The 51,264-nt window shown below is 72.7% G+C and carries 32 protein-coding genes, 1 other RNA gene and 1 pseudogene; 24 read left to right on the top strand and 10 right to left on the bottom strand.

The annotated features are described in order from the left end of the window. Positions 1-139: 139 nt before the first annotated feature. On the bottom strand, positions 140-2,764 hold the full coding sequence (locus QIS96_RS34410) for a glycosyltransferase (RefSeq protein ID WP_282546772.1): 2,625 nt from the start codon (positions 2,762-2,764) through the stop codon (positions 140-142). Beyond that, entirely contained in the window at positions 2,761-3,708 is a 948-nt protein-coding gene (locus tag QIS96_RS34405; protein WP_282546771.1) for a hypothetical protein, read from the bottom strand. Before QIS96_RS34405 ends, QIS96_RS34410 begins: the two co-directional genes overlap by 4 nt. A 496-nt stretch (positions 3,709-4,204) precedes the next feature. Here QIS96_RS34405 and QIS96_RS34400 point away from each other — a divergent pair, with 496 nt between their 5' ends. The 5 genes from QIS96_RS34400 (at position 4,205) to QIS96_RS34380 (ending at position 13,502) form a co-directional block, all read left to right on the top strand. Next, entirely contained in the window at positions 4,205-4,948 is a 744-nt protein-coding gene (locus QIS96_RS34400) for a methyltransferase domain-containing protein (RefSeq protein WP_282546770.1), read from the top strand. 55 nt (positions 4,949-5,003) lie between these two features. Beyond that, positions 5,004-5,831: a TylF/MycF/NovP-related O-methyltransferase gene (locus QIS96_RS34395; protein WP_282546769.1), complete on the top strand. Its 828-nt coding sequence runs from the start codon at positions 5,004-5,006 to the stop codon at positions 5,829-5,831. A gap of 206 nt (positions 5,832-6,037) precedes the next feature. Next, positions 6,038-9,523 (top strand): bifunctional glycosyltransferase/CDP-glycerol:glycerophosphate glycerophosphotransferase, encoded by a 3,486-nt coding sequence (locus QIS96_RS34390; RefSeq protein WP_282546768.1) that lies wholly within the window; start codon positions 6,038-6,040, stop codon positions 9,521-9,523. After that, the gene (locus QIS96_RS34385; protein ID WP_282546767.1) at positions 9,520-12,345 is read left to right on the top strand and encodes a bifunctional glycosyltransferase/CDP-glycerol:glycerophosphate glycerophosphotransferase; all 2,826 of its coding nucleotides are present in this window, start codon (positions 9,520-9,522) and stop codon (positions 12,343-12,345) included. Before QIS96_RS34390 ends, QIS96_RS34385 begins: the two co-directional genes overlap by 4 nt. Further along, positions 12,342-13,502 (top strand): glycosyltransferase, encoded by a 1,161-nt coding sequence (locus QIS96_RS34380; protein ID WP_282546766.1) that lies wholly within the window; start codon positions 12,342-12,344, stop codon positions 13,500-13,502. Before QIS96_RS34385 ends, QIS96_RS34380 begins: the two co-directional genes overlap by 4 nt. A 213-nt stretch (positions 13,503-13,715) precedes the next feature. Here the strand turns inward: QIS96_RS34380 and QIS96_RS34375 are convergent, their stop codons facing one another. From QIS96_RS34375 to QIS96_RS34350, 6 genes are all read right to left on the bottom strand, one after another. Beyond that, positions 13,716-14,567, bottom strand: coding sequence for a class I SAM-dependent methyltransferase (locus QIS96_RS34375; RefSeq protein ID WP_282546765.1), 852 nt, complete (start codon positions 14,565-14,567; stop codon positions 13,716-13,718). A gap of 154 nt (positions 14,568-14,721) precedes the next feature. Beyond that, positions 14,722-16,995 carry a bifunctional glycosyltransferase/CDP-glycerol:glycerophosphate glycerophosphotransferase gene (locus tag QIS96_RS34370; protein WP_282546764.1) on the bottom strand — a complete coding sequence of 758 codons (2,274 nt, stop codon included), beginning with the start codon at positions 16,993-16,995 and terminating at the stop codon, positions 14,722-14,724. Positions 16,996-17,269: 274 nt separating this feature from the next. After that, positions 17,270-18,187 (bottom strand): carbohydrate ABC transporter permease, encoded by a 918-nt coding sequence (locus QIS96_RS34365; RefSeq protein ID WP_282546763.1) that lies wholly within the window; start codon positions 18,185-18,187, stop codon positions 17,270-17,272. Then, positions 18,184-19,467 (bottom strand): carbohydrate ABC transporter permease, encoded by a 1,284-nt coding sequence (locus QIS96_RS34360; RefSeq protein WP_282546773.1) that lies wholly within the window; start codon positions 19,465-19,467, stop codon positions 18,184-18,186. The genes QIS96_RS34365 and QIS96_RS34360 overlap by 4 nt, the downstream gene beginning before the upstream one ends. Positions 19,468-19,555: 88 nt before the next feature. After that, positions 19,556-20,941 carry an ABC transporter substrate-binding protein gene (locus QIS96_RS34355; protein ID WP_282546762.1) on the bottom strand — a complete coding sequence of 462 codons (1,386 nt, stop codon included), beginning with the start codon at positions 20,939-20,941 and terminating at the stop codon, positions 19,556-19,558. Between the two features lie 377 nt (positions 20,942-21,318). Then, positions 21,319-24,864 (bottom strand): FHA domain-containing protein, encoded by a 3,546-nt coding sequence (locus tag QIS96_RS34350; protein WP_282546761.1) that lies wholly within the window; start codon positions 24,862-24,864, stop codon positions 21,319-21,321. 540 nt (positions 24,865-25,404) lie between these two features. On the opposite strand from QIS96_RS34350, the gene QIS96_RS34345 reads away from it, so the two are divergent. From QIS96_RS34345 to QIS96_RS34330, 4 genes are all read left to right on the top strand, one after another. Further along, the gene (locus QIS96_RS34345) at positions 25,405-27,051 is read left to right on the top strand and encodes a serine/threonine-protein kinase (RefSeq protein WP_282546760.1); all 1,647 of its coding nucleotides are present in this window, start codon (positions 25,405-25,407) and stop codon (positions 27,049-27,051) included. A 184-nt stretch (positions 27,052-27,235) separates the two neighbouring features. Further along, positions 27,236-28,486, top strand: coding sequence for a serine/threonine-protein kinase (locus QIS96_RS34340; RefSeq protein ID WP_282546759.1), 1,251 nt, complete (start codon positions 27,236-27,238; stop codon positions 28,484-28,486). A 95-nt stretch (positions 28,487-28,581) separates the two neighbouring features. After that, the gene (gene prfB / locus QIS96_RS34335; RefSeq protein WP_282546758.1) at positions 28,582-29,688 is read left to right on the top strand and encodes a peptide chain release factor 2; all 1,107 of its coding nucleotides are present in this window, start codon (positions 28,582-28,584) and stop codon (positions 29,686-29,688) included. A 314-nt stretch (positions 29,689-30,002) separates the two neighbouring features. Continuing rightward, positions 30,003-30,680, top strand: a complete 678-nt coding sequence (locus tag QIS96_RS34330) for an LPXTG cell wall anchor domain-containing protein (RefSeq protein WP_282546757.1) — start codon at positions 30,003-30,005, stop codon at positions 30,678-30,680. A 115-nt stretch (positions 30,681-30,795) separates the two neighbouring features. Here QIS96_RS34330 and QIS96_RS34325 read toward each other — a convergent pair whose 3' ends face one another. Continuing rightward, entirely contained in the window at positions 30,796-30,990 is a 195-nt protein-coding gene (locus tag QIS96_RS34325) for a hypothetical protein (protein ID WP_282515865.1), read from the bottom strand. 251 nt (positions 30,991-31,241) lie between these two features. Here QIS96_RS34325 and ftsE point away from each other — a divergent pair, with 251 nt between their 5' ends. The 7 genes and pseudogenes from ftsE to dacB all read left to right on the top strand — a co-directional run. Next, positions 31,242-31,931 carry a cell division ATP-binding protein FtsE gene (ftsE, locus tag QIS96_RS34320; RefSeq protein ID WP_282515864.1) on the top strand — a complete coding sequence of 230 codons (690 nt, stop codon included), beginning with the start codon at positions 31,242-31,244 and terminating at the stop codon, positions 31,929-31,931. A 48-nt stretch (positions 31,932-31,979) separates the two neighbouring features. After that, entirely contained in the window at positions 31,980-32,897 is a 918-nt protein-coding gene (gene ftsX, locus QIS96_RS34315; protein ID WP_282546756.1) for a permease-like cell division protein FtsX, read from the top strand. Between the two features lie 67 nt (positions 32,898-32,964). Further along, a complete protein-coding gene (locus tag QIS96_RS34310) occupies positions 32,965-34,128 on the top strand; it encodes a S41 family peptidase (protein WP_282546755.1) in 1,164 nt (387 codons plus the stop codon). A gap of 18 nt (positions 34,129-34,146) precedes the next feature. Further along, entirely contained in the window at positions 34,147-34,650 is a 504-nt protein-coding gene (gene smpB, locus QIS96_RS34305) for an SsrA-binding protein SmpB (RefSeq protein ID WP_282546754.1), read from the top strand. A 134-nt stretch (positions 34,651-34,784) separates the two neighbouring features. Beyond that, positions 34,785-35,173: a transfer-messenger RNA gene (gene ssrA / locus QIS96_RS34300) on the top strand. A 151-nt stretch (positions 35,174-35,324) separates the two neighbouring features. Then, positions 35,325-36,302, top strand: coding sequence for an extracellular catalytic domain type 1 short-chain-length polyhydroxyalkanoate depolymerase (locus QIS96_RS34295; RefSeq protein ID WP_282546753.1), 978 nt, complete (start codon positions 35,325-35,327; stop codon positions 36,300-36,302). 72 nt (positions 36,303-36,374) lie between these two features. After that, positions 36,375-37,826, top strand: a pseudogene (gene dacB / locus QIS96_RS34290) (D-alanyl-D-alanine carboxypeptidase/D-alanyl-D-alanine endopeptidase); the annotation flags it as partial. Here dacB and QIS96_RS34285 read toward each other — a convergent pair. Continuing rightward, the gene (locus QIS96_RS34285; protein WP_408907303.1) at positions 37,822-39,216 is read right to left on the bottom strand and encodes an MFS transporter; all 1,395 of its coding nucleotides are present in this window, start codon (positions 39,214-39,216) and stop codon (positions 37,822-37,824) included. The pseudogene dacB and the gene QIS96_RS34285 sit on opposite strands and share 5 nt — an antisense overlap. A gap of 20 nt (positions 39,217-39,236) precedes the next feature. Between QIS96_RS34285 and QIS96_RS34280 the strand changes: the two genes are divergently transcribed. The 8 genes from QIS96_RS34280 to QIS96_RS34245 all read left to right on the top strand — a co-directional run bounded on the left by QIS96_RS34280 (position 39,237) and on the right by QIS96_RS34245 (position 50,642). Continuing rightward, a complete protein-coding gene (locus QIS96_RS34280) occupies positions 39,237-40,202 on the top strand; it encodes a LysR family transcriptional regulator (RefSeq protein ID WP_282546751.1) in 966 nt (321 codons plus the stop codon). 204 nt (positions 40,203-40,406) lie between these two features. Continuing rightward, entirely contained in the window at positions 40,407-41,222 is an 816-nt protein-coding gene (locus QIS96_RS34275; protein ID WP_282546750.1) for a hypothetical protein, read from the top strand. Then, a complete protein-coding gene (locus QIS96_RS34270) occupies positions 41,219-43,411 on the top strand; it encodes a glycosyltransferase (RefSeq protein ID WP_282546749.1) in 2,193 nt (730 codons plus the stop codon). Before QIS96_RS34275 ends, QIS96_RS34270 begins: the two co-directional genes overlap by 4 nt. Beyond that, positions 43,408-44,577: an acyltransferase family protein gene (locus QIS96_RS34265; protein ID WP_282546748.1), complete on the top strand. Its 1,170-nt coding sequence runs from the start codon at positions 43,408-43,410 to the stop codon at positions 44,575-44,577. The genes QIS96_RS34270 and QIS96_RS34265 overlap by 4 nt, the downstream gene beginning before the upstream one ends. 105 nt (positions 44,578-44,682) lie before the next feature. Next, a complete protein-coding gene (locus QIS96_RS34260; RefSeq protein WP_282546747.1) occupies positions 44,683-46,059 on the top strand; it encodes a nitrate/nitrite transporter in 1,377 nt (458 codons plus the stop codon). Between the two features lie 227 nt (positions 46,060-46,286). After that, positions 46,287-47,435 carry a uroporphyrinogen-III synthase gene (locus QIS96_RS34255; RefSeq protein WP_282546746.1) on the top strand — a complete coding sequence of 383 codons (1,149 nt, stop codon included), beginning with the start codon at positions 46,287-46,289 and terminating at the stop codon, positions 47,433-47,435. 258 nt (positions 47,436-47,693) lie between these two features. After that, entirely contained in the window at positions 47,694-48,260 is a 567-nt protein-coding gene (locus QIS96_RS34250) for a CGNR zinc finger domain-containing protein (RefSeq protein ID WP_282546745.1), read from the top strand. 120 nt (positions 48,261-48,380) lie between these two features. Continuing rightward, positions 48,381-50,642: a HelD family protein gene (locus QIS96_RS34245; protein ID WP_282546744.1), complete on the top strand. Its 2,262-nt coding sequence runs from the start codon at positions 48,381-48,383 to the stop codon at positions 50,640-50,642. Positions 50,643-51,264: the final 622 nt, after the last annotated feature.

Raw genomic sequence — 51,264 nt, 5'->3', positions numbered from 1 at the left:
TGACGGCGCTCCGCCGCGCCGCTGCTTTCTCCCCTCCCCGCCCCGGCCCCCAAGCCAGCGGCCGCGTGGGGGGGGGGGGGGGGGGGGGGCGCCCCCGCCCCCCCCCCCCCCCCCCCCCCGACCCCATCGGTCGCGGCGCCTACTTCGACCTGCTCTCGTACGGCGAGGGCACCGGGAAGTACGCCGTGAGGAACGCCCGTAGTGCGAGCGTCCGTTCCTGTTCGGGGAGGGCACCGGTCGGGGACTCGGCGATGCGGAACGCCGTCCTGTCGCGGCACTGCAGCAGCCGCCCGAGCTGCCCGTGGCCCGCCCGGTCGGCGAGGTTGACGCATTCGTACGCGAGTGTGCCGGGCACGGCGCGGCCGGTCAGATACGCGTAGTGCTGCTGCAGGGAGGGCGGGCGGCGCTCGGCGAGCTCCGCCAGGACGCTGCGGCGCAGCGCGTACGGGGCCTGCAGCACGCCGTGTGTGAGCGTGCGGCCGAGCAGCTCGGTGCTGTGCTCGGGGAGCGGCGGCTCGCTCGTCGTCGACCAGAAGACGCGGGGCAGGCCGGAGCTGAGGAAGAACGTGTCGGGGTGGGTGGGGCGGCCGAGGAACATGCCGTCGGAGAAGTGCAGGAAGTGCTCCGACAGGCCCTCGACGGCCGGAGCCGCGTCCGTGTCGGCCACGACGGTCAGGCCCGGGTGGTCGGGGGCCAGCCAGCTCGGTGGCCGGCCGTCCGCCGTCACCAGGTGGACGTGCCGGATCCAGGGCGCGTACTGCGTCAACGACCGCAGGAAGTAACGGAGTTGATCGCGGCCGCGGGCCTTGTTGGCCTGGGTGTAGACGGCGTCCACCGGGAAGTCGACGTCGCCCGCCAGGCGCTCCGTGAAGACCTGAAGGGTGGGGTAGCGGCGCCCGGCTGCCGTCAGCTCCGCCGAGGGCCGCAGGTCCGGCAGTTCCGCGCCCGCGAGCGTCGAGCCGAACGGCGCGCGCCACGGCCCGCCGTCCCGCGCCCTCGACCAGAACGCCACCGTGCAGGCCGCGTCCGCCCCGTACTGCAGGGAGCGCGTCGATGTGGTCACCGGCCGGAAGACCTTCACCCCGCCCACCGCGCCGACGTCGCTCACGCGGTCCAGGCGCTCGGCGAGCATCGGGCCCGGGGCGGCGGTGTGCGGGCCGAGCAGCTCCGCGTAGACCGCCTCGCCCGCCGTCGCCTCGGCGAGCGCCTTCAGGGCGTGGCCGCGCTCGTCGGCGTCCACGGCGAGGGTGTGCGCAGTACCGCCGGTGCGCACCAGGAGGTAACGGACGGCGTACGACTCCAGGGCCGCGGTGGTCAGTCGGAGGTTGCGGTCGACGGCGGCGGGCAGCGTCAGGTCGTCGCGCTCCTCGGCCAGGCGGCCCGCCGAGCGGACGAGGTGCTTGGCCGCGCCGCGCTCCAGGAGCTCGTTCTCGCGCGCGGACTCGTCCGCCGACGGCAGCGGGCCGGCCGGCCGCGGGGCGGCGGAGCGGAAGGCGCAGCCGCCCGTGCCGATGGCAGCCGCGACCCGGTCGGCCCGTTCGGCGAGCCGCTCCGGGCGGTCGCGGCGGGCGGCGAGCCGGGTGCAGAGCTCCTCCCAGAGGCCGGTGACGCGGACCGAGGAGAAGCGCTCGTACGCGCCGCGGCGCGCGGCGAGACCGTGGTCGCGGAGGGTCTCCGGGTCGCCCATCAGGGAGCTCAGCGCGGCGGCGAGCGCGGGCACGTCGCCCGGCGGCACGAGCAGCCCGTCGACCCGGTGCCGGACGATCTCGGCGGGCCCGCCCGGCACGTCGTACGCGACCACGGGGGCCCCGGCCGCGAGCGCCTCGATGAGGGCGGGCGGGTCGGTCTCGTCGTGCCCCGAGGTCAGCAGGCCGATCCCCGCCTTGGCCCACTCGGCGGCCATGTCCCGGCAGGGGCCGAGGAGTTGGACCCGGTCGTGCAGCCCGGAGGCGTCGACGAGGCGGCGCAGCTCGTGCTCGGACTCGTGCTCGTACGCCTGGCTTCCGTACGACTGGCTCCCGTACGCCCGACCGTCGTCGGTGAAGATCCGCAGGGTCCAGTCGGGGTGGGCGTCGGCGATCTCCGCGAAGGCTCGGATCGCGTGGTCGACGCGCTGCCCGGCGGTGCGCCGCGCGGCCAGTACGACGACGCGGCCCTCGCCGTCGGCGCACGGGCGGAACCCGTCCGGCACGGCGTACGGGATCACCGCGAGCTCCGGCGCGCTCCCGCCCAGGGACTCGGCGAGCCAGAGCCGGGTGCGCTCGGTCGGCGCGACGAGGGCGTCGAGCCGGGGGCCGTGCAGGAGCAGCGGGTCGACGGGGGAGGCGGTCCGGCGATGCTGGTGCACGGTCGCCACCCGGGCCGGTGCGTGCGTCACCGCCGCGGCGAGGAGCGTCGGTGAGGTGGTGACCAGGACGTCCGTGTCGAGCGCGGCGAGCGCCGCCGACAGTTCGAGGTCCGCGAGGCGGTCGAAGCCGGACTCCCCGGCGGGATCGGCCAGTTCGGTGGGGAGGCGGGCGAGCGCGTCGAGGGCGGCGTCGTCGAGCGTGCAGGGGCGCAGCGGCCGTCCGGGGCTCGTCGTACGGTCGATCAGATGGCGTACGGGCAGGGCGCGCGCCTCGGGCAGGGACGGCTCGGGCCGGGTCCTGAAGACCGAGAGGACCTCGACCTCGCACCGGTCGGCGAGACGCCCGGCCTGGGTGCAGGCGGCGCGTTCGGCGCAGCCCGACTCGTCGGCGCGGGCGAGCAGGTACGTGATCTTCATCGGCTCTCCGTCAGTTCGAGGCAGGTCACGGCGAACGCGCCGGACCCCGTGAAGTGGGGGCGGATCCGGGCGAGAGCGCCGTACGGCAGCGCACAGACGCGGAACGGTGCGGGGAAGGCGGCGGCCGGGTCGCGTACGTCGGTGAGGCGTCGGGCGAGCGGGAGTTCGCGGTGGGCCCGGCCGTGGCCGGGGCGCAGCAGCCGGAAGCCCCACACCCACTGGCCGGGGCCGGCCGCGAGCATGCCGTCGAGCGGCAGGAGGATCGTGAACTCGCTGCCCTGCCAGGTCAGTTGGGCCGGTGCTTTCGCGCCGTCGCGGCGGCGTACGGCCTCTGCTTGCCAGCCGTGGGGTGGGGCCCCGATGAGCCGGCCGTGGAGGACGGCGCCGTCCGGGCGCGGTTCGAAGCGGAGCAGCTCGGCGTGCGGCGAGGGGCGGTCGACCTGGAGTGCGGCTCGGCCGCCGGGGCAGCGGACGAGACGGATCAGGGCGCCGGTGCTGGGGTCCGGGGCGTGCGGCAGCAGCGGGGTCTCGTTCGGGGGTGCGGGCTCGGGGGAGAGGGGGAACCCGCGGCGGCGTACGCGGCCCTCCGGGGCGGTCGTCACGAGGGTCAACCGCCAGATGCCATCGGTCAGTTGCAGGCCGGGGGTGTCGGGGGTGTCGGGGGCGTCGGGGGCGGGGCGGCTGTCGGGGGCGGGGCCGCGGAGGGTGGCGGTTGCGGTGAGGAGTCGGGCGCCGCCCGGTCCCAGTCGCTCCATCGTCAACGGGACCTCGTGGCGGATGCCCGCGCGGGACACGGCGAGGTGGGCGCGGCCCACGGGCTCCGGTGGGGGCAGGGCGAGGTTGAGGGTTCGGCTGTCCCGGAGGGAGAGGTGGGTGGGGGGTGGCAGCAGGGTGGTGTGGCCGCGGGGGTGGCTTGCGGCTAGCCGCTCCAGGAGTGGGCGCATCTGCTTACTTTGCGCCTCTTTGGGGGTGGGGGTTGTGCGGCGCGCTTTTTCCCCGCCCCGCCCCTTCCCGAAGTCCTCGGCGGACAGCCCCCGGGGGCTGCGCCCCCGACCCCCGCTCAGGCCGGGGCTGCGCCCCGGATCCCGGTCGTTGTTCGTCTGCCGCGCCGTCGTCGTTGATCGCGCAGTTCCCCGCGCCCCTGGTCGGGGGCTTCGCCCCCCCCAGTCCCTGGTCGTTGTTCGTCTGCCGCTTCGTCGTGGCTGGTTGCGCAGTTCCCCGCGCCCCTTGAAAACCAGCCCCGCCCCCGGTCGTTGTTCGTCCGCTGCGCCGTTGTGGCTGGGCGCGCAGTTCCCCGAGCCCTGAAAGCTAGCCCCTCCGGTGTTTGAGGAGCGGGGGTCCGGGGGCTGGCGCCCGTGGCGGGGAAAGCTCGTGGGCGTGACCTCGTGTCGTGCGTTGGCGTTGAGGAGCGCAACGCAGTCGACGTGAGGATGAGGCGCCGTGCACAGGTCCGCGTACGAGCAGATGGCACTCTGCATTGAGGAGTACATGCCAACCGACCGCAGGCAGCGGGTCGTCGACCTCGGGTCACGTGTCTCGGACGGGCAGAAGCTCACGCACCAGGAGCTCCTGAAGGGGCGGGACATCGACTACTGCGGGGTCGACGTGTGGGACGGGCCCAACGTCGACCGCGTGATGGCCAAGCCGTACCGCGTTCCGGTGAAGTCGAACAGCGCGGACTTCCTGCTGTCCGGGCAGGCCTTCGAGCATATTCCGTTCTTCTGGGCGTCCATGCTGGAGATCGCCCGCGTGCTCAGGCCCGGCGGCGGCACCGCCTTCGTCACCGCCCCGTCCCGCGGCCATGTGCACGACCAGCAGGACTGCTGGCGCTACTACCCGGACGGTTTCCGTGCCCTCGCGGCGTACACGAAGCTCGAACTCGTCGAGGTTTATACGGACTTCCCGCCTATGAAGGGGATTTGGCACAGCTACAAGGGGATCGACGCCAAGAGTGCCTACTGGGGGGACACCGTGGGGGTGTTCCGTAAGCCCAAGGCGTATCCCCGGCTCACCATGACCTTTGTTCGGGCCACCACTCGGTGGTGGGCCAACCGCGTCGGCGGTGTCGAGGGCGTCCCGACGCCCGAACCGCTGGCCACGCGCGCGCAGTGCGGCAGGCCCGCCGCCGTGCCCGAGCCCGCGGCGCCCACGAAGCCCAACACCCGTGCCCCGCACGGACAGTAAGGGCTCATTGACGAAACGTGACATCGGCGGCGGCGCGCGCGTATCGTCCCGCCGCATGGCATGGCGAAACGCAGTGAACGGCGTACTGAAGCAGCTCACCGGATACCACCTGACCCGCGCGACCGCCCCCGCGCAGAAGCCGGCCCCGGCGGCGGGCGCCGCCGCGCCGGCCCCCAAGGCGAAGCCGAAGCCGAAGGCGAAGGGCCTGGTCTTCCCGGACGACTACGACGACGAGGCGAAGGCGATCATCCGCGAGGTCAAGCCGCGGACGATGACCTCGCCGGAGAAGCTCAACGCCTTCATCCTCGCCATCCGGCACGTCGTCGCCCACGACATCCCCGGCGACATCGTGGAGTGCGGGGTGTGGCGCGGCGGTTCGATGCAGGCCTGCGCCAAGACCCTGCTCTCGCTCGGCGCGACCGACCGCCACCTGTACCTTTTCGACACGTACGAGGGCATGACCCCGCCCACCGAGGTGGACGTGCGGCGCGACGGGCGGCCCGCGCAGGAACTCCTGGAGATCCAGGGCAAGGACCGGCCGATCTGGGCCGTCGCCGACCTCGACGACGTCAAGTCCGGCTTCGAGACGGTGCCTTACCCCAAGGAGCGGATGCACTACGTCGTCGGCAAGGTCGAGGAGACCGTCCCCGACGAGGCCCCCGAGCAGATCTCCATCCTGCGCCTCGACACCGACTGGTACGCCTCCACCAAGCACGAACTCGACCACCTCTACGACCGGTTGTCGCCCGGCGGCGTCCTCCTGATCGACGACTACGGCTACTGGCAGGGCTCCCGTCAGGCCGTCGACGAGTTCCTGGAGCGCACCGGCGAGCAGCTGCTGCTGCTGCGGATGGACGAGGGGCGGATCACCGTCAAGCCGTGACGGTCGGCCTCAACAGCCAGTTCTCCTCTGCGAGTTGGGCCGGTCCCGGTCGCGCGGCGTGAGTGCCGCGGGGTTGGGATCGGCTTATTTTCACTCGAACGGCCGTCATGGGGTGACCGTGCGAAGTGCCGCCTGTTGTTAACCCGTAGGGCCGTAGAAGGGCCCGTCGTCGTAGCCCTGCCGCCCGGAAGGATCGTGTGCACCGCATGGCACCCCGCCTCAGCGTCGTCGTCCCCGTCCACAACGTCGAGGACTACCTCGGCGCCTGCCTGCAGTCGCTCGCGGGCCAGACCATGACCGACCTCGAAGTGGTCATGATCGACGACGGGTCCACGGACGGGAGCGCCCGCATCGCCCGCGAACACGCCGCGCGCGACCCGCGGTTCAGGCTCTACCAGCAGGAGAACGCCGGCCTCGGCGCGGCCCGCAACGCCGGTGTGGCCCACGCCCGCGGCACCCACCTCGCCTTCGTGGACAGCGACGACCTGGTGCCCGTCGACGCGTACGAGAAGATGCTGGCCGCCCTGGAGGAGTCCGGGTCCGACTTCGTCAGCGGGAACGTGCACCGGCTGCGGGTGAACGGCAGGGCCGAGCAGTCCTGGATGTTCAAGAAGCCCATGCGCGCGACGCGTTCGGGCACGCACGTCAGCCGCGACTGGTCGCTGCTCGCCGACCGCATCGCCTGCAACAAGGTGTTCCGCAGGGAGTTCTGGGACCGGCACGAACTCGCCTTCCCCGAAGGGGTGTTGTTCGAGGACACGCCCGTCATCGTGCCCGCGCACTTCCTCGCCGCCTCCGTGGACGTCCTGCGCGACACCGTCTACCTCTGGCGCGACCGGGACGGCTCCATCACCAACCGCCGCACCACCCCGCGCGCCGTCGAGGAGCGCACCGCCGCCTGCACCAAGGCCTCCGCGTTCCTCGCCGAACGCGCCGCGGCCGCCGCGCCGGGCTCCGAGGAACACGCCAAGTGGGCCCAGGGCAAGCGGCGTTACGACTCCTCCGTGCTCGTCGCCGACCTGCGCTACTTCCTCGATGTCCTGCCCGAGGGGGACGCCGCCTACCACGAGGCGTTCCTGCGGCACGCGGGCGGATTCGCGGCCGCCGTCGACCGCTCCGTGCTCACCGCGCTGCCCCTGCACCTGCGCGTCAAGTGGCAGCTCGTCATCGAGCGCCGCCTCGACGAGGTCCTCGCCCTCCTCGCGTACGAGAAGGGCCACCCCGGCGCGTTCCGGGTGCGGGGGCTGCGCAGACGGCGGGCCGACTACCCGGTCCTGGAGCGCGAACTGCCCCGCGACGTGGCGGCGCTGAAACGATCCGAGCTCCCGCTCGTCACCCGGATCTCCGGGGCCGAATGGCGCGACGGCAAGCTCCACCTGAAGGGCTTCGCCTACTGCCGCAACCTCCCCGCAGGACGCTTCGCCGGGCGCGTCAAGCTCGTCTGGCTGCGGCTCGGCAAGCGGCGTCTGGTGCCGCTGAAGACGCGTACGACGGTGCAGCGCGAGGCCGCCTACGCCTCCCGGCAGGGGCTGCACCGCTACGACTGGGCCGGGTTCGAGGCCGTCGTCGACCCGCGGAAGCTGCTCACCGGGCGGCGCAGCGCCGTCTGGCAGGCCGAGACGGCCGTGCTCGGCGGCGGGGCGCCGCGCCGCGGACCGCTCCGGATGCCGGGCGGCACCACGCCCGCCGCCGTGCACTACATCGACGACCACGCGCGCGTAGTGCCGGTTTTGAACCGCGGCCGGCTCCAGCTGAAGGTGGAGCGCACCCTCGCCCAGCTCACCGGCCACCGCCAGGAGGGCGACGAGATCGTCTTCGAGGGCAGCCTCCTGGAGCCGGTCACCGGGATGCGCCTGCGGGTGGAGAACTGGCACTCCAAGGAGGGCGTAGACGTCGAACTGCCCACTCAGGGGCGGACGTTCACCGCGCGTGTGCCGATCACCGCGTTCACGCCGGGCGCGGACGCCGAACCCCGCGAGGCCGAGCCCTGGGGCGCGTACCTGCTGCACGCGGACGGCGGCAGGGTCCCCGTGGGCGCCCGGGACACGCTGCCGTCCGGCCGCTACGCGCTGCGCCCCGGCCGCGAGCTGTATCTGACCGCCAACTCCAGCGGCAACCTGGAGCTGCGCGACCAGACCGTGCGCCCCATCGCCGAGACCCTCGACTGGGACGCCGACGGCGAACTCACCGTCGGCGGCAGCTTCCCCGCCCTCCGGGCCGGAAACGTCGACCTGGTCCTCAGGCACAGCGGCCACGACGAGGAGATCGTGCTGCCCGTCCAGCTGCACGACGGGCGCTTCCACGCCACGTTCGCCCCGGCCGCCGTCGCCGGGCTCGCCGGGGAGCTGCCGCTCGCCGAGGGCCGCTGGTACCTGTACTTCCGGCCCGCGGGCGGCGTCGGCGAGGCCCTGCCCATGCACGTCGCCCCCGGACAGCACCAGGCCCTGCCGCTCGTACGGGAGCTCGGCGGGCGGGAGTTCCGCCTGGAGCGGCGCGCCCACGACCGGCTCCTCATCGCCTCCGGCAGCGCCCTGCCCGAAGCCGACCGCGGCGCCGTGCGCCAGCGCGAACTGCGTGCCCGCTACCAGGAGCTGCGGGCCTCCCCGCGCCGCGAGGCCGTCCTCTACAGCAGCTTCGACGGCCGCCAGTACTCCGACTCGCCGCGCGCCGTCCACGAGGAACTCGCCGCCCGCGACACCGAGTTGGAGCACCTGTGGGTGGTCCGCGACCAGCAGGCCGTCGTCCCGCCCAGCGCTCGGCCCGTCGTGCTGTGGAGCGCCGAGTGGTACGAGGCCCTCGCCCGCTGCCGGGCGATCGTCACCAACACCCAGCTGCCGCAGTGGTTCGAACGCGCCGAGGGCCAGACCGTCGTCCAGACCTGGCACGGCACCCCGCTCAAGCGCATCGGCCGGGACGTCGCAGGCAGCGTCTCCGCCGACCCCGCCTACATCGCGACGCTCCCCGGCCGCGCCGCCCAGTGGAGCGCCCTCGTCAGCCCCAACCGCGCCTCCACCCCCGTCCTGCGCAGCGCCTTCGGGTACGAGGGCGAGGTCCTGGAGTACGGCTATCCGCGCGCCGACCTGCTGCACGCCCCCGACCGCGCCAAGGTCGCCGCCGCCGTACGCGAACGCCTCGGCATCCCCGAGCAGGCCAAGGTCGTCCTCTACGCCCCGACCTGGCGCGAGAACCAGCCCAAGAACGGCGGGCGCTACGGGCTGGACCTGCAGCTCGACCTCGCCGCCGCCGAACGTGCCCTCGGCGAGGAGCACGTCCTGCTCGTCCGCCGCCACTACCTCGTCGGCGGCACCATCCCCGGCAGCCGCTTCGTCCGCGACGTCACCCGCTACCCGGACGTCGCCGAACTCCTGCTCATCAGTGACGTGTTGGTCACCGACTACTCCTCGCTGATGTTCGACTTCGCCCAGACCGGGCGGCCGATGATCTTCCACACCCACGACCTCGACCACTACCGCGACACCCTGCGCGGCTTCTACTTCGACTTCGAGACCAAGGCGCCGGGACCGCTCGTCGCAGGGCAGGAGGAACTCCTCGCCGCCCTCGCCGACCCGCTCGCCGCCACCGCCGGGCACGCCGCCGCCCACGCCGCGTTCCGGGAGACGTACTGCGACCTCGACGACGGCCGCGCCGCCGCCCGCGTCGCGGACTTCGTGCAGAACGGAGGACGGCCGTGAACACCCCCGAGTTCAGCGTCATCGTCACCCTCGGCAGCGACCCCGACGCCATGACCGCCACCGCGGAATCGGCGCTCGGCCAGAGCCTCCGCTCCGTCGAGCTGGTGCTCGTCGGCGACCGCACCGACGCGGACGTACGCCGCACCGCGACCCTCCTCACCGCCCGCCACCCCGACCGGGTCCGCGTCATCGACGCCCCGCCCGAGGTGCGCGGCCCGGCCGTCCTGCGCAACCTCGGCCTCGACGCCGCGCACGGCCGCCACGTCCTCGTCCTCGACGCCGGCGAACGCCTCCACGCGCACGCCCTGCGCAACCTCCTGCAGGCCGCCCGGCGCACCGACGCCGACCTGGTCGCAGGCCGCTGGACCCGCCTCGCCGGAGGCGGGAAGCAGCAGGGCCCGCACTGGCAGGACGCCCTGCACGCCCGCACCCGCACCCTCACCGACCTCGCCGAAGCGCCCGAACTCGTCACCAGGGACGCCCTGGTGAGCGGGTTCTGCCTGCGCCGCGACGCCATGGACCGGCACGCCCTCAGGCACGCCGAGGACCTTTCCCGCAGCGAGGTGCACTTCGGCGTACGGGCCGCGCTCGCCGCCCGCCGCATCACCCTCGTCCCGAACCTGATCGTCACGCACCGCGCCCCCGCCGACCACGGCGGCGACCTGCCCGCGCTCCTGGAGGCGTCCGGGCGGATCGGCCTGCAGCTGGCCCGGCGCGGCCTCACCGGCCTGCGCGACGCCCGCGACCGGGCCTTCGTCGTCGACCATCTGCTGCCGCTCGCCCGGAGCTTCCTGCGGCTGCCCCGCGGCGAGCGCGCCGAGCTCGCCGCCCAGGCACACGCCCGCCTCACCGCCTGCATCGACCCGGAGCGCTGGCTCGACCTGCCGCCCGACGAGCGGATCTGCGTGGCCCTGCTCGCCGCCGGGGACGCGGACGGCGTGCAGGCCGCCGCGTACGCCCTGGCCCGACCGGGCACCGTCGTCTCGCCGCTCGCCGAGCACGAGGGACGGATCCACTGGAACGCCGAGACCGCCGGCTTCGCCTCCACCGACCTCACCGAACTCGGCCACCAGCACCGCCCGTTCAAGGGTCTCAGGCTCTTCAACCGGCTCACCCGCTGCGCCGCCGAAGCCGGCCGTCTCCGCCTGGAGGGGCAGATCGTCCTGCCCCTCGACAAGCTCCCGGCCGCCGCCGACGTGAAGGTCGAGCTCGAACTGCGGCTTCGCGGCGGCAAGCGGGTGTTCCGGCTGCCCGTCGACGAGGCCGTGCACCACGGCGAGCGGCTCGGCTGGCGGCTCCGCGTCGACCCGGCGCTGCTTCCCGTACGCGGCATGAGCGAGCGGATCTGGGACACCCGGATCGTGCTCACCGCGGGCGGCGACAGCGCGCTCGCCGAGGTGTTCGCCGAGCGCGAGGTCGTCGGCAAGGGCAGCCGCTTCCCGGCCAGACCGCGCCTGGCCGGACGGCTCTCCGCCGACACCTGGCTGCCGTACGCGACCGCCGGGAACCACCTCGCCTTCGAACTGCAGGCCTGCCGCCGCCCGGCCCGCACGCTCCGCCGCCTGACCACGTACGTCACGCACTTCCGGCCCACCCGCAAGGCCCGGCAGCTCCTGAAGACGCTGCGGAAGAAGCGCGACCGGCTGCACTCCGGATCCGTCAAGACCCGCGTCTACAACAGGCTGTTGGTGAAGCTGCCGGTCCGCCGCGGCTCCGCCGTCTTCGAGGCCCACATGGGCAAGGCGTACGGCGACAGCCCGCGCGCCGTCCACGAGGAGCTGCGCGCCCGCGGCCACCGGGTCGACCGCCGCAAGGTCCGCCCCACCTGGTCCTACGCCTCCTCGCCCACCGGCTTCCCGGACGACGCGAAGCTGGTGCGGCGCTGGTCCTGGCGGTACCTGTGGGCCCTGGCCCGCGCCGAGTTCTGGGTCGACAACCAGGGCTTCCCGCACGCCCTCGCCAAGCCCGACCACACCACGTACCTGCAGACCTGGCACGGCAGCGCCTACAAGCGGATGGGCTTCGACGAGACGCGCGTCCGCATGCAGAACACCCCGCAGCGGGACAAGCTGCAGCGCGCCGTCGACCGCTTCGACCACTTCCTGGTCCGCTCCGAGCACGACGTACGCACCCTCGCCGAGGCCTACCGGCTGCCCCGGGAGAAGCTCCTCCCGGTCGGCTACCCGCGCAACGACCGGCTCGTCGCCGCCCGCGCGCACGACGAGCGCGAGGGCCGCTTCCCACGCCCCCCGCTCGCCGCCCGGCTCGGCATCCCGGACCACAAGAAGACCGTCCTGTACGCGCCCACCTTCCGCGGCGCCCCCAAGGACGGCCGACGCCATCAACTCCTGCTCGATGTGCGGAGGTTCACGGAGGAGTTCGGCGACGAGTGCGCGCTGCTCGTGCGCGCCCACTACATGGAGCGGGCGGAGCTTCCCGTGTGCGCCCCCGGCACGCTCTTCGACGTCTCGGACCACCACGACGTCAGCGAACTCCTGTGCCTGGCCGACGTGTTGGTGACGGACTACTCGTCGATCATGTTCGACTACGCGCTCCTGGACCGCCCCATCGTCCTGTTCGCGCCCGACCTCGACGCGTACGCCGCCGAGCGGGGCAGCTACTTCGACCTGCGGGAGCGTGCGCCGGGCCCGGTCGCCGAGACCGAGGACGAGCTGCTGCGCACCCTCGCGGACCTCAAGCCCGCCGACGCCGAACACGCGGAGCGGCGGCGGGAGTTCGCCGCGGAGTTCGGTACGCATGACGACGGCGGGTCCGCGCGCGCCGTGGTCGACGCCCTGTTCGGCAGGAGGGATCGAGCATGACCACCGCAGTGGACGTCCGGGAGCGGGACATCTTCCTGTTCTCCAACTGCACCGACGAACTGGGCGGCGTCACCGCCTGGATGCACCAGATGGCCCGCCTGTTCCAGACCCACGGCCACCGCGTGCACACCCTCGGCGTGCACCCCGCCGAGCTCAAGCTCACCCTGCCCGAGCCGCTCGGCTACCCGATGACCGCCCTGCACCCCGCGCACCCGCCCGCCCCGCGCCGCCGCACCGGGCTGCGCCGCCTCCGGCCCGCCGAACGCCGCCGCGAAGCCGCGCGCGTCGCCGACCGGCAGCGGGCCGTGGACGAGCTGTCCGCGCTGTTCCGCACGGCCCGGCCCGGCGGCGTCGTCATCGTCACGCAGGTCTGGCCGATGGAGTGGGTGCGCGCCGCCGACACCGCGGGCCTCACCGTCATCGGCATGAGCCACGAGTCGTACGCGTACACCAAGGCCTGCCACCGCTACCGCTGGATCAAGCAGAGCTATCCGCACGTCGACCGCTGGCTCACCCTCACCCAGGAGGACGCCGACGACTGGATCGCCGACGGCCTGCACAACGTCGGCTTCATGCCCAACGCCCTTGCGCATCTGCCGGATTCGCCCTCGCCGCGCACCGAGAAGGTCGTCGCGTCCATCGGCCGGCTGCACGACCAGAAGGGCATCGACATGCTGCTCGACGCCTGGGCCCTGGTCGCGCCCTCGCGGCCCGAGTGGACGCTGCGGGTGTACGGGGCGGGCGTCGAGGAGGCCGACCTGCGGGCGCAGTGCACGCGGCTCGGCCTGGACTCCTCGGTGGAGTGGCCGGGCCGCACCGACGACGTGCCCGGCGCGCTCGCCGGGGCCTCGCTCTTCGTGCAGTCCTCACGCGGGGAGGGCTTCCCGCTCGCCCTCATGGAGGCGATGGCGGGCGGGTTGCCCTGCGCGGCGTTCGACTGTGCGCCCGGGGTGCGGGAGATCGTCCGCGACGGCGAGGACGGGCTCCTCGCCCCGCCCGGCGACAGCGCGGCCCTCGCCGACCGGTTGCTCCGCCTCACCGGGAACCCCCGCATGCGGGACGCGATGGGGGACCGGGCCCGGCGGAACGTCCAACGGTTCTCGGAGGAGGAGATCCTGCGGGCCTGGGAGGAACTGTTCGCGTTCCTCGAGCTCTAGCTCTCCCCCCCCACCCCGCCCCTTCCCGAAAGACTGCCGTCGGCTCTCGTTCGGCTGTCCCGCCGTCGTGGCCGGTCGCGCCCCGCGGCGGAGCCGCTGATGTCACAGCCCCGCGCCCCTGAAAACCAGCCCCTCCGGCGTTTGAGGAGCGGGGTCTGGGGCGGAGCCCCAGTTCGGGAAGGGGCGGGGTGGGGAAGGAGCCCCCGGCAGGGCTCAGCCGCGGCCGCGGAGGGTTCGGGCCAGGCGAGAGAGGCCGCCGGTGCGGGCCGTCGGCGCGGCGGGGGGCGCGGGGGCCTCGGCCTCGTATCGGGAGCGGGGCTGGCCCGGGGACTTCGCCTTCTTGCCGTCGATGCGGATCAGGGGATGCCCCGCGACCTCCTCCACCCCGTGCCAAAGATCCCCCCGCCCCTGCAGCATTCCCCGCAACGCGGAGTGCACCTCGTCGTACGCCCCCCATGTCCCGTAGAACTTCGTGGCCGTGATGCACAGCGGCTTCAGACCGGTCGTGGCGACCGCGCCCCACGTGGCGGCGGCGACGCCAGGACAGTGTTCGGCGCGGAAGTCGTCGAGGACCACGATGCCGTCGGGGCCGAGGAGTTCGCGTACGGCGAGGATGTCGCCGTGGACGTGCTCGTACAGGTGCGAGGCGTCGATGTGCGCGAAGCGGCAGCTGTCCGCCGCCACCTCGTCGGCGACGACCGAGGACGGGGCCTGCAGGATCGTCGGCAGCTCGTCGTGGAAGGCGCCGTAGTTGGCCTCGAAGGCGCGGCGGGTCAGCGTCGAGTAGGAGCGGTTCATCTCCTTGGAGTTGGGGTCGTCGGGAGCGGGCGAGTCGAAGAGGTCGCAGACCGTGAAGGTCTCGCCTTCGCGGAGGTAGGAGCCCATGAAGATGGCGCTCTTGCCGAGGTAGGCGCCGAGTTCGAGAAGGTCGCCGCGCTGGTCGCGGTCGCGCTGCCGGCCGAGGAACCAGTCGAAGAGCAGCTGGTCGGCGGGGAAGAACCAGCCCTTCACATCGGAGAGCCGCGTGGGGCGGGGCAGTGCCTCGGTGGCGGACGTGGTGCTCATGGGTGCTCCTGTTGTCAGGTGCGTGCGATGGGCAGTCGTGGTGCGTGTGGGGGGTGACGGTCCTGTGGCCCGGCTGGCGACCGGGCCTCGCTTTTCGTGAGCTTCTTCAGTTGTGCGTGTATGCAGTTGTCCCTCTGTGCAGTTGTCGCTGTCTTCAGTTGTGGCTGTCTTCAGTTGTGGGTGTGAGGGTCGGGGCCGGGCCCTGGGACTGCTCCGGCAGTTGCTCGAAGCAGCTGCCGCCGACCGGCGCCGGTCGGCGGTCGGCGAGCGGCACCACCGAAGGCAGTCCCGCGCGCTGCCCGAGGAACACATGGCGGACCACGCGCTCCGCGGCCCGCCCGTCGTCCGAGCCGCAGAACCGGGCCCGGAACGCGGCCCGCAGCTGCGCGGAGCGCGAGCCCCGCCAGTGGCCGGTGGTGAAGATGTCGATCAGCTCGTCCTCGTCCCGCGCCACCGCGCCCGGCGGCCGGGACCGCAGGTCGAAGTAGGTGCCGCGGGCCGCCTCGTAGACCTCCTGGTCGTCGGCGAACACGACGATCGGGCGGTCCAGGTTGGCGTAGTCGAACATCAGCGAGGAGTAGTCCGTGACGAGCACGTCGCTCGCCAGGCACAGCGATTCGACGCTCGGGTGGTCCGAGACGTCGACGACCCGCGCGTGCTCCCCGCGGCTGAGCGGTTCGCCGTACGCGGGGTGGGCGCGGGTCAGGACGGTGAAGCGGGGGCCGAGCACGCGCAGCACCCGGTCGAGGTCGAGCGGCCGGTGCTGGCTGCGCCGGTGGTCGCGGAAGGTCGGGGCGTACAGGATCGCGACGTTGCCCCGCGGGATGCCGAGGGTCTCCCGGAGGCGGGCGACGTCCTGCGAACTCGCCTGCAGGAAGCGGTCGTTGCGCGGCTGGCCGTACTCCAGGGTGGTGTACGAGCCGGGCAGGACGCGCTCCCGGACGAGCGTCGAGTGGCGGTTGGCGGAGAGCGCGTAGTCCCAGGTGTCGACGTCGTCGAGGAGCGCGGCGAAGTCCGTGTCGCGGGCGGCGGCCGGCCGGTCCTGCAGGTCGAGGCCCATCCGCTTGAGCGGGGTGCCGGCGTGGGTCTGCACCCGGACCTGGGCGCGGCGCTTGACCAGCCGGTGGCCGAGGTCGGCGTCGTGCACCAGGTACTTGGAGCGGGCCAGGGCCGTCCAGTACGCGGCGGTGCCGGGCGTGATCCTCCTGGTGGCGGTGGGGACGGTGTGGTGGTGGGCGGGGTCGGCGATCCACGCGGTGCGGATGTGCGGCGCGAGCTCGCGGACCTTCTCCTCGACCGCGCCCGGGTTGCCGCCGTGCCCGAGCCTCCGGTGCGTGGCGAACACCGCCCGGTCGTGCCGTACCGGCAGGCACAGCTGGGTGCGGTAGTGCAGCCGCAGCAGCGCCGCGCGAGTGCCCCGGCTGACGGTCGCGGCGGTGGCGCGGAGCCGGTGGCCCGCGGCCTTGGCGAGGCGCAGGGCGCGGTACGTGCGGTGGGCGGCGAGGCGGACGAGGCAGTGCTGCAGGCGGGCCCGCGGGTGGAGCCGCAGCCCCGGGACGTGGTGCCTGCGGTACTGGGCGCGGGCCCTGCGCAGGAACTCGGGCCGACTGCGCCGGGGCAGCCGGTCGGGCCTGCTGAACACCGTCGCGTAGTGGTCGACCATGCGCCGGAACACGACGGGCCGCCACTCGGCGAACTCCGGCCGGGCGTCGAACTGCGCGAAGACCCGGTCGTACTGGTCGAAGATGTCGAAGTGCTTCCGGCTGGTCGTGCCGAGGATGTTGCCCTGGCGGCGCTGCCGGTAGTGCACGCACACCCGGTCCAGGGTGGCGATCGTTTCCGCTGCCATCAGAACTGGATAGGTGAACGGGGTGTCCTCGTAGTAACCGGGAGGGAACCGGAAGCCCTCTCGCTCGATGAACTCCCGGCTGTAGGCCTTGTTCCACACCACCATGAGCAGCTTGAGCAGGCCCGGCCGCTCGGTGAGCCGGAACGGCACGGGCCCGTCCTCGCGCAGCTGGGCGGCCTGCTGGTTGCGGAGCTCCTGCCCGGTCCAGAAGGTACGGGCGTAGTCGTAGACGAGGACGTCGGGGGAGCCGGTCTCCTTGAGGCGGTCGGCGGCGGCCTCCAGGGCGCCGGGGGTGAGGGTGTCGTCGCCGTCCAGGAAGATCAGGTAGTCGCCGGTGGCGTGCTCCATGCCGGCGTTGCGGGCCCGCCCCAGGCCCACGTTCTCCGTCAGATGCACGGCCCGTACGCGCGGGTCCTCGGCCGCCAGCTCGTCGATGACCTCGCCCGACGCGTCCGGTGAGCAGTCGTCGACCGCGATCAGCTCCAGATCCGTGAAGGACTGTCGCAGTACGGAGTGGAGCGCTTCGTACAGGTAGGCCTGCACCTTGTACGCGGGGACGATGACACTGAACCGGGGCAAGGCACATCCATGGGTCGGCGCGGGCATCCTGCCCGCCAACCCCCGAATGGCGGCTCCGGTTACGCCGAATGTGGCAAAGGGGTGAGAGCGGCCCGCGGATACGCGCCGCGGACCGCCCTCCTGGTGTACGCGGTCAACTCACGTACGAATCCCCAGAGTTGAGGCGAGAGGTGTACGGTGCGTGGCCGCCCCGGGCGGTCCGGTGCTGCCGGCGTCGTCACTTGACCGCGCCCGCGTCACATGACCGCGCCCGCGTCACTTGACCGCGCCCGCGTCACTTGACCGCGCCCGCCATCACGCCGGAGACGAACTGCCGCTGGAAGGCGAAGAACACGGCGAGCGGGATCACCATCGAGAGGAACGCACCCGGCGCGAGGATCGACACGTTGTCGCCGAAGTGCCGCACCTGCTGCTGGAGCGCGACCGTGATCGGCGGGTTCTTGGAGTCCGCGAAGATCAGCGCGACCAGCATGTCGTTCCACACCCACAGGAACTGGAAGATGCCGAGCGAGGCGATCGCGGGCCCGCCGAGCGGCATCACCACCCGCAGGAACAGCCGGAGTTCGCCCGCGCCGTCGAGCCGGGCCGCCTCCAGAAGCTCCCGGGGGATCTCCGCGAAGAAGTTCCGAAGGAGGAAGATCGCGAACGGCAGGCCGAACGCGACATGGAAGAGGATCACGCCGAGCGTCGTCTCGAAGATCCCTACGCGGCCGAAGAGCTGGGACACCGGAAGCAGCGCCACCTGCACGGGAACGACGAGCAGCCCCACGACCCCGAGGAACCACCAGTCCCGCCCCGGGAACTCCATCCACGCGAAGGCGTATCCGGCGAGCGAGCCGATCACGACCACGAGCAGCGTCGACGGGACCGTGATCGCCACCGTGGAGAGCAGCGAACCGGTGATCGTCTCGTCCTGCAGCAGGTGCGCGTAGTTCTCGAACGTGATCTGCGAGGGGACCGTGAACACCTGCCACCAGCCGCCCGCGCTGATGTCGGCCGGCTCGCGCAGCGAGGACAGCGCGAGCCCGATCGTCGGCACCAGCCACAGCAGGCCCACGACCAGCAGAAACACCCGCATCAGCCCGCTGCTGAGCGCCCCGGCGACCCGGGACGCGGCGGACGGTCGGGCCTTGTCCCCGGCCTCGGCCTTTCCGCCCGCCCTCGGCTCCACGGCTTCCCCGAGCGCGCTCATCGCCGCACCTCCCTGCGCAGTCGCCGTACGTTGAACGCCATCACCGGGACGACGAGGAGGAAAAGCAGCACCGCGATGGCGCTGGCGACGCCGGAGTCGCGGTCCACGAACGAGTTGTAGAGCTGCAGGGCGAGGACGTTCGCGTCGTCGCGCACATCGCCCGGCGCGATGATGAAGACCAGGTCGAAGATCTTCAGGACGTTGATCATCAGCGTCACCAGGACCACCGCGAGCAGCGGTGCGAGCAGCGGTACGGTCACCCGCCGGAAGACCTGCCACTCGTTCGCCCCGTCCACCCGCGCCGCCTCCAGGAGCTCCCGCGGAATGCCCGCGAGCCCGGCCGCGATCAGCACCATCGCGAAGCCCGCCCACATCCAGACGTACGCGAGGATCACCGACAGGGTCACGAAGTTGACGCCGACGAACGGCAGCGCCCGGTCCGGTCCCAGCCAGTCCACCCCGTTGTACGGCTCCCTGAAGTTGCTCGCGGGTAAGCGCAGTTGGGCCCCGTCGGCCTTCTTCGAGAGGGTGAAGGTGCCGTCGGCCGCGGCCTTCGTCGACTCCACGACCTCGCCGCCCTTGACCGCCTCGACCGTGAGGCCCGGATAGCCGGACTCGGAGGCGTCCGGGGCGTTGCGCTCGCCCACGCCCTTGCCGAGCGTGAAGTCCTGCCAGGCGGTGCCGGTGACCTTGCCGGGCTCTTCGGCGGCGGGCTTCGCGGGCGCCGCCTCCTCCGGCATCTGCTCCTTGGGCACGCCGAGCAGCGGCAACGCGACGGGCACCCCGGCCTCGACGGTCGTACGGGTGACGAAGCTGCCGCCGCCGCCCGGCTTCAGCGGCGACTCCTGGCCCGGATGCGCCTTCGGGAACGCCGAGGACTCCGCGAACGAGTCGTGCACACCCACCCATACGGCGTTCAACGCGCCCCGGTCCGGGTCCTGTTCGTAGACGAGCCGGAAGACGATGCCCGCGGCGAGCATCGAGATCGCCATCGGCATGAACACGAGCAGCTTGAACGCGGTGCCCCAGCGGATGCGTTCGGTGAGCACCGCGAAGATCAGGCCGAGCGCGGTGGCGACCGTCGGCGCGAGCACCACCCAGATCGCGTTGTTCCTGATCGCGGTGAGGATCGTGTCGTCGGTGAACAGCGTGACGTAGTTGCCGAATCCGGTGAACTCCCCGGACCTGTCGTAGAAGCTGCGGTACAGCGAGTACCCGATCGGATAGACCACAAGGGCCCCGAGCAGCACGAGCGCGGGCAGCAGGAAGGCCGCCGCCATGCGCTTGCGGGTGCGGACGACGCCGGTGACGGGGGCTGTTCTCGTGGTTCGGGTCCCGGTCCCGGTTTGCGCCTCCGAAGCCACCGCGTCAGTCCTTCTGCGCCTTGTACGCCTTGGCGGCCGCGTCCTCCAGGACCCGCTGCGTGCCCGCGACGTCCTTCGGGTTCTTCAGGAAGTCCTGCAGCGCCTTCCACTCGCCCTTGCCGGGCGTGCCGCCGAAGGCCTGCGGGGCCTGGTCGGACATGTCGAAGCGGATGTCGTCGCCCGCCGCGATCAGGGCCTTGGCGATGTCGCGCTGCACGTCGTTCGGGTACGCCGCGACGTCCAGGTTCTTGTTCGGCGAGACGAAACCGCCCGCCTTCGCCCAGATCGCCGCCGCGTCCGGCGAGGCGAGATACGTGAGCAGGGCCTGCGCGCCTTTGCTGTCCTTCAGGGCGACGGCGGCGTCACCGCCGACCACGGCCGGGGACTCGCCGCCGCCGACGGCCGGGAACGGGAAGACCTTCGCGTCCGTGCCGACCTTCGCGTCCGTCTCCGCGATGGCGAGCGAGACCATGTCGCCCTCGAAGACCATGCCCGCCTTCGGCTGGTCCCCGCCGACGAAGGTCTGCTTCACCGACTCGGGGAACTCCGTGCCGAGCGCGCCCTGCGGCCCGCCCGCGATCAGGTCTTTCTTGCCGAAGAGCTCGCCGAGGGTGGTGAGCGCCTTCTTCACGGACGGATCGGTCCACTTGATCTCGTGCTTGGCGAGCTGGTCGTACTTCTCAGGACCCGCCTGCGACAGATAGACGTTCTCGAACCAGTCGGTGAGCGTCCATGCCTCGGCGCCGCCGACGGACACGGGGGCGATCCCGGAGTCGTAGATCATCCGCGCGGTCTGCAGGAACTCGTCCCAGGTCTTCGGCTCCTGCCCGCCCGCGTTCTTCATGACGGCCGCGTTGTACCAGACCAGGGACTTGTTGGCGGCCTTGAAATACACCCCGTACTGCTCACCGCCGACGGCCCCGAGCTCCCGCCACCCGTCGCTGTAATTCTTCTCAAGCTCCTTCTGCGCCTCTGTCCCGACCGGCTTGGCCCACTTATTGGCCACCGCCTGCTCGATCGCCCCGACCTGCGGCAGCATCGCCACGTCCGGCGGCTCCCCGCCCGCGACCTTCGACTCCAGGAAGCCGATGATCGGGTCCTGCGCCGGTACGAACGACACCTCCGCGCCGGTCCGCCTCTCGAACTCGTCGAGCACCCGCAGGAACACCTTGCGCTCGGCCCCGCCCCACACCGCGGCGACGGACACCTTCTGCCCGTCCAGCTCGGGCAGTTCGACGGTGGGCTTCGCGGCGCCGTCGCTCCCGCTCTGTTCGTCGGGCGCACCACCGCCCCCGCCGCATCCGCTGAGCGCCAACGCCCCGACGGCGACCAGCGACACGGCCCCTCTCCCGACCCCAACAGCCTTACGAGTACGCAGAGTTGTACGCATCACTGCCCCGTCCCGTCGCACCGAGCGAGCCCTGTCCGGACAGGTCTACGCCTGCCCCGAGAGTTCGGACAAGGGAGCCTGCGAGGGGAAGCGGGGGATCGTGATGCGCTCGTGACTCTCGCGGTGTCGGCCCCTCCGGCGGGCCTGTGGCGGCGCTGTGGCCGACCTGCGGAGCTGTGTTTCGGCTGCCGCGCCGTCGTGGCTGGTCGCGCCCCGCGGCGGAGCCGCTGATGTCGCAGCCCCGCGCCCCTGTCGGGGCACGTAGCCCCGCCCAAATTCAGCCCCTCCGGCGTTTGAGGACGAGCCCGGAGGGCGAGCGGCGGGGCCCGAGCCGACGGTGCGGATGACGTGCCAGATGACGCGCCCCGGGAAACCCCCTACCCCGCCCCCACCGCCGCAGCCCGCTCCAACGCACTCGCCAGCAACGCCAAGTCCGTAGGCCCGTTGCCCAGTTCACGCACCGGCCGACGCTCCGGAGGGTCGCCCATACGGTGCCACTCCAGGGGGACAGCCGTGGGCCGGAGCGTGGACGTACGCGGAATGCGCCCCGTGACCCGCCCCGTCTGGAACGGCGTCCGAGGGCCGTCCGCGATGTGCAGCCAGCCACGCCCCGGCGCCGGCTCCTCCGGCGCCGCGGAAGGCGCGTCGAGCACGATCCGCAGCGTCGCCCGACGAGCCAGCTCCGTCTCGGCCGTACGCTCCGGGCGACCGGACGCCGCCACCAGATGCACACCGAGCCGCCCGCCCTCACGCGCGACGGCCTCAAGGGCACGGACCACCGACCCCGCCGAAGGCCGGCCGGGCGCGCCGAGCGCCGGGGCGACCAGCGCGTCCAGGTCGTCCACGACCACCACGAGGCGCGGCAGCGGCGACTCCGGCTCGGGCTGAGCCACAGCGGCAGGCCGCCCGACACCGCCCGCGCCACCCGCGCCCCGCGCACCCCCGCGCCCGCTGCCTGAACGCCCTTGCGGCGGCCGCAACTTGACCGTCGTACTGGGCGGGCTGTCCAGGTCCCCGGACCCGCCGGAGTCCCCGCCGCCGCCCAGATTCGCGGCGCCTCCGGGGCCAGGGCGCCCGGCCCCGGAAGCAGAGCGACTGCGCTGCGGAACCAGCCGCTCCGCCACCATCTTCTGGGTGTGCCACTCCGCGAAGTCGATCCGGCCGAGCAGCTCCGCCCGCCGCTTCAGCTCCGCCGTCAGCGCCTGCGCGAACTCCCGCATCCGTACGGGGTCGTTGGCGGCCAGATGCGCCGTCACATGCGGCAGGTCCGTGCAGACCCGCAGCCCGTCGCCGCGCTCCGAGCCCGCGCCGTCCACCAGGACCAGGCGCAGCCGCTCCGGCCGCTCCGCGGAGGCCAGGGCCGCGGCCACGGAACGCAGCAGTTCCGTACGCCCACTGCCCGCCGGGCCCTCCGCCAGGAGGTGCGGGCCCGATGCGACCAGGTCGGCGCAGAGCGGCCCGCGCGGGCCCGCACCGAGCACCGCCTGGGCCCGGCCGCCCAGCGCGTCGGCGTCGTCCGCGGCCGCCGCCCACCGCGCCATCAGGGACGCGGGGGTGGCGCGGGCGAGCCCCAACTCGTCGAGCAGGCGCGCCGCTTGGGGCAGCGGCGCGGCCACGCGCGCGTGCCGCTCGCCGCCCGTGTCCGCAGGCCGCAGCGGGGCCAGGGCGCGGGAGAACCGCTCGGCCCAGGCGGCGGACACGGCGTCCACCGAGGCGACGGTGCCATGGCCGACGGGGTGCCCCTGCGACGTACGCAGGAGCCGCAGCGCCGTCGCCACGTCACCGCTCAGCAGCGCCACCGCGCCACACGCGCGGAACGCGGGCGACGCCGCACAGGCCGCCTCGTACGTCGCCGTCATCGGGGACGCGGGCGAAGCGGCGGGCGTCTCGGCGAGGCACAGCACATGGATGCCGGCCGCGGACCCCTCGGCGGTCAGGCGCGTCGTCGCCTCCCGCAGCCCCGCCGAACCCGGGTCCCCGTCGACGATGAGCACGGTGAGCGGACCGCTGAACTCGCCCTGCCGCGAGGCGGGTCGGCCGGCGACAGGCGTCCCGGAGGCTGCGGACGCGGCGGGCGCCCCGGGGGCCGAGGACGCCGCCGACACCGGCTCGCCGTCCGCCGTCCGGGCCGCGGCTATGGACTCCTCGGGGGCCGCCTGAAGCCCCGGCCCGCGCGCGTGCCCACGCGTCTGCGCGGCCTCCCCGCCGGCCGCGTCGGAGCCGCCCGCCGCGCCGGCGACCGGGCCGCGCCCCTCCTCCTGAAGGTGCTCGTCCAGCCGGCGCAGCAGCTCGCCGGTCCGCGCCGCGGCCTGCTCCCGGTCGTACGCGAGCAGCAGCCGGCAGTCCTGGCCGTGCCCGGGGCGCACATGCGGGAGCCAGCCGAGCCAGGCCCACTGCGCGGTGCGCTCCTCGACGCCGCGCGCCCGGTCCGTGCTGACGAGCACGATCTCCAGGTCGGTGGGGGAGTGCAGCGCTGCGAGCTGGGCCAGCACCGCGCGGGCGAGCCCCGCCAGGCGCGGCCGTGGCCCGGCGAGGCCGAGCGCGCCCGCCTCGCGCAGGCCGACCGTCACGGGCACGGCAGGCAGCAGGCCGCCGTCCGGACCCGTACGGTCCGCGGTGCCGAGCCGCACGGCGAGCGCCTCGGGGTGCGCCGGGTCGCGCTCCCACAGCCTCGGGCCGGGGCCGAGCGCGGTGAGGAGCAGCGCCGACGGGTCGGGCCAGGCCTCCGGAACGGCCGTCTCCGCGGGCGCGAACGCCGCCGGCGCCGTCCCGTCCGCCTCGCGCTCGGTCCGGCCGCCCGTGATGCGCCGCGCCCAGGCCCCGATCCCGCCGCGCCTGCGCACCTGCCGCGGCACGGTCGTGCCCCGCGCGGGCGTCCCGGTCCGATTCCGCTCGTACGCGTCGTCGTCCTCGCCGCCCGGCCCGCCCACGCCTGCCGCGTACGGATCCGATGCGTGCTGCTGCGATGCCGCCTCGGGCGAACTGTCCGTGCCCGCCCCGGAGTTGAAGCCGTCCGCCCCGCCCGCACCGGCTGCGGCGGTGCCTCCGGTGGAGATCCCGCGCGCGTACGTGGTGTCCTCGCCCGAGCCGTACGCACCCGCACCGGCGGACCCGTTCGAGCCGCCAGTGCCGCCGGTGCCGCCCGAGCCGGCCGATCCGTTCGCACCGGAGAGCGGCGCCGACGCCCCGTACCCCCGGACCGTCGCCCCCAGCGGGGGCTGCGCACCGCCGGCGCCCGGCACGCGCGCGGAGGGCGGGTTCTGCTCCGGCTCCGGGCCGACCCGCAGCTGGCCCTCGCCGTCCGCGAAGGCCGTGAGCGGCGGCTCGTCCCGCGCGGCGCTGAGCCGGAGCGTGGACTCGCCGATCCGCAGCAGCGCGCCCGGCGTGAGCCGCACCGGCCGGTCGGCGACGGGCCTGTCGTCCACCGACGTGCCGTTCGTCGAGTTCAGGTCCGTGACCGAGACGCGGCCGTCCTCACCGACCGTGACCGCGCAGTGCAGCCGGGAGACGTCCGGGTCGTCGAGGGGCACGTCCGCGTCGGCGGAGCGGCCGATGCTGATCCGGCCGCCGTGCAGCAGATGCACACCGCCCGCGTCCGGGCCCGCGACGACGTGCAGCCGGGCGGCCGCGCCCGCGGTGGACGGGGCGGGCTCGGCGGGGCCCTGCAGGGAGAGCACGGCGCCGTCGACCAAGGGGGGCTCGCCCAGGGTGGCCGTCGCGGAGTCCAGGCGGTCCGTGCCCACGTACACCACGACCGGGCCGTCCGGGACTCCGGCGGCCGCGCCCAGGCCCGAGGCCACGGCGGCGAGCGCGGTCCCGGTGGGCGCCGTGACGAGCACGTCACAGGCACGGGGCGGTGCGCCCTGGCCGGACTGCGGGGTCCGGCCGCTGGGCGGCCCGAGGACAGACAGCCGGATCTGCATCGCCGTCAGCGGTCCCTTCTGCGCGGGTGCCCGGCAGGGGGACGGCCCATGTGACTCCCCCCACCGAACACGGCATGGCTCCGTGCTGCTGTGCATCCTCGCACCTGGCACCGACAACACGCCCGCCGCCCACCATCAAGTGATCTTGATTGGCTGGGTCTGCTCGCAAAAGTGCCTGCACAGGCCGGTTGGGATCGTTGTGCACGGCCGACGGCTCGCGGCCCGCCCCGCCCGCACCCGAGGATCGGGCTTCCGCCCGCCCGGCAACCATCGGCCGCGCCCGCACGTCTTCCCTTCACAACCGCTGTCTCGATCCGTTCACCGGGATCCGGCGGTTTTCACAGGGAGGTGTACGAGGGTGGCACCGGGGCAGACAACGCCAGACCGGTGCCCGGCCGGGCCCCACTACAGTGGATCGGAACGCTCGACGCGGAACGGGCACACGGGGGCCCCGCGAGGCGGCCGGCGTCGGACGACAGAACAGCACCACACACCAGACCAGCAGGACCAGCAGGACCAGATCGACAGGGAGCGCATGACGTGCGGCCGGTAGGCAGCAAGTATCTGCTCGAGGAGCCGCTCGGACGCGGCGCCACGGGCACCGTCTGGCGAGCCCGCCAGCGGGAGACCGCGGGCGCCGAGGCCGCAGTGGCCGGGCAGCCCGGCGAGACCGTCGCGATCAAGGTCCTCAAGGAGGAGCTGGCGAACGACGCGGACGTCGTGATGCGCTTCCTGCGCGAGCGCTCCGTGCTGCTCCGCCTGACGCACGAGAACATCGTCCGCACCCGCGACCTGGTCGTCGAGGGCGACCTGCTCGCCCTGGTCATGGACCTCGTCGACGGCCCCGACCTGCACCGGTACATCCGCGAGAACGGCCCGATGACCCCGGTCGCGGCCGCGCTCCTGACCGCGCAGATCGCCGACGCGCTCGCCGCGAGTCACGTCGACGGCGTCGTGCACCGCGACCTCAAGCCCGCCAACGTGCTCCTCAAGGAGGACGACGGCGGCATGCGGCCGATGCTGACCGACTTCGGCATCGCCCGCCTCGCCGACTCCCCGGGCCTGACCCGCACCCACGAATTCGTCGGCACGCCCGCGTACGTGGCGCCCGAGTCCGCCGAGGGCCGCCCGCAGACCTCCGCCGTGGACATCTACGGCGCCGGAATCCTGCTCTACGAACTCGTCACCGGACGTCCGCCGTTCGCCGGCGGCACCTCCCTCGAAGTGCTGCACCGGCACCTCAGCGAGGAGCCGCGCCGCCCCAGCACCGTGCCCGGACCGCTCTGGACCGTCATCGAGCGCTGCCTGCGCAAGAACCCCGACGAGCGCCCCAGCGCCGAGAGCCTCGGCCGCGCCCTGCGCACCGTCTCCGAGGGCATCGGCGTGCACGCGAACTCCGCGCAGATCGCCGCCGCCGAGGGCGTGGCCGCCCTGCTCGCCCCCGACCCGGCGCCCGCCCCGGTCCCGGAGACCCCCGGCGCCGCCGACCCCACCCAGGTCATGCAGAACAACGCCGGCCCGTACGCCGACGCCGACCCCAACGCCGCGACCAGCGTCATGCAGCAGACCGGACCGGGTGGTCCCGGTGACGCGGACCCGACCTCGGTGATGCCGCCGGTGCCCCCGCGCCCCGACGGCCCGCCGGAGCCGGAGGGCCCGCACCCCTGGGAGAACCAGCTCCGCGCGGCGCGCGACCGCAACGAGCAGACGCAGGTCCAGCAGTACCTCGACCCGAGCCAGGACCCGCTGCGCCGCCGCCCCCAGCGCCAGCCGCAGCACCCGCCGCAGGCCCCCGCCGGTTACGGCCAGCAGGCCCCGCAGCACCAGCCGCAGCGGTACGCGCCCGCGCCGCAGCCCCAGCAGCAGCCGCAGCGGTACGCGCCGCCGCAGCAGCCGCCGCCCCAGCAGCCCCGGCCGCCGCGCGAGCCCCGTGAGCCGCGCCGCCGCAGCGCCAATCCGATGCGGATCCCGGGTCTCGGCTGCCTCAAGGGCTGCCTGTTCACGCTCGTCATCCTGTTCGTGGCGGGCTGGCTGATCTGGGAGCTGAGCCCGCTCCAGGGCTGGATCGGCACCGGCAAGAACTACTGGGAGCAGCTCTCCGACTGGTTCACCACGGTGACCGGCTGGATCGGCGACCTCGGCGGCGACACCGGCAGCACGGGCGGAGGCTCGGGCGGCACGCAGTAGCCGCACACGCCCGCGAAGCTCCGACCAAAACGGCCACCACGCACGCGTGGTGGCCGTTTTGCGGTCAACTCGCACACCACCATGGAGATTTATCGACATCCAGAGGGTGATTTCCGTCCTGGACGTGAAGGTTGGTGACGGAGCCGCGTAGTTTTGTTGCCAACAGGAGCCCGTAGGAGCAGTTTTGGCACGGAAAATCGGCAGCCGGTACACCGCGAACCAGATCCTGGGACGCGGCTCCGCAGGCACGGTGTGGCTCGGCGAGGGTCCGGAAGGGCCCGTCGCCATCAAGCTGCTGCGCGAGGACCTCGCGTCCGACCAGGAGCTGGTGGGCCGCTTCGTGCAGGAGCGCACGGCCCTGCTCAGCCTCTCGGACCCGCACGTCGTCGGCGTGCGCGACCTCGTCGTCGACGGCAACGACCTCGCCCTGGTGATGGACCTGGTCCGCGGCACCGATCTGCGCACCCGCCTGGACCGGGAGCGCAGGCTCGCCCCCGAGGCGGCCGTCGCCATCGCCGCGGACGTGGCCGACGCCCTGGCGGCCGCGCACGCCGCGGGCATCGTGCACCGCGACGTGAAGCCGGAGAACGTCCTCCTCGACATGGAGGGCCCGCTCGGCCCCGGCGGCTCGCACCCCGCGCTCCTGACCGACTTCGGCGTGGCCAAGCTCGTCGACTCGCCCCGCCGCACGCGCGCGACGAAGGTGATCGGCACCCCGGACTATCTGGCCCCCGAGATCATCGAGGGACTGCCCCCGCGCGCGGCCGTCGACATCTATGCCCTCGCGACGGTCCTGTACGAACTCCTCGCCGGATTCACGCCGTTCGGCGGCGGCCACCCCGGCGCCGTACTGCGCAGGCACGTCACGGAGACCGTGGTTCCGCTGCCGGGCATCCCGGAGGAGCTGTGGCAGCTGATCGTGCAGTGCCTCGCCAAGGGGCCCGCGTCCCGGCTGCGCGCCTCCGAGCTCGCCGCGCGCCTGCGTGAGCAGCTGCCGCTGCTCGCCGGGATGGGCCCCCTGGACGTGGACGAGCCGGACGCGGAGCACCAGGAGGAGCCCGCCGCGTACGCCGAGACCGAGCCGTACGCCGAGGAGTCCCGTACGCCGCGGCGCGGGGCCGTGCCGCTCGTGCCGGGCAGCAAGACGGACTCCAACCGCGACACCCACACGTCGATGCGGGTGCCGGGCCCGGACGAGCTCGCGGGCGGCGCGCGCGGCACGGCCCGCGCCCCGCGTACGGCCGGATCCCCGCGCCCCGGCTCGGCCCGGCACCGCATGGAGGCCCGGCGCCGCCGTCTGGCCCTGACCGCCGCGGCGGTCGGCGTGGCAGCGGCGGTCGGCGTGGGCGGCTGGCTCGCGGCGAGCGGGGACGACGCGGACGCGACCCCGCGGGACAACAAGGGCGCGAGCCCCACGGCCCCGGACGTCCCCTGAGCCGGGGCCGCCCTCGTACCCCTTGCATCACGGGCCCGAGGCCGGTTGTCCGCAGGGGGGAGAGGCTCGGTTCGCCGAGCCGTTAGGCTGGTGTCGTGGCAGTCGTCGATGTTTCCGAAGAGCTCAAGTCCCTCGCCTCCACCATGGCGTCCATCGAGGCCGTCCTGGACCTGGACAGGATGAGGGCCGATATCGCCGTGCTCGAGGAGCAGGCCGCGGCACCGTCCCTGTGGGACGACCCGGAGGCGGCGCAGAAGATCACCAGTCGCCTGTCGCACCTGCAGGCCGAGGTCCGCAAGACGGAGGCCCTCCGCAGCCGCCTCGACGACCTGAGCGTGCTCTTCGAGATGGCCGAGGAGGAGGACGACCCGGACACCCGCGCCGAGGCCGAGGCCGAGCTGGCCGAGGTCCGTAAGGCGCTGGACGAGATGGAGGTCCGCACGCTCCTGTCCGGCGAGTACGACGAGCGCGAGGCCCTGGTCAACATCCGCGCGGAGGCCGGCGGCATCGACGCGGCCGACTTCGCCGAGCAGCTCCAGCGCATGTACCTCCGCTGGGCCGAGCGCCACGGCTACGGCACCGAGGTCTACGAGACGTCGTACGCGGAAGAGGCCGGCATCAAGTCGACCACCTTCGTCGTCAAGGCGCCGTACGCCTACGGCACGCTCTCCGTCGAGCAGGGCACGCACCGCCTGGTGCGCATCTCGCCCTTCGACAACCAGGGCCGCCGCCAGACCTCGTTCGCGGGCGTGGAGATCCTCCCGGTCGTGGAGTCGTCCGACCACGTGGACATCGAGGAGTCCGACCTCCGCGTGGACGTGTACCGCGCCTCCGGCCCCGGCGGCCAGGGCGTCAACACCACCGACTCCGCGGTCCGCATCACGCACATCCCCACCGGCATCGTGGTCTCCTGCCAGAACGAGCGCTCCCAGATCCAGAACAAGGCGAGCGCCATGAACGTCCTCCAGGCCAAGCTGCTCGAGCGTCAGCGCCAGGAGGAGCGCGCCAAGATGGACGCCCTCAAGGGTGACGGCGGCAGCTCCTGGGGCAACCAGATGCGTTCGTACGTCCTGCACCCCTACCAGATGGTGAAGGACCTGCGGACGGAGTTCGAGGTCGGCAACCCCCAGTCCGTGCTCGACGGCGAGATCGACGGCTTCCTGGAGGCCGGCATCCGCTGGCGCAAGCAGCAGGAGAAGTAGCCGATTCGGGCCCCCGCGCGCGCCCGCGCCGGAGCTTTGTCGACAAGGTAACTGCCGCTCAAGAGGCCTCTCTTGAGCGGCAGTCGCCTTTTGCGTCACAGTCAGATCTCCGTGCCACGGCCAACTCGCTTGATAGCGGACATATGGCGCTCAACGCCCTTGACGCGGCCTTTAATTGTGGGAAGGGTTGCTCGCGGCATGCGTATTACCGGGGCACTTGTGACGGGGGGCGAACGGACCACTCTCGGTCTCCCAACAGGCCTTTGCCCCGGGCGCTGCTCCATAAACGAAACAGCTACTGGGGGTAGCAGCAGATGACGAAGAAGACGCGGATCCGCGTAGCGCGGATAGCGGCCGGTGCGGTGATCGCCGCCGGTGCTTCGCTGGCCGCGGCCGGCGCCGCTTCCGCAGTGGGCCTCGGCGTCGACCTTCCCGGTGACACCGGCGCCAGCGTCGGCGTCGACGAGGACGGCCTGGACGTCGGCCTCGACCTCCCGGGCGGCGATGACGACGAGGAGCCGACGGACCCGCCGACCGGCATCCCGACGGACCCGCCGACCGACGTTCCCACGGACCCGACCGACCCGACGGACGAGCCGACGGACCCGACCGACCCGACGGACGAGCCGACGGACCCCACGGACCCGACGGACGAGCCGACGGACCCGACCGAGGAGCCCACCGAGCCGGGTGACGGCAACGGCAACGGCGGCGGAAACGGCAACGGCGGCGGCAACGGCGGCGGCAACGACAACACCGACCCCGACGGCGGCAACGAGCCCGTCGAGCAGGGTCAGGGCAAGGAAGGCCTGACGGACACCGCTCCGCAGGTCCCCGCCGAGGACCAGGGCAAGGGCAAGGGCGAGCTCGCCGAGACGGGCGCGGCCGAGACCACGTTCCTGCTCGTCGGCGCCGCCACCATGATCGCCGGCGGTGTCGGCTTCCGCATGCTGCCCCGCCTCGTGGGTGGCAACCGCGGCGCCGCTGCCTGATCACCGGTAGCAGCCCGGCGAAAGCCATAGCCGAAAGGGCCCGGAGCAGCCAGCTCCGGGCCCTTTCGTCATGTCGTCACGCGTCGTGCTTCCGTACGCCAGGGGAGGCGGCGGCTCAGGCCTGGTGGGCCAGGAACGCCACAGCGCCGATCAGTACGAGCAGTAGGGCGATCAAGGCCGCCGGGTTCAGGTTCAGCCCGGCCAGGGGGCCCTCCTGCTGCATCCGCTGGCGGTTCGCCCTGCATACGGGGCAGCGCCCTTCGCTCACCGGCGCCGCGCAGTTCGCGCAGACCAACCTGTCAAAGGTCATGCCGCCTCCTCTCTGCCTCCGCACAACGCTCAGGGGAACGCAACCGTTCCCTCTACCACTGTGCCAGCTTCCCCGGATTTCGGCGCGGCCCGCCGGAACTCGTCTGGTTCAGCCCGAAGTGTTCCAGGCCGCAGGCCGGTCAGATCCGTGATAAAACGCGCAACCCAGGACGCCGACTGCGCCGCGCACGCCGCTTCGCGTAGGGTCACGCTCACCTAACCCCGACGCCCCCCGACGTACGAGGCGCATCCGTGATCCGATTCGACAACGTGTCCAAGACGTACCCGAAGCAGACCCGTCCTGCTCTGCGGGACGTCTCTCTCGAGATCGAGAAGGGCGAGTTCGTCTTCCTCGTGGGATCCTCCGGCTCCGGAAAGTCCACCTTCCTGCGGCTGCTGCTGCGCGAGGAGCGCGCCAGCCACGGCCAGGTGCACGTCCTCGGCAAAGACCTCGCGCGCCTGTCCAACTGGAAGGTGCCGCACATGCGGCGTCAGCTGGGCACCGTCTTCCAGGACTTCCGCCTCCTTCCCAACAAGACCGTCGGCGAGAACGTCGCGTTCGCGCTCGAAGTCATCGGCAAGCCGCGCGGCACCATCCGCAAGACCGTCCCCGAGGTGCTCGACCTGGTCGGCCTCGGCGGCAAGGAGGACCGGATGCCCGGCGAGCTCTCCGGCGGTGAGCAGCAGCGCGTGGCCATCGCCCGCGCCTTCGTGAACCGGCCGATGCTGCTCATCGCGGACGAGCCCACCGGAAACCTGGACCCGCAGACGTCCGTCGGCATCATGAAGCTGCTCGACCGCATCAACCGGACCGGCACCACCGTCGTGATGGCCACCCACGACCAGCAGATCGTGGACCAGATGCGCAAGCGCGTCATCGAGCTGGAGAAGGGCCGCCTCGTCCGCGACCAGTCGCGCGGCGTCTACGGCTACCAGCACTGACCCGAGCCCCCGCAGTACCGGGCAGCTAACGAGCACTGAAAGGACGCCATGCGCGCCCAATTCGTCCTGTCGGAGATCGGCGTCGGTCTCCGCCGCAATCTCACGATGACCTTCGCGGTCATCGTCTCCGTCGCCCTCTCCCTGGCGCTCTTCGGCGGCTCGCTGCTCATGCGCGACCAGGTCGAGACGATGAAGGGCTACTGGTACGACAAGGTCAACGTCGCGATCTTCTTCTGCAACAAGGGAGACGCGGAGACCGACCCCAAGTGCACCAAGGGCGCGGTCACGACGGACCAGAAGGACGCGATTCACGCGGACCTGAAGGACATGCCGTCCGTCGAGAGCGTCATCCACGAGTCCAGCGACGAGGCGTACAAGCACTACAAGGAGCAGTTCGGCGACTCACCCCTCGTCAACTCCCTTACGCCGGACCAGATGCAGGAGTCCTTCCGGATCAAGCTGAAGGACCCGGAGAAGTACCAGCTCATCAAGTCGGCCTTCGACGGCCGTGACGGCGTGCAGGCCGTCGAGGACCAGCGCAAGACCGTCGACAACCTCTTCGAGCTGCTCAACGGCATGAACTACGCGGCGCTCGCGGTGATGGCGCTGATGCTGATCGTCGCGATGATGCTGATCGTCAACACCGTGCGCGTATCGGCGTTCAGCCGTAGACGTGAGACGGGCATCATGCGGCTCGTCGGCGCGTCCAGCTTCTACATCCAGATGCCGTTCATCATGGAGGCCGCGTTCGCCGGCCTGCTCGGCGCCGGTGTCGCCTGCGTGATGCTGGTCGTCGGCCGGTACTTCCTGATCGACCACGGTCTCGCGCTCGCCGACAAGCTGCAGTTGATCCAGTTCGTCGGCTGGGACCAGCTGATCGCCAAGCTGCCGCTGGTCCTCGCGATCGGTCTGCTGATGCCCGCCCTTGCCGCATTCTTCGCATTGCGCAAGTACCTCAAGGTGTGACGCACCTACCAGGCGCCGTACGGTCAACCGGCCGTGCGGCGCCTTGCGTTGTCCTAGACTCACCGACATGTCGGGCCTCGATGCGTTCTCCCGGCCCCGCAGCGTCCGCCGCGGGGCGGCCCTGACATTGGTCTTCGCCGGCGTCCTCGCCGCAGGCGCCGCGACCGGCACTTTCGACGCCGCCGATCACAACGAGCCGGAGCTCTCGGCCCGTTCGGCCGCCCCCGCCTCCAACAGCGAGCGCGTCGCCGACGCCGCCGCCGAGGCCATGGCCGACGGCAAGTCGCCCGCCGCGGCCGCCGAGGAGGAGGTCAGCCGCAGCGGCGACCGCTGGGGCACGGTGTACGACCCGGCCGAGTACCGCGCGTTCGCCGACGAGCTGGACGGCGCGTACATCGGCGTCGGCCTGTGGACCCGCCGCGGCGAGGACGGCCGGATCGAGGTCGACCGGGTGCAGGACGGCGGCCCCGCCGAGCGCGCCGGCATCCGCACCGGCGACCGGCTCCGCTCCATCGACGGCCGGCCGATAGCGGGCCAGCGGGTCCGCGAGGTCGTCGACCAGCTGCGCGGCACCGGCGACGACGCGGGCACCGAGGTCGAGCTCGGCCTGCAGCGCGGCTCGCGCGCCTGGACCGAGAGCCTGCGCAGGGCCCGCCTGGAGACCCCCACCGTCAACGTCGAGCAGCGGGCCGACGGCACCCTGTGGATCAAGGTCTCGGCCTTCACCAAGGGCACCGGCGAGCGGGTCCGCGAAGCGGTCCGCACCGCGCCCGCGGGCAGCGGCATCGTGCTCGACCTGCGCGGCAACTCCGGCGGCCTGGTCGCGGAGGCCGTGACCGCCGCCTCCGCGTTCCTCGACGGCGGCCTGGTGGCGACGTACGACGTACGCGGTGAGCAGCGCGCCCTGCACGCGCGCGGCGGCGGCGACACCGACAGACCCCTGGTCGCGCTGGTCGACGGCGGCACGATGAGCGCGGCCGAACTCCTCGCCGGAGCCCTGCAGGACCGGGGCCGCGCGGTCGTCCTCGGCTCGCGGACCTTCGGCAAGGGCTCGGTGCAGCTGCCGAGCCGGCTGCCCGACGGCTCCGTCGCCGAGCTCACCGTCGGCCACTACCGCACGCCGTCCGGGCGGAGCGTCGACGGCCGCGGCATCACCCCGGACCTGGATGTCGACGAGGGCGTGGAGTCCAGGATCCGCACAGTATTGAGTGGCCTCGGCACCCCCTCGTAGTGCGAAAATGACGGCACTATGGCTGCGAAGAAGAAGAAAGACAAGGACACGGGCGACGGGCGGAAGATCATCGCCCAGAACAAGAAGGCCCGGCACGACTACCTCATCATCGACACCTACGAGTGCGGTCTCGTCCTGACCGGCACCGAGGTCAAGTCGCTGCGCCAGGGCCGGGCTTCCCTGGTGGACGGCTTCGTGCAGATCGACGGCCACGAGGCCTGGCTGCACAACGTGCACGTCCCGGAGTACGCGCAGGGCACCTGGACCAACCACGCCGCGCGCCGCAAGCGCAAGCTCCTGATGCACCGCGTGGAGATCGACAAGCTGGAGTCCAAGTCGCAGGAGACCGGCCACACGATCGTGCCGCTGTCCCTGTACTTCAAGGGCGGCCGGGCCAAGGTCGAGATCGCGCTCGCCAAGGGCAAGAAGGAGTACGACAAGCGGCAGACGCTGCGGGAGAAGCAGGACCGGCGCGAGACGGACCGGGCGATCGCCGCGGTGAAGCGGCGGCAGCGAGCCTGAGCCGCGGTCGGTGCCGGGAATTGGCTGGCACCGTCGTGTGTTGTTCACGTACGATGGACCACGTTCCGCAGGTGACGGAGCGCGGGATTCCTGAGGTCTTCGGATCTCTCGGGTCCACTTTGAAAAATCAACATGGGGATGATCGGTTTCGACAGCGGCTGTCGAAGCAGGGGAAGCGTGTCGAGGAAGCGGCAATGATCTCGTTAACCATATGTCGCAACCAATAATCGCCAACACCAAGCGCGATTCCCAGTCCTTCGCCCTCGCTGCCTGATAAGCAGTGACTGAAGGACCCTAAATGGGTGTCAGCCCGGGGACGTTCCCGACCCGGATCCTGGCATAATCTAGGGAACTAAACCTTTACGCCCGGTCACGGGGTGTGAAGGGAAATCAAACAGTGACTGAGCCCGTCGGAGACTTGTTCGCGTGATCTCCGGGGCTGAGAAAATCGCAGCGAACTGCACACGGAGAAGCCCTGATTCCACACCGTTGGACGCGGGTTCGATTCCCGCCATCTCCACAATTCCCATGTATGAGAAGGCCCCCGGACGCTTCGGCGTCGGGGGCCTTTTCATGTGCTCGGGTTTATGTGCTCGGGCCCCATGAAAACGCCCCCATCCTGTGTGTTCCGCACCCATATCGGTCGCGGCGGTCCGCTCCTAGCTTCCCTACGCATGACATCGACCAGAGCCGCACTTCTCGCCGCCCTGACCGCGGTGGCAGCCCTCTGTTCCCTGCTCCTCGCCGTGCCGCGCGTCCACGCCGCCGCGGGCCTGGAGGAGGTCACCGGCTTCGGGTCCAACCCCGGGGCCCTGAAGATGTACCGGTACGAGCCCGAGGGGCTGCCCGCCGGCCGCCCCGTCGTCGTGGCCCTGCACGGCTGTACGCAGAACGCCGCCGGGTACGGCCCCGGCAGCGGCTGGACCGAGCTCGCCGACCGGTGGGGCTTCTCCGTCCTCGTACCGGAACAGCAGAGCGGCAACAACGCGAACCGGTGCTTCAACTGGTTCCGGACGGGCGACAGTTCACGCGGCCAGGGCGAGGCCGCGTCGATCGCGCAGATGGTGGACCGGCAGCTCGCCGACGCCGCCGGGGACCCGGACCGCGTGCAGGTCACCGGGCTCTCGGCGGGCGGCGCGATGACCTCCGTGATGATGGCCGCGTACCCGGAGAAGTTCCGCGCCGGCGGAGTCGTCGCCGGGCTGCCGTACGGCTGCGCGCAGGCCGCCGGGTCGCCGTACGTGTGCATGTACGTGGGCGCGACGCAGACGCCGCAGCAGTGGGGCGACCGGGTGCGGGCCGCGCGGCCCGGGTACGCGGGGCCGTGGCCGCGGCTCACCGTGCTGCACGGCAGCGCCGACACCACTGTGAAGCCCGTCAACATGGGCGACCTCGTCGAGCAGTGGACCGATGTGCACGGCGCCGACCAGGAGGCGGACGTCAGCGACACCGTGGGCGGCTACCCGCACCAGGTGTTCCACGGGCCCGACGGCAGCGGCGTCGTGGAGACGTACAGCATCACCGGCATGGGGCACGGGCAGCCCGTCGACCCCGGCAGCGGGGACGCGCAGTGCGGGACGGCCGGGGCGTATCTGCTCGACGTGGACCTGTGCGCGGCGTACCGGATGGGGGCGGCTTGGGGGCTCCGCTGAACGCGGGTACTCGGCGGACGGGTGTGCGGGGCGTCTGTCGCAAGGGGGCGGTTTCCGGGATCCTGCCGTGGCATGAGCAGACCTGCGAGCACCACCGCGAGCACTTCCGCGAGAACCAACTTCCTTGCGCGTGCAGCTGTTTGGCCCGCGCTCGTCGGACTGGCCGCCACCCTGACCTGGAGCGCGCCCGCCGGGGCCGACGTCTCGGCGGTGCGCGCCGGGCTCCCGGAGGCCATCGACACGATCCTCGGCGATCCGCGGATGCAGGGCGGCGCGGCCAGCGTCGTCATCGCCGACGCGGAGACCGGCGAGACCGTCTACAGCCACCTGCCGACCGCCCGCCTCATGCCCGCCTCCAACACCAAACTCACCACGTCCGCCGCGGCGACCGCGCTGCTCGGCCCCGACCACCGCTACCGCACCGACGCCCTCGCGCACGGCAGCAGGAACGGTTCGACGCTCGCCGGCGACCTGTATCTGCGCGGCAGCGGTGACCCCACCACCCTCGCCGAGGACTACGACCGGCTCGCCGCCGACGTCGCGAAGGCCGGGATCCGCGAGGTGACCGGGCGGCTCGTCGCCGACGACACCCGCTTCGACGCGGAGAGGCTCGGGCGCTCCTGGGCCGCCGACGACGAGTCGTCGTACTACTCGGCGCAGATCTCCGCGCTCACCGTGGCCCCCGACACCGACTACGACTCCGGGACCGTGATCGTCGAGGTCGAGCCGGGCGCCGAGGCCGGGCAGCGGCCGAAGATCGGGCTCACCCCGCGCACCGGGTACGTCGAGATCGAGAACCGGGCCCGTACGGTCGCCGCGGGGGAGCCGAACACGGTGAGCGTGCAGCGTGAGCACGGCTCCAACACCGTGGTCGTCAGCGGGAACCTGCCGGTCGGCGGGGACCCGGCCAAGGAGTGGGTGACGGTCTGGGAGCCCACTGGGTACGCGGCCGCCGTGTTCCGGGACGCCCTGGCCCGGCACGGCGTGCGCGTCGAGGGCGGCACCCGGCTCGGCGCGGCCACGCCGAAGGACGCCGAGCCGGTCGCCGAGCACCGCTCGATGCCGCTGAAGGAGCTCCTCGTACCGTTCATGAAACTTTCCAACAACATGCACGCCGAGGCGCTCGTCAAGACCATGGGGTACGAGAAGTCCGGTCAGGGGACGTGGAGCTCGGGGCTCGACGCGGTCGCCGGGTTCCTGGAGAAGGAGGGCGTGGAGCCCGGGAAGCTGCGGCAGGTCGACGGCTCGGGGCTCTCGCGGATGAACAACATGCCCGCCGACCAGCTGGTGCGGCTGCTGCTCGCGGTGCGGGACGCGCCCTGGTACGGGGACTGGCTGAACTCGCTGCCCGTGGCCTGCGACCCGGACCGGTTCGTGGGCGGCACGCTGCGGTCGCGGATGTGCGACACCCCCGCGGAGCTCAACGCCCGCGCCAAGACAGGGTCGTTGACCGGGGCCTCGGCGCTCTCCGGGTACGTGAAGGACGCGGACGGGCGGGAGCTGGTGTTCAGCGTCGTGCTCAACAACTACCTGGGGGCGTCCGTGAAGGCCATCGAGGACGCGATCGTGGTGACGCTCGCGAAATCCACCGCTGAGGAGACGGTTCTCGTACGGCCGGGGATTTCCGGCTCCGCGCGTGCGGCTGATTCCGGTACGGCCGACGTCGAGTGCTCCTGGCGTAAACCGTCACTGTGCTGAACAGCGCGAGGGCGAGGGCGGCCGCGGTGACGGGCACGGCGTAGCCCGCCCGCGCGCTCAGGTGCTCGACGGCCTGGCCGCCCAGCGCGCTGCCGCAGGCGATGCCCCCGAGCAGGCCGGTCACGGCGAGGGTCATGCCCTCGTTGAGCCGGCCCTCGGGGGTGCGCGCCTGCACCAGGCCCATGCCCGTCACCATCGTCGGAGCCGTTGCCATGCCCGCCGCGAGCAGCGCCCCGGCGAGCAGCCACAGCGAGCCCGTACCGGCGGCGAGCAGCGGCAGCGCCATCAGGGCCGCCATCCCGGCCAGGCAGTACAGGAACCTGCGCTCCGCCGGGCCGCCCGGTGCGCGGGCCCCGTAGAGGAGCCCCGCCGCGCACGAGCCGGCCGCCTGCAGGGCGAGGACCGGGCCCGCCGCGGACGCGTGCCCCTGCCCGTCGGCGTAGGCGACGGTGACGACCTCCATGGAGCCGAAAACCGCCCCTGTGGCGAGGAAAACCGTCACTAGAGGGAGCATTCCGGGGGCGCCTATAGGGGAGGCGGTTTTCGTCGTACGCGCGTGGGGTGGCGGTTCTGTGGAGCGCTGAGCGGTGAAGAGCAGGACCCCGGAGAGCAGGAGCAGTGCGCCGGTGAGCGTGCCCGCCTCCGGGAAGAGGGCCGTGCACAGGAAGGCGGCGACGACCGGGCCGAGCATGAAGCACAGCTCGTCCGCGGCCTGCTCGAAGGAGTTGGCGGTGTGCAGCCGCGCCGGGTCGCCCGCGTACAGGTGCTGCCAGCGGGCGCGGGACATGCCGCCGGTGTTGGGCGTGGTGGCGGTCAGGGCGTACGCGGCGAACAGGGTCCACGCGGGCGCGTGCAGGTGGACGCAGAGCGCGAGCAGCAGCGAGCCGAGGACGGCAATTGCCGTTGCGGGCACGGCTGTTCGGGCCTGGCCGTGCCGGTCCACGAGCCGCGCGGTGTACGGGGCGACCACCGCGGTGGCGGCCAGTCCGGTGGCGGTGACGGCCCCGGCGAGGGCGTAACTGCCGTACCGCTCGGCGATCATGACGATGGCGCTCACGCCGAACATGCCCATGGGGAGGCGGGCGACGAGGTTGCCGAGGGTGAAGGCGCGGGCGCCGGGGAGCTCGAAGAGCCGGGAGTACGGATTGGCCATGCGGCAAGGCTCGGGGCGGCAGGCGGTCGGCGTCCAACACCTTTCGGGGGACCGTTCACGCATCCCGGTTGTAGATTCCGACGGTGCCCCGTGACATAGAGCCCCGGCTCCTTCGGTCCTTCCTCGCCGTCGTCGAGGAGCTGCACTTCACCCGCGCCGCCGCCCGGCTGCACGTCGCGCAGCAGGCGCTCAGCCGCGATGTGCGGCGCTTGGAACGGGAGTTGGGCGTGGAGCTGTTCGTCCGCACCACCCGGCAGGTGACGCCGACGCCGGACGCGGAGCGGCTCGCGCCGTACGCGCGCCGGGTGCTCGCGGCGCAGGACGAGCTGCTCGCCGCCGCGAGCGGGGCCGGACGGGCGCTCCTCGTCGACGTGAACAGCCCCGGCCTGGTCTTCGAGCGGCTCCTCGCGCGGGCGCGTGAACTCGCCCCGGACTGCGAGCTGATGGCCCGCTACGAGAGCGGACTCACCGGCGCGGCGGGCGAGATCGTCGCCGGTCGCCTGGACGCCTCCTTCGGCCGGTACGCGGGACTCGACGCGACGCTGCGCGCCGGACTCGACCAACTCCCCGTGCGCTACGAGCCGATGGCCGTGGTGCTGCCCGACGGCCATCCGCTGGCGGGCCTCGCCGAGGTGCCGCTCGACGCGCTCGCGGGCGAGTCGGTGTACGCGGGCGCCGGGAATCCGCGGACGCCGGAGTGGACGGACCTGGCCCGCCGCCTCTTCGCCGGGCGCGGCATCGAGGTCGCGCCGCCCGCGCCGCTCGCGGTGGGCGCGGAGGAGTTCCGGCGGGTCATGGCCAAGACCCGTACGCCGGTGCTCGCCGTGGTCGACTTCCCCGCGATGCCGGGGTGCGTGCTGCGGCCGCTGGTCGACCCGGTGCCGCTGTCGCCGGTCTCGCTGGTGTGGCGCCGGGGGCTCAGGCATCCGGGGCTCGACGCGCTGCGCGCCGCGTGCGCGCGGACGGCGGCGGAGCGGGGCTGGCTGCGGCGACCGGAGCGTGGGTGGGTTCCGGCCGCGGACGAAATGATCATGTCGGGTCGGACCTGATCACGTACGGCCAGATACGAACTGTCCGCGAACAACCGTTTCTGCACAAGAAGTACGACTGTCACCCTTGTGCGCTACATTCGGTGCTCCGGGCGCAGTGGGTCTGTGGGGGGGGGCGCCCGGACCGGGTGGGGGCCCGGTCCGGCGGCGAGTGCCCGGTCTCGCTCGTGCGCCCGAATTCGGTGGGGGGATGGGCGTACGACAGTGGAAAATTGGCGAGAAGGTGCCCGCTCGGGGCACACGCACGATCCGAACGAAGTCACGGTCCAGATCGACGGAGTGGGCCGGCAGTTGAAGGACCCGGCCGTCCCGGCCGACGGGCAGGACGGCTCCGACGGCCCGGTCTTCGTGGACGAGTCCGGCAGCCGCAGCCGCCGGTTGCGGCGCATCGGCTGGGTGCTCGGCCTGGCCTGCACGGCGTACGCGGCGGTGCTCGGGGTCTCCCTGCTCTCCGGCAGGTCCGACGCACCCTGGATGCCGGGCCTCGGCGACAAGCGCGGCGAGCCCGCGGGCCGGGTCGAACCGTCCCCGACGCCGACGTTCCTGCGCGACGGCGAGCCCGCGGCGGACACGACCCCGGCGGCGGGCGGCCCGAGCGGCACGGGCCCGAGCGGTGAAGGGCCGAGCGGTGAAGGTCCGCGGGTGGAAAGCGTCGGTGGGGGTGCCGGGCGGAGCGCGCCGAAGCGGCCCGACGGCCCGTCCGCGCCTGCCGGTTCGCCGGAGGCGGAGCCCGGGGAGGGCTCGGGCGGTACGGACCCGGGGTCGGGATCGGAGTCGGGCTCGGGCTCGGGGTCCGACCCGGAGCCGGGCTCGGGCTCGGGCGGTACGGGCGGTGGCCCCGCCCCCGTCGACCCCCGCCCGGAACCCACCGACGACCCGCCGCCGCCCTCGCCCGAACCCGGCCCAGGGACGAGCCCGGAGCCGCACCCGGAGCCGACGCGCGAGACGACACCGCCCGTCGACGTCCCCGCCTCACCCGCCATCGAGGCCACCGAGGCCGCGGAGGCCGCGGCGCGATGACGAACCTCCGTACACCGCACCGCCGTACGCGCGCGGCAGCGCCCCCGCGCCGTCGTCTGACGATGCGCCGGCTGCTGCCCGCGCTGCTCCTCGTCGCGCTGCTGGCGATGCTGATGCTGCGCGGCTATGTGCACAGCGAGATCCTCGCCGACCACCGCGTGCGCCCGCCCGTGCCCACCGACCTGGTGCCGCAGCAGGTGCTCGCCGGCGGCCCGGTGATCGACGCCAGGGACCCCGAGGAGCCCGCGGCGGCGCTCAGCGTGCCCCGCCGCAAACTGGTCCTGACCTTCGACGACGGGCCCGACCCGAAGTGGACCCCGAAGATCCTCGACAAGCTGCGCGAACACCGGGCGCACGGCGTCTTCTTCGTCACCGGCACCATGGCCGCCCGCCACCCCGGGCTCGTCGAGCGGATCGTGCGCGAGGGGCACGAGATCGGGCTGCACACGTTCAACCACCCGGACCTCTCGTACCAGTCGGAGGGCCGCATCGACTGGGAGCTGTCGCAGAACCAGCTCGCGCTCGCGGGCGCGGCCGGCATCAGGACCTCGCTGTTCCGCCCGCCGTACTCCTCGTTCGCGGACGCCTTCGACAACGCGAACTGGCCGGTCACCAAGTACATCGGCAGCCGTGGCTACATCACGGTCGTCAACGACACCGACAGCGAGGACTGGAAGCGCCCCGGAGTCGAGGAGATCGTCGAGCGCGCCACCCCGCAGGGCGACGCGGGCGCGGTCGTCCTGCTGCACGACTCCGGCGGCGACCGCTCCCAGACCGTCGCCGCCCTGGACCGCCTGATTCCCGAACTACGCGCGCGTGGCTACGAGTTCGACAACCTCACCGAGGCCATGGGCGCCCCCAGTGCGCACACCCCGGTCTCCGGGTTCGAGCTGTGGAAGGGCCGCGCCTTCGTGGCGGCGGTGGGCGTCTCCGAGAACGTGACGGGCGTGCTCGTCGTCGGCCTCGCCGTCGTCGGCGTCCTGGTCCTGGCCCGCTTCGGCCTGATGCTGCTGCTGTCCTGGGCGCACGCCCGGCGCACCCGCGGCGCCCGCTTCAGCTGGGGACCGCCCGTGACGGAACCGGTGTCGGTGCTCGTGCCCGCGTACAACGAGGCGAAGTGCATCGAGAACACGGTGCGTTCGCTGATGGGCGGCGAGCATCCCGTCGAGGTGATCGTGATCGACGACGGCTCGTCCGACGGCACCGCGCGGATCGTGGAGGACCTCGGCCTGCCGGACGTCCGCGTGATCCGCCAGCTCAACGCGGGCAAGCCCGCCGCGCTCAACCGGGGCCTGGCGAGCGCCCGGCACGAGCTGATCGTGATGATGGACGGCGACACCGTCTTCGAGCCGTCCACGGTGCGCGAGCTGGTGCAGCCCTTCGGGGACCACCGGGTCGGCGCGGTGGCGGGTAACGCCAAGGTCGGCAACAAGGACACCGTGATCGGCGCCTGGCAGCACATCGAGTACGTGATGGGCTTCAACCTGGACCGCCGGATGTACGACGTCCTGCGCTGCATGCCCACCATCCCCGGCGCCGTCGGGGCCTTCCGGCGCGGCGCCCTGGAGCGGGTCGGCGGCATGAGCGACGACACGCTCGCCGAGGACACCGACATCACCATGGCCCTGCACCGCGCGGGCTGGCGGGTCGTCTACGCGGAGAACGCCCGCGCCTGGACCGAGGCCCCGGAGACCCTGCGGCAACTCTGGTCCCAGCGCTACCGCTGGTCGTACGGCACGATGCAGGCGATCTGGAAGCACCGCCGCGCCCTCGTCGACAGCGGCGCCTCCGGCCGGTTCGGCCGCGTGGGGCTTCCGCTGGTCTCGCTGTTCATGGTCCTGGCCCCGCTGCTCGCCCCGCTGATCGACGTCTTCCTGCTCTACGGCCTGGTCTTCGGGCCGACCGCGCAGACCGTCGCCGCCTGGTTCGGGGTGCTCGCGGTCCAGGCGGTGTGCGCGGCGTACGCCTTCCGGCTCGACCGGGAGCGGATGGCGCACCTGGTGTCGCTGCCCCTGCAGCAGCTCCTGTACCGGCAGTTGATGTACGTGGTGCTGCTGCAGTCCTGGATCACCGCGCTCTCCGGCGGCCGGCTCCGCTGGCAGAAGCTCCGCAGAACCGGGGCGGTCGGCACCCCCGGCGGACCGCCTGCAGCGCCGCGCCGGATCAGGGAGCGGAGGCCCGTCGGATGAGCGCCACCGCGGCCGTCCTGCCCGCCGCGCCGAAGTCGCAGCCCGTACGGGACCGCTACCTCGACCTGCTGCGCGCCCTCGCCCTGGTCCGCGTCGTCGCCTACCACCTGTTCGGCTGGGCCTGGCTGACCGTCCTGTTCCCGTCGATGGGTGTGATGTTCGTGCTCGCCGGCTCGCTCATGGCGCGCTCCCTGAAGCGCACCGCGTGGAGCGTGATCCGCGGCCGGATCCGCCGACTGCTCCCGCCCGTCTGGCTGTTCGCCGCCGTCGTGCTGCCGCTGATGCTGTACGCGGGCTGGCAGCCGGCCCGTACGGGCACCTGGGCCGTGGAGTTCCTGAACTACCTGCTGCCCCTGGGCGCCCCGCCCTTCCCCGAACGCCTCGGGGGCGGTGCGGGGTTCGCCGACCCGACGTGGGCGGAGCAGGCGGTCGGGCCGCTCTGGTACGTGCGCGCGTACCTCTGGTTCGTCGTCGCCTCGCCGCTGCTGCTGTGGGCGTTCCGCCGCGCGCCGTGGGCGACGCTGCTCGCGCCGCTCGCGCTCACGGCCGTCGTCGGCACCGGCCTGGTGCGCATCCCCGGCGAGACCGGCGAGGCCGTCGCCGACTTCGCCACGTACGGCTCCTGCTGGGTGCTCGGCTTCGCGCACCACGACGGGCTGCTGCGGCGCATGCCCCGCAGGCTCGCCGTCGGCTGCGCCGCGCTCGCCATGGCCTTCGGCCTGTGGTGGGCCTCGGGGCACCTGGGCCCGGAGGGCTGGGACCTGAACGACATCCCGCTCGCGCAGGCCGCGTGGTCCCTCGGCTTCGTGATCGTCCTGCTGCGGTACGCGCCCGAGTGGCGTCAACTGCCGGGCGGGCTACGGCACTTGGACCGGATAGTCACGCTCGCCAACAACCGCGCCGTCACGATCTACCTCTGGCACAACCTCCTGATCCTGGCGACCGTCCCGGTCCTGGACCTCCTCTGGGACGTGCCGTACGTGGACGCGCATCTCTCCGGGTTCCTGGAGAGCACGTACACGGTCTGGATGTTCCTGCTCGTCTGGCCGCTGCTCGCGCTCGCCGTGCTCGGCGCGGGCTGGGCCGAGGACCTGGCGGCGAAGCGGCGCCCGCGGCTGTGGCCGGACGGGGCACAGAGGAGACGCGACGGCTCACATCGGGGCTGAGCGGCGGGTGAGAGCAAGGTTGCGCGAAGGTCACCTGACGCCACGGCGCTGAAATGCGCCCTCCCTAGCGTCGCCTCCACGACCCGACGCATCCGTGGAGGCGTGATGACAGCCCCGACCACCACCGCACCCTCGCGCAAGGGGGGCCGCTGGATCGAGCAGTGGGACCCGGAGGACGAGGGCTTCTGGAAGGACACCGGCCGGCACATCGCCCGCCGCAACCTCGCCTTCTCGATCCTCTCCGAGCACATCGGCTTCTCCATCTGGACCCTGTGGTCCGTGCTCGTCCTGTTCATGGGCCCGGAGTACGGCATCGACCCGGCCGGCAAGTTCTTCCTCGTGTCGATGGCCACCCTGGTCGGGGCCGTGGTGCGGGTGCCGTACACCTTCGCCGTGGCCCGCTTCGGCGGCCGCAACTGGACGGTCCTCGCGGCCTCGCTGCTTCTGCTGCCCACGGTGGCGGCCTTCCTGGTGATGGAGCCCGGCACCTCGTACACGACGTTCATGCTGTGTGCGCTGCTCACCGGCGTCGGCGGCGGCAACTTCGCCTCGTCCATGACGAACATCAACGCCTTCTTCCCGCTGCGCAAGAAGGGCTGGGCGCTCGGCCTGAACGCGGGCGGCGGCAACATCGGCGTGCCCGTCGTGCAGCTCGTCGGCCTCGCCGTGATCGGCGCGGCGGGCGGCCCGCGGCTGCTCCTCGGCGTCTACATCCCGCTGATCGCCGTCTCCGCGGTCTGCGCCGCGCTGTTCATGGACAACCTCGCGCCCGTACGCAACGACACCGGCGCCGCCAAGGAGGCCGTCCGGGACCCGCACACCTGGATCATGGCGTTCCTGTACGTCGGCACGTTCGGCTCGTTCATCGGCTACAGCTTCGCGTTCGGCCTCGTCCTGCAGACCCAGTTCGGGCGCACGCCGCTGCAGGCCGCGTCGATCACGTTCATCGGGCCGCTGCTCGGCTCCCTGATCCGGCCCGTGGGCGGCTCGCTCGCCGACCGCTTCGGCGGGGCCCGGATCACGCTGTGGAACTTCGTCGCCATGGGCGCGGCGACCGCCGTGATCGTGTTCGCCTCCGTACGGGAGTCGCTGACGCTGTTCACCGCGGCCTTCATCGCCCTGTTCGTCCTGACCGGGCTCGGCAACGGCTCCACGTACAAGATGATCCCCGGCATCTTCCAGGCCAAGGCGCTCGCCCAGGGCCTCGGCGGGGAGGAGGCGGCGGCCTACGGGCGGCGGCTCTCCGGCGCGGCGATGGGGCTGATCGGCGCGGTCGGCGCGCTCGGCGGGCTCGGCATCAACATGGCCTTCCGGCAGTCCTTCGCGACGGCGGGCTCCGGCACGGGCGCGTTCGTCGCGTTCCTCGTCTGCTACGCCGTCTGCTTCCTGGTGACCTGGGCCGTATACCTGCGGCGCGGCACGCCGAAGCGGACGGTGCCGGCGGCTCCGGCGGAGCGGGAGCTCGGGTACGCCCGGGTCTGAGCTTCTCCCCGCCCCGCCCCTTCCCGAAAGCCTGCGGCGCTGTTCGTTCGTCTGCTGCGCCGTCGTGGCTGGTCGCGCAGTTCCCCGCGCCCCTTTCGGGGCCCGCGCCGCGGTCGCCGGGTGGGATGGGCGACGATGTAACACGTACGACATCGAGGCGATCCGAGCCCGTCACTCCCCGTTGACATGCTCGAAGAGCTCAAGGCTCCTCAGCGAACGAGACCCTCATGCACCCCAATGACCAAGCGAAAGCCGCCCCCCTCGCGGGCTTCACCGTCGGCGTGACCGCCGCACGGCGGGCCGACGAGCTCGGCGCGCTGCTCACCCGCCGCGGCGCGGCCGTCCTGCACGCGCCCGCCCTGCGGATCGTGCCGCTCTCCGACGACGGCGAACTCCTCGACGCGACCCGACAGATCATCGAGCACGCACCCGACGTGGTGGTCGCCACCACCGCCATCGGCTTCCGCGGCTGGGTCGAGGCCGCCGAGGGCTGGGGCCTGGGCGAGGCGCTCCTCGACCGGCTCCGCGGGCTCGAACTCCTCGCCCGCGGGCCCAAGGTGAAGGGCGCGATCCGCGCGGCCGGGCTCACCGAGGAGTGGTCGCCCGACTCCGAGTCCATGGCCGAGGTGCTCGACCGGCTGCTCGCCGAGGGCGTGGAGGGCCGCCGCATCGCCCTCCAGCTGCACGGCGAACCGCTCCCCGGATTCGTCGAGTCGCTACGGGCCGGGGGCGCCGAGGTGGTCGGCGTGCCCGTCTACCGCTGGATGCCGCCCGAGGACCTGGGGCCCGTCGACCGGCTGATCGAGGCGACGCTCACGCGCGGCGTGGACGCGCTGACCTTCACCAGCGCGCCGGCCGCCGCGTCCCTGCTCGACCGGGCCCGCGAACTCGGCCGGCTCGACCCGCTCCTGGCCGCGTTGCGCCACGACGTCCTGACCGTCTGCGTGGGGCCGGTCACCGCCCTTCCCCTGGAGGCGCAGGGCCTCGACCCGGTGCAGCCGACGCGCTTCCGGCTCGGCCCGATGGTGCAGGCTCTCTGCGTCGAACTCCCGTCCCGCGCCCGTGCGTTGCACCTCGCCGGGCATCGCGTGGAGATCCGCGGCCATGCGGTCCTCGTCGACGGCGAGCTGCGGTCCGTGCCGCCGGCCGGGATGTCGCTGCTGCGCGCTCTGGCCGAGCGGCCCGGCTGGGTGGTGGGGCGCGCGGAGCTGTTGCGGGCGTTGCCGGGGTCGGGGCGGGACGAGCATGCCGTGGAGACGGCGATGGCGCGTCTGCGGACGGCGCTCGGCACGCCCAAGTTGATCCAGACCGTGGTCAAGCGGGGGTATCGGCTCGCCCTCGACCCGGCGTCGGAGTCGAAGTACGCGGACGTGTAAGCCTGCGCGCTGTGTTTTCGGGTGCCGCGCCGTCGTGGTTGCTCGCGCCCACGCGGCGGCAGCCGCACATGTCACAGCCCCGCGCCCCTTAAAAACAGCCCCTCCGGCGTTTGAGATGGGGGTCCCCCCTGCTCGAGCGCAGCCGAGAGCTTGGGGGAGGGGGTCTGGGGGCTGGCCCCCAGGAGCCGACGGCGGTCTTTCGGGAAGGGGCGGGGTGGGGAAAGCTGAGGGGAGCGACCCCACGAGGTGGTGACGGCCATGGCGGCAGCGCGCGCGTCCCGGTTCGAGGCCGGGCGACTGTGCCTCGATCTGCTCGCCACCGCCCACCCCGCCGAGCACCTCGACACCCCCGACGCGCTCCGTGCCTGGCTCCTCGGCGGCGGACTCGTCCCGGACGGGACCCCGCTCGCCGACGTCGGACCGGACTGCGTCGCGGAGTTCAGGCAACTCCGGGCGGATGTGAGGGAGTTGCTGCACCCTGAGGTCACCGCGACCCCCGCCGCGCTCGCTCGGGTCAACGCCCGCGCCGCCCCCGCCCCGCCCGCCCCGCGCGCCGTACGGACCGCCGCAGGCGATCTCGTGCGCGCCCTGCACCCCGACCCGGCCGGCGAGGCACTGCTCGCGGCCGTCGCGCGGGACGCGGTCGACCTGCTCACCGACCCGGCGGCCCGCTCCCGCGTACGGCAGTGCGAGGGCGAGGACTGCCCGTTGATCTACCTCGACACCTCCCGCGGCCGGCGCCGCCGCTGGTGTTCGAGCGAGGTCTGCGGCAACCGCGTACGCGTCGCCCGGCACCGCCGCCGCAGCACGGCGCAGGCCCGCTGACAGTGGCCCCCGGGCGTCGTCGACGAGACGTCCTGTGGAGGTCGGCGCGTAACTTCGCGTACGGTTGACGGCTGCCCAGTACAGCAGAAGGGGAACGCGGTGGCCGTCGACAACGGAACCATGCCGTCAGGCACACGCGACCGGGAGATCGGCGCCGAGCAGGCACACCTCGACCGGGTTTACCGCCGCCTCGAAGAGAAGATCCACGAGGCCGAGTTCCTCATGCACGACGCCGCCAAGCGCGGCCAGGTCGGCACGCCGGGCGCGCTCGCCGAGCGGGACGCGCAGGTCTTCCGCGCGGGCGTGCATCTGAACCGGCTCAACAACGAGTTCGAGGACTTCCTCTTCGGCCGTATCGACCTGGTCCTCGGCAAGGACGGCAAGAAGGGCCCGGACGGCGCGTACACCTCGGTCGAGCCGGCCGAGGACGCGATCCGCCCGGACAACACGGCCGACATCGCCGAGACCCTGCACATCGGCCGCATCGGCGTCCTCGACGCGGACTTCTCGCCGCTCGTCATCGACTGGCGCGCCCCGGCCGCCGCGCCCTTCTACCGCTCCACGCCCGTCGACCCCGGCCGGGTGGTCCGCAGAAGGGTCATCCGCTCCAAGGGCCGCAAGGTGCTCGGCGTCGAGGACGACCTGATGCGCCCCGAGCTGACCGCGTACCTGGACGGCGAGGTGCTCCCGGTCCTCGGCGACGGCGCCCTGATGGCGGCGCTCGGCCAGGCCCGCTCGCACACCATGCGGGACATCGTCGCCTCCATCCAGGCCGAGCAGGACCTGGTCATCCGCGCGCCCGCCGCCTCCGTGACGTACGTGGAGGGCGGCCCCGGCACCGGCAAGACCGCCGTCGCCCTGCACCGCGCCGCGTACCTGCTCTACCAGGACCGGCGGCGGTACGCGGGCGGCATCCTGATCGTCTCCCCGACCCCGCTGCTCGTCGCGTACACGGAGGGCGTGCTTCCGTCGCTGGGCGAGGAGGGGCAGGTCGCGATCCGCGCGGTCGGCTCGCTCGTCGACGGCGCGGAGGCGACGGTGTACGACGAGCCGCCGGTGGCTCGCGTCAAGGGTTCCTCGCGGATGCTGAAGGTGCTGCGCAAGGCGGCCCGCGGCGTTCTGGAGAGCCCGGACGCGCCGACCCTGCTGCGGGTCGTGGCCTTCGGCCGACGCATCGAGCTGGAAGCCGACGAGCTGTCCCGCATCCGGCAGGCCGTGCTCGGCGGCACCGCCCCGGTGAACCTGCTGCGCCCGCGCGCCCGCAAGCTGCTCCTGGACGCGCTGTGGTCCAAGTCCGGTGCGGCGAACCGGCATTCGGACCCGGAGCTGGCCGCCGAGCTGCGCTCCTCCTTCGACGAGGACGTGTCCACGGAGGACTCCTTCCTGGCCTTCCTCGACGCCTGGTGGCCCGAGCTCACCCCGCGCCAGGTGCTCTCCGCGATGGCCGACGAGAAGCGCCTCGGCCGCTGGTCGCGCCGTGTCCTCAACCCCGGCGAGACCCGCCGCCTGGCCCGCTCGCTGCGCCGCGAGGGCCTGTCCGTGCACGACGTGGCGCTCCTGGACGAGCTGCAGACGATGCTCGGCACCCCGGCCCGGCCGAAGAAGAAGCGTGAGCTCGACCCGTTGGACCAGCTCACCGGCCTGGACGAGCTGATGCCGCAGCGCGAGGAGACCCAGCGCGAGCGCGCCGAGCGCCTGGCCCAGGAACGCGTCGAGTACGCGCACGTCATCGTCGACGAGGCGCAGGACCTGACGCCGATGCAGTGGCGGATGGTCGGCCGCCGCGGCCGGCACGCCACCTGGACGGTGGTGGGGGACCCGGCGCAGTCCTCCTGGTCGGACCCGGACGAGGCGGCCGAGGCGCGCGACGAGGCGCTCGGCACCCGGCCCCGGCGCCGCTTCGAACTGACCGTCAACTACCGCAATCCGTCCGAGATCGCGGAGCTCGCGGCGAAGGTCCTCGCCCTCGCCATGCCCGGCTCGGCGTCCCCGAAGGCGGTCAGGTCGACGGGCGTCGAGCCGCGCTTCGCGGTGGTGCCCGACGGCGACCTGGGCGCGAGCGTCCACGCGGAGGCCGCGGCGCTGCTCGACCGGGTCGACGGCACGATCGGCGTGGTGGTCGCGATGCGCCGCCGCGCCGAGGCGGCCCGCTGGCTCGCGGACCTCGGCGACCGCGTCGTGGCCCTCGGCAGCCTGGAGGCCAAGGGCCTGGAGTACGACGCGACGGTGGTGGTCTCCCCGGCGGAGATCGCCGACGAGTCCCCGGCGGGCCTGCGCGTCCTGTACGTCGCCCTGACCCGCGCTACCCAGCAGCTCACGGTCGTCTCGGGCGAGCGCGACGTGCCGGACGCGGCCGGGGTGCCGGACCTGCTGCGGGACTGAAGGCGGCGCACGGACCTCGGGAAACGCCGGCACATCGACCGTAAAAGTGCCACCCCACACGGGAATTGCCTTACCAGGATCCTTTGTTACCTTGGACGTGGCACCGGCCCGATCCAAGCCCCCGGGCCCAACCTTCGTCGCTACGAGCGACCACTTGCCGCGAGGCGAGCATGGCGGGTCGGTGTCATAAAGCTTCAGTGTCAGCTGAATCACACGAGAGCCCGCGTCACCCCGGTGACGCGGGCTTTTTCGTCGTGCCCGCCCGTCGAGCCGCCGCCGAACCCTTGTCGATACCTCCAGGGTTCGCCCGTCGTACGGGGCTGGACTTCCCACGATCCTCCACTTCTCGTATGGTGGAAGAAGTTTTCCAAAACCACTCGGTGAGCGTCCGAACCATCTCGCAGCCGGACGAGAACAAAACGTTCTCAATCCGGGGCGGCTACCACGTACCCAGCGGTAGGTGCGACGATCGGATGACGCACGCGAATTACAGGTGAAAGAGGAAGTCGGCATGGCTACGGCGCCCAGCGTCTCCTACTCGATGACGGTCAGGCTCGAAGTGCCTGCGAGCGGCACGGCTGTCTCGCAGCTCACCACGGCCGTCGAGTCCCACGGAGGCTCG

This window comes from Streptomyces cavernicola (genome assembly GCF_029968035.1).
Lineage (GTDB): Bacteria > Actinomycetota > Actinomycetes > Streptomycetales > Streptomycetaceae > Streptomyces > Streptomyces cavernicola.
The sequence above is the reverse complement of the archived record's forward strand: the minus strand, read 5'-3'. Positions and strand labels throughout refer to the sequence as shown.

What these genes read in the sequence shown, in the direction of transcription:
- QIS96_RS34360 (WP_282546773.1), bottom strand. Translation starts at nt 19,467, where the DNA reads ATGGCGGCGGCCTTCCTGCTGCCCGCGCTCGTGCTGCTCGGGGCCCTT.
- QIS96_RS34355 (WP_282546762.1), bottom strand. Translation starts at nt 20,941, where the DNA reads ATGCGTACAACTCTGCGTACTCGTAAGGCTGTTGGGGTCGGGAGAGGG.
- QIS96_RS34395 (WP_282546769.1), top strand. Translation starts at nt 5,004, where the DNA reads ATGGCATGGCGAAACGCAGTGAACGGCGTACTGAAGCAGCTCACCGGA.
- QIS96_RS34310 (WP_282546755.1), top strand. Translation starts at nt 32,965, where the DNA reads ATGTCGGGCCTCGATGCGTTCTCCCGGCCCCGCAGCGTCCGCCGCGGG.
- QIS96_RS34350 (WP_282546761.1), bottom strand. Translation starts at nt 24,864, where the DNA reads ATGCAGATCCGGCTGTCTGTCCTCGGGCCGCCCAGCGGCCGGACCCCG.
- QIS96_RS34390 (WP_282546768.1), top strand. Translation starts at nt 6,038, where the DNA reads ATGGCACCCCGCCTCAGCGTCGTCGTCCCCGTCCACAACGTCGAGGAC.
- QIS96_RS34265 (WP_282546748.1), top strand. Translation starts at nt 43,408, where the DNA reads ATGAGCGCCACCGCGGCCGTCCTGCCCGCCGCGCCGAAGTCGCAGCCC.
- QIS96_RS34325 (WP_282515865.1), bottom strand. Translation starts at nt 30,990, where the DNA reads ATGACCTTTGACAGGTTGGTCTGCGCGAACTGCGCGGCGCCGGTGAGC.
- smpB (WP_282546754.1), top strand. Translation starts at nt 34,147, where the DNA reads ATGGCTGCGAAGAAGAAGAAAGACAAGGACACGGGCGACGGGCGGAAG.
- QIS96_RS34330 (WP_282546757.1), top strand. Translation starts at nt 30,003, where the DNA reads ATGACGAAGAAGACGCGGATCCGCGTAGCGCGGATAGCGGCCGGTGCG.
- QIS96_RS34245 (WP_282546744.1), top strand. Translation starts at nt 48,381, where the DNA reads ATGCCGTCAGGCACACGCGACCGGGAGATCGGCGCCGAGCAGGCACAC.
- QIS96_RS34410 (WP_282546772.1), bottom strand. Translation starts at nt 2,764, where the DNA reads ATGAAGATCACGTACCTGCTCGCCCGCGCCGACGAGTCGGGCTGCGCC.
- QIS96_RS34270 (WP_282546749.1), top strand. Translation starts at nt 41,219, where the DNA reads ATGACGAACCTCCGTACACCGCACCGCCGTACGCGCGCGGCAGCGCCC.
- QIS96_RS34255 (WP_282546746.1), top strand. Translation starts at nt 46,287, where the DNA reads ATGCACCCCAATGACCAAGCGAAAGCCGCCCCCCTCGCGGGCTTCACC.
- QIS96_RS34250 (WP_282546745.1), top strand. Translation starts at nt 47,694, where the DNA reads ATGGCGGCAGCGCGCGCGTCCCGGTTCGAGGCCGGGCGACTGTGCCTC.
- QIS96_RS34375 (WP_282546765.1), bottom strand. Translation starts at nt 14,567, where the DNA reads ATGAGCACCACGTCCGCCACCGAGGCACTGCCCCGCCCCACGCGGCTC.
- QIS96_RS34260 (WP_282546747.1), top strand. Translation starts at nt 44,683, where the DNA reads ATGACAGCCCCGACCACCACCGCACCCTCGCGCAAGGGGGGCCGCTGG.
- QIS96_RS34405 (WP_282546771.1), bottom strand. Translation starts at nt 3,708, where the DNA reads ATGCGCCCACTCCTGGAGCGGCTAGCCGCAAGCCACCCCCGCGGCCAC.
- QIS96_RS34380 (WP_282546766.1), top strand. Translation starts at nt 12,342, where the DNA reads ATGACCACCGCAGTGGACGTCCGGGAGCGGGACATCTTCCTGTTCTCC.
- ftsX (WP_282546756.1), top strand. Translation starts at nt 31,980, where the DNA reads ATGCGCGCCCAATTCGTCCTGTCGGAGATCGGCGTCGGTCTCCGCCGC.
- QIS96_RS34285 (WP_408907303.1), bottom strand. Translation starts at nt 39,216, where the DNA reads ATGCGTGAACGGTCCCCCGAAAGGTGTTGGACGCCGACCGCCTGCCGC.
- QIS96_RS34295 (WP_282546753.1), top strand. Translation starts at nt 35,325, where the DNA reads ATGACATCGACCAGAGCCGCACTTCTCGCCGCCCTGACCGCGGTGGCA.
- QIS96_RS34365 (WP_282546763.1), bottom strand. Translation starts at nt 18,187, where the DNA reads ATGAGCGCGCTCGGGGAAGCCGTGGAGCCGAGGGCGGGCGGAAAGGCC.